Annotated in this window: 52 protein-coding genes, 1 pseudogene and 1 riboswitch (2 of these 54 only partly in view); of the genes and pseudogenes, 24 read left to right on the forward strand and 29 right to left on the reverse strand. The window is 64.4% G+C overall.

All coding sequences use genetic code 11. The features are described from left to right. The 3 genes from AC1D2G_RS10510 to fba form a co-directional block, all read left to right on the forward strand. On the forward strand, positions 1-358 hold the end of the coding sequence (locus tag AC1D2G_RS10510) for an MFS transporter (protein WP_477413761.1). Its footprint begins 818 nt before the window's first position; only the last 358 of its 1,176 coding nucleotides appear in the window; the start codon falls outside the window, past its left edge; it ends in the stop codon at positions 356-358. A 195-nt stretch (positions 359-553) separates the two neighbouring features. Next, positions 554-701, forward strand: a riboswitch (FMN riboswitch). Between the two features lie 76 nt (positions 702-777). Then, complete coding sequence (locus tag AC1D2G_RS10515) at positions 778-1,251, forward strand: 6,7-dimethyl-8-ribityllumazine synthase (protein WP_477413763.1); 474 nt, start codon at positions 778-780, stop codon at positions 1,249-1,251. A 163-nt stretch (positions 1,252-1,414) separates the two neighbouring features. Continuing rightward, positions 1,415-2,479: a class II fructose-bisphosphate aldolase gene (gene fba, locus AC1D2G_RS10520; RefSeq protein ID WP_477225929.1), complete on the forward strand. Its 1,065-nt coding sequence runs from the start codon at positions 1,415-1,417 to the stop codon at positions 2,477-2,479. Between the two features lie 65 nt (positions 2,480-2,544). On the opposite strand, the gene AC1D2G_RS10525 is transcribed toward fba, so the two are convergent. From AC1D2G_RS10525 to ftsZ, 6 genes are all read right to left on the reverse strand, one after another. Beyond that, a complete protein-coding gene (locus tag AC1D2G_RS10525; RefSeq protein WP_477413765.1) occupies positions 2,545-3,750 on the reverse strand; it encodes a VWA domain-containing protein in 1,206 nt (401 codons plus the stop codon). A 10-nt stretch (positions 3,751-3,760) separates the two neighbouring features. Continuing rightward, on the reverse strand, positions 3,761-6,010 hold the full coding sequence (locus AC1D2G_RS10530) for a DUF5682 family protein (RefSeq protein ID WP_477413767.1): 2,250 nt from the start codon (positions 6,008-6,010) through the stop codon (positions 3,761-3,763). Between the two features lie 4 nt (positions 6,011-6,014). Further along, positions 6,015-7,094, reverse strand: coding sequence for an ATP-binding protein (locus AC1D2G_RS10535; RefSeq protein ID WP_477413769.1), 1,080 nt, complete (start codon positions 7,092-7,094; stop codon positions 6,015-6,017). A gap of 19 nt (positions 7,095-7,113) precedes the next feature. Then, positions 7,114-8,553, reverse strand: coding sequence for a DUF5691 domain-containing protein (locus AC1D2G_RS10540; protein WP_477413771.1), 1,440 nt, complete (start codon positions 8,551-8,553; stop codon positions 7,114-7,116). Continuing rightward, the gene (locus AC1D2G_RS10545) at positions 8,550-9,932 is read right to left on the reverse strand and encodes an SWIM zinc finger family protein (protein ID WP_477413773.1); all 1,383 of its coding nucleotides are present in this window, start codon (positions 9,930-9,932) and stop codon (positions 8,550-8,552) included. Before AC1D2G_RS10545 ends, AC1D2G_RS10540 begins: the two co-directional genes overlap by 4 nt. A gap of 198 nt (positions 9,933-10,130) precedes the next feature. After that, a complete protein-coding gene (ftsZ, locus tag AC1D2G_RS10550; protein WP_095088258.1) occupies positions 10,131-11,168 on the reverse strand; it encodes a cell division protein FtsZ in 1,038 nt (345 codons plus the stop codon). 373 nt (positions 11,169-11,541) lie between these two features. Here ftsZ and AC1D2G_RS10555 point away from each other — a divergent pair, with 373 nt between their 5' ends. Next, positions 11,542-12,240, forward strand: a complete 699-nt coding sequence (locus tag AC1D2G_RS10555; RefSeq protein ID WP_477300770.1) for a GntR family transcriptional regulator — start codon at positions 11,542-11,544, stop codon at positions 12,238-12,240. A 123-nt stretch (positions 12,241-12,363) separates the two neighbouring features. On the opposite strand, the gene AC1D2G_RS10560 is transcribed toward AC1D2G_RS10555, so the two are convergent. Continuing rightward, on the reverse strand, positions 12,364-13,176 hold the full coding sequence (locus tag AC1D2G_RS10560) for a class I SAM-dependent methyltransferase (RefSeq protein WP_477413775.1): 813 nt from the start codon (positions 13,174-13,176) through the stop codon (positions 12,364-12,366). Positions 13,177-13,518: 342 nt separating this feature from the next. On the opposite strand from AC1D2G_RS10560, the gene AC1D2G_RS10565 reads away from it, so the two are divergent. Then, positions 13,519-14,874, forward strand: coding sequence for a glutamine synthetase family protein (locus tag AC1D2G_RS10565; protein ID WP_379016972.1), 1,356 nt, complete (start codon positions 13,519-13,521; stop codon positions 14,872-14,874). Between the two features lie 6 nt (positions 14,875-14,880). Here the strand turns inward: AC1D2G_RS10565 and AC1D2G_RS10570 are convergent, their stop codons facing one another. Next, on the reverse strand, positions 14,881-15,741 hold the full coding sequence (locus AC1D2G_RS10570; RefSeq protein WP_477300776.1) for a MurR/RpiR family transcriptional regulator: 861 nt from the start codon (positions 15,739-15,741) through the stop codon (positions 14,881-14,883). Positions 15,742-15,872: 131 nt separating this feature from the next. On the opposite strand from AC1D2G_RS10570, the gene murA reads away from it, so the two are divergent. From murA to AC1D2G_RS10615, 9 genes are all read left to right on the forward strand, one after another. After that, positions 15,873-17,129: a UDP-N-acetylglucosamine 1-carboxyvinyltransferase gene (gene murA, locus AC1D2G_RS10575; RefSeq protein ID WP_477300778.1), complete on the forward strand. Its 1,257-nt coding sequence runs from the start codon at positions 15,873-15,875 to the stop codon at positions 17,127-17,129. Continuing rightward, a complete protein-coding gene (locus AC1D2G_RS10580) occupies positions 17,126-18,004 on the forward strand; it encodes a glucosamine kinase nucleotide-binding domain-containing protein (protein ID WP_477413777.1) in 879 nt (292 codons plus the stop codon). Before murA ends, AC1D2G_RS10580 begins: the two co-directional genes overlap by 4 nt. Before the next feature lie 180 nt (positions 18,005-18,184). After that, on the forward strand, positions 18,185-19,108 hold the full coding sequence (gene murQ, locus AC1D2G_RS10585) for an N-acetylmuramic acid 6-phosphate etherase (RefSeq protein ID WP_477300782.1): 924 nt from the start codon (positions 18,185-18,187) through the stop codon (positions 19,106-19,108). Positions 19,109-19,231: 123 nt separating this feature from the next. Then, on the forward strand, positions 19,232-20,752 hold the full coding sequence (locus AC1D2G_RS10590; RefSeq protein WP_477413779.1) for an ABC transporter substrate-binding protein: 1,521 nt from the start codon (positions 19,232-19,234) through the stop codon (positions 20,750-20,752). Positions 20,753-20,783: 31 nt separating this feature from the next. Next, entirely contained in the window at positions 20,784-21,743 is a 960-nt protein-coding gene (locus AC1D2G_RS10595; protein ID WP_477413781.1) for an ABC transporter permease, read from the forward strand. Then, the gene (locus AC1D2G_RS10600) at positions 21,743-22,582 is read left to right on the forward strand and encodes an ABC transporter permease (protein WP_184871550.1); all 840 of its coding nucleotides are present in this window, start codon (positions 21,743-21,745) and stop codon (positions 22,580-22,582) included. Before AC1D2G_RS10595 ends, AC1D2G_RS10600 begins: the two co-directional genes overlap by 1 nt. Next, a complete protein-coding gene (locus AC1D2G_RS10605; RefSeq protein WP_477413783.1) occupies positions 22,579-24,327 on the forward strand; it encodes an ABC transporter ATP-binding protein in 1,749 nt (582 codons plus the stop codon). The genes AC1D2G_RS10600 and AC1D2G_RS10605 overlap by 4 nt, the downstream gene beginning before the upstream one ends. Positions 24,328-24,529: 202 nt before the next feature. After that, positions 24,530-25,537: a serine hydrolase domain-containing protein gene (locus AC1D2G_RS10610; protein WP_477413785.1), complete on the forward strand. Its 1,008-nt coding sequence runs from the start codon at positions 24,530-24,532 to the stop codon at positions 25,535-25,537. A 10-nt stretch (positions 25,538-25,547) separates the two neighbouring features. After that, positions 25,548-26,663, forward strand: coding sequence for an anhydro-N-acetylmuramic acid kinase (locus tag AC1D2G_RS10615; protein ID WP_477413787.1), 1,116 nt, complete (start codon positions 25,548-25,550; stop codon positions 26,661-26,663). Here AC1D2G_RS10615 and AC1D2G_RS10620 read toward each other — a convergent pair. Genes AC1D2G_RS10620 through AC1D2G_RS10630 form a run of 3 tightly spaced genes read right to left on the reverse strand, consistent with a single transcriptional unit; the run spans position 26,660 to position 30,480 of the window. Next, positions 26,660-27,082, reverse strand: coding sequence for a GNAT family N-acetyltransferase (locus tag AC1D2G_RS10620; protein WP_095080979.1), 423 nt, complete (start codon positions 27,080-27,082; stop codon positions 26,660-26,662). The genes AC1D2G_RS10615 and AC1D2G_RS10620 overlap by 4 nt on opposite strands. A gap of 39 nt (positions 27,083-27,121) precedes the next feature. Continuing rightward, a complete protein-coding gene (locus AC1D2G_RS10625; RefSeq protein WP_477413789.1) occupies positions 27,122-28,513 on the reverse strand; it encodes a sigma-54-dependent transcriptional regulator in 1,392 nt (463 codons plus the stop codon). Then, positions 28,510-30,480, reverse strand: a complete 1,971-nt coding sequence (locus AC1D2G_RS10630) for a sensor histidine kinase (protein WP_477413791.1) — start codon at positions 30,478-30,480, stop codon at positions 28,510-28,512. Before AC1D2G_RS10630 ends, AC1D2G_RS10625 begins: the two co-directional genes overlap by 4 nt. 236 nt (positions 30,481-30,716) lie before the next feature. Here AC1D2G_RS10630 and AC1D2G_RS10635 point away from each other — a divergent pair, with 236 nt between their 5' ends. After that, positions 30,717-31,979, forward strand: coding sequence for a dicarboxylate/amino acid:cation symporter (locus tag AC1D2G_RS10635; protein ID WP_477413793.1), 1,263 nt, complete (start codon positions 30,717-30,719; stop codon positions 31,977-31,979). Positions 31,980-32,053: 74 nt separating this feature from the next. Here AC1D2G_RS10635 and AC1D2G_RS10640 read toward each other — a convergent pair whose 3' ends face one another. From AC1D2G_RS10640 to AC1D2G_RS10685, 10 genes are read right to left on the reverse strand one after another with little or no spacing between them, the layout of a single operon-like run. After that, the gene (locus AC1D2G_RS10640; RefSeq protein ID WP_477413795.1) at positions 32,054-33,148 is read right to left on the reverse strand and encodes an ABC transporter ATP-binding protein; all 1,095 of its coding nucleotides are present in this window, start codon (positions 33,146-33,148) and stop codon (positions 32,054-32,056) included. Continuing rightward, complete coding sequence (locus tag AC1D2G_RS10645; protein ID WP_477413797.1) at positions 33,141-34,163, reverse strand: ROK family protein; 1,023 nt, start codon at positions 34,161-34,163, stop codon at positions 33,141-33,143. Before AC1D2G_RS10645 ends, AC1D2G_RS10640 begins: the two co-directional genes overlap by 8 nt. Then, the gene (locus tag AC1D2G_RS10650; protein WP_477413798.1) at positions 34,160-34,882 is read right to left on the reverse strand and encodes a ribulose-phosphate 3-epimerase; all 723 of its coding nucleotides are present in this window, start codon (positions 34,880-34,882) and stop codon (positions 34,160-34,162) included. The genes AC1D2G_RS10645 and AC1D2G_RS10650 overlap by 4 nt, the downstream gene beginning before the upstream one ends. Further along, positions 34,879-35,709: an alpha/beta fold hydrolase gene (locus tag AC1D2G_RS10655; RefSeq protein WP_477413800.1), complete on the reverse strand. Its 831-nt coding sequence runs from the start codon at positions 35,707-35,709 to the stop codon at positions 34,879-34,881. The genes AC1D2G_RS10650 and AC1D2G_RS10655 overlap by 4 nt, the downstream gene beginning before the upstream one ends. Then, positions 35,709-36,527 (reverse strand): sugar phosphate isomerase/epimerase family protein, encoded by an 819-nt coding sequence (locus AC1D2G_RS10660; protein ID WP_477393856.1) that lies wholly within the window; start codon positions 36,525-36,527, stop codon positions 35,709-35,711. The genes AC1D2G_RS10655 and AC1D2G_RS10660 overlap by 1 nt, the downstream gene beginning before the upstream one ends. Then, positions 36,527-37,603 carry a Gfo/Idh/MocA family protein gene (locus AC1D2G_RS10665; RefSeq protein ID WP_477300809.1) on the reverse strand — a complete coding sequence of 359 codons (1,077 nt, stop codon included), beginning with the start codon at positions 37,601-37,603 and terminating at the stop codon, positions 36,527-36,529. Before AC1D2G_RS10665 ends, AC1D2G_RS10660 begins: the two co-directional genes overlap by 1 nt. An 11-nt stretch (positions 37,604-37,614) precedes the next feature. Further along, a complete protein-coding gene (locus AC1D2G_RS10670; RefSeq protein ID WP_477393858.1) occupies positions 37,615-38,436 on the reverse strand; it encodes a sugar phosphate isomerase/epimerase family protein in 822 nt (273 codons plus the stop codon). A gap of 5 nt (positions 38,437-38,441) precedes the next feature. Then, positions 38,442-39,278 carry a carbohydrate ABC transporter permease gene (locus AC1D2G_RS10675; protein WP_457151421.1) on the reverse strand — a complete coding sequence of 279 codons (837 nt, stop codon included), beginning with the start codon at positions 39,276-39,278 and terminating at the stop codon, positions 38,442-38,444. Then, positions 39,275-40,207: a carbohydrate ABC transporter permease gene (locus AC1D2G_RS10680; protein WP_477393860.1), complete on the reverse strand. Its 933-nt coding sequence runs from the start codon at positions 40,205-40,207 to the stop codon at positions 39,275-39,277. Before AC1D2G_RS10680 ends, AC1D2G_RS10675 begins: the two co-directional genes overlap by 4 nt. Before the next feature lie 4 nt (positions 40,208-40,211). Continuing rightward, positions 40,212-41,558: an ABC transporter substrate-binding protein gene (locus tag AC1D2G_RS10685; RefSeq protein ID WP_477413802.1), complete on the reverse strand. Its 1,347-nt coding sequence runs from the start codon at positions 41,556-41,558 to the stop codon at positions 40,212-40,214. 187 nt (positions 41,559-41,745) lie between these two features. Between AC1D2G_RS10685 and AC1D2G_RS10690 the strand changes: the two genes are divergently transcribed. Together AC1D2G_RS10690 and AC1D2G_RS10695 are read left to right on the forward strand one after the other, a co-directional pair. Further along, positions 41,746-42,882, forward strand: a complete 1,137-nt coding sequence (locus tag AC1D2G_RS10690; RefSeq protein ID WP_477413804.1) for a Gfo/Idh/MocA family protein — start codon at positions 41,746-41,748, stop codon at positions 42,880-42,882. 10 nt (positions 42,883-42,892) lie between these two features. Next, the gene (locus AC1D2G_RS10695) at positions 42,893-43,837 is read left to right on the forward strand and encodes an alpha/beta hydrolase (protein WP_477413806.1); all 945 of its coding nucleotides are present in this window, start codon (positions 42,893-42,895) and stop codon (positions 43,835-43,837) included. Between the two features lie 10 nt (positions 43,838-43,847). Here AC1D2G_RS10695 and AC1D2G_RS10700 read toward each other — a convergent pair whose 3' ends face one another. Beyond that, the gene (locus AC1D2G_RS10700; protein WP_095080950.1) at positions 43,848-44,882 is read right to left on the reverse strand and encodes a LacI family DNA-binding transcriptional regulator; all 1,035 of its coding nucleotides are present in this window, start codon (positions 44,880-44,882) and stop codon (positions 43,848-43,850) included. Positions 44,883-45,309: 427 nt separating this feature from the next. Here AC1D2G_RS10700 and rsgA point away from each other — a divergent pair, with 427 nt between their 5' ends. Beyond that, positions 45,310-46,320, forward strand: a complete 1,011-nt coding sequence (gene rsgA / locus AC1D2G_RS10705; RefSeq protein WP_477413808.1) for a ribosome small subunit-dependent GTPase A — start codon at positions 45,310-45,312, stop codon at positions 46,318-46,320. Between the two features lie 24 nt (positions 46,321-46,344). Here the strand turns inward: rsgA and AC1D2G_RS10710 are convergent, their stop codons facing one another. Beyond that, positions 46,345-46,878 carry a sterol desaturase family protein gene (locus tag AC1D2G_RS10710; protein ID WP_477393868.1) on the reverse strand — a complete coding sequence of 178 codons (534 nt, stop codon included), beginning with the start codon at positions 46,876-46,878 and terminating at the stop codon, positions 46,345-46,347. A 187-nt stretch (positions 46,879-47,065) separates the two neighbouring features. On the opposite strand from AC1D2G_RS10710, the gene AC1D2G_RS10715 reads away from it, so the two are divergent. Both AC1D2G_RS10715 and AC1D2G_RS10720 read left to right on the forward strand, forming a co-directional pair. After that, on the forward strand, positions 47,066-47,530 hold the full coding sequence (locus AC1D2G_RS10715) for an NUDIX hydrolase (RefSeq protein ID WP_477413810.1): 465 nt from the start codon (positions 47,066-47,068) through the stop codon (positions 47,528-47,530). 341 nt (positions 47,531-47,871) lie between these two features. Beyond that, a complete protein-coding gene (locus AC1D2G_RS10720) occupies positions 47,872-48,270 on the forward strand; it encodes a GFA family protein (RefSeq protein ID WP_477413812.1) in 399 nt (132 codons plus the stop codon). On the opposite strand, the gene pobA is transcribed toward AC1D2G_RS10720, so the two are convergent. From pobA to pcaD, 6 genes are read right to left on the reverse strand one after another with little or no spacing between them, the layout of a single operon-like run. Then, positions 48,267-49,439, reverse strand: a complete 1,173-nt coding sequence (pobA, locus tag AC1D2G_RS10725) for a 4-hydroxybenzoate 3-monooxygenase (protein ID WP_477413814.1) — start codon at positions 49,437-49,439, stop codon at positions 48,267-48,269. The genes AC1D2G_RS10720 and pobA overlap by 4 nt on opposite strands. Further along, a complete protein-coding gene (locus AC1D2G_RS10730; protein ID WP_477413816.1) occupies positions 49,439-50,491 on the reverse strand; it encodes a 3-carboxy-cis,cis-muconate cycloisomerase in 1,053 nt (350 codons plus the stop codon). The genes pobA and AC1D2G_RS10730 overlap by 1 nt, the downstream gene beginning before the upstream one ends. 12 nt (positions 50,492-50,503) lie before the next feature. Beyond that, the gene (gene pcaG / locus AC1D2G_RS10735; RefSeq protein WP_477413818.1) at positions 50,504-51,118 is read right to left on the reverse strand and encodes a protocatechuate 3,4-dioxygenase subunit alpha; all 615 of its coding nucleotides are present in this window, start codon (positions 51,116-51,118) and stop codon (positions 50,504-50,506) included. After that, entirely contained in the window at positions 51,118-51,873 is a 756-nt protein-coding gene (pcaH, locus tag AC1D2G_RS10740; RefSeq protein WP_477413819.1) for a protocatechuate 3,4-dioxygenase subunit beta, read from the reverse strand. Before pcaH ends, pcaG begins: the two co-directional genes overlap by 1 nt. Further along, positions 51,863-52,270 carry a 4-carboxymuconolactone decarboxylase gene (gene pcaC / locus AC1D2G_RS10745; protein WP_095080935.1) on the reverse strand — a complete coding sequence of 136 codons (408 nt, stop codon included), beginning with the start codon at positions 52,268-52,270 and terminating at the stop codon, positions 51,863-51,865. The genes pcaH and pcaC overlap by 11 nt, the downstream gene beginning before the upstream one ends. After that, positions 52,263-53,072 (reverse strand): 3-oxoadipate enol-lactonase, encoded by an 810-nt coding sequence (gene pcaD, locus AC1D2G_RS10750; RefSeq protein WP_477413821.1) that lies wholly within the window; start codon positions 53,070-53,072, stop codon positions 52,263-52,265. Before pcaD ends, pcaC begins: the two co-directional genes overlap by 8 nt. Positions 53,073-53,165: 93 nt before the next feature. Between pcaD and pcaQ the strand changes: the two genes are divergently transcribed. The 4 genes and pseudogenes from pcaQ to AC1D2G_RS10770 all read left to right on the forward strand — a co-directional run. Continuing rightward, on the forward strand, positions 53,166-54,083 hold the full coding sequence (gene pcaQ / locus AC1D2G_RS10755; RefSeq protein ID WP_477393883.1) for a pca operon transcription factor PcaQ: 918 nt from the start codon (positions 53,166-53,168) through the stop codon (positions 54,081-54,083). A 142-nt stretch (positions 54,084-54,225) separates the two neighbouring features. Further along, complete coding sequence (locus AC1D2G_RS10760) at positions 54,226-55,542, forward strand: ABC transporter substrate-binding protein (protein WP_477413823.1); 1,317 nt, start codon at positions 54,226-54,228, stop codon at positions 55,540-55,542. A gap of 117 nt (positions 55,543-55,659) precedes the next feature. Further along, positions 55,660-56,290: pseudogene (locus tag AC1D2G_RS10765) on the forward strand (ABC transporter ATP-binding protein). Beyond that, a protein-coding gene (locus tag AC1D2G_RS10770; protein ID WP_477413825.1) for an ABC transporter ATP-binding protein crosses the window boundary here: on the forward strand, positions 56,287-56,401 show its 5' portion. The gene runs 614 nt beyond the window's last position; the window shows 115 of its 729 coding nt (coding positions 1-115); the start codon lies at positions 56,287-56,289; its stop codon lies off the right edge, out of view. Before AC1D2G_RS10765 ends, AC1D2G_RS10770 begins: the two are co-directional and overlap by 4 nt.

Genomic DNA, 56,401 nt, shown 5'->3' on the forward strand with positions numbered 1-56,401 from the left:
CATCGATCGCCTGGGCGCCCGTCGCGTCATGCCATTTGCCTATCTTCTTGTCGCCGTCGTCTATGTCGCCATGGCCGCGACGAGTCGCAGTTTCGGCCTGACCATCGCCATGGTGGCGGTCTGGGGGCTTGCCAACCATTTCGGACTGAACGTCCTGGTGATGCGCCTGTCGGCGCTCGATGCTTCGCGGCGCGGCACGATCATGGGCTTGAACAGCGCGGTGACCTATCTGGCGGTGTTTGTCGGCACCACGGGCTTCGGCCCGCTCTATTCCAGCTTCGGTTTCGCCACCTGCGCGGCGGTTGCGGCATTGCTCATGCTGGTTGCCGCTTCGGCGGCGGCGTGGCGCACGCGATAAAGCGGTTCATCGTTTCGCGGAAACGCCGCTCTATCTCTTCCTTTTTTGACGCAATTCCCAAGGGAAAACGCTATGCGCTTTCCCGGGAAAACCGCTTCACGCTTTTCCTGGAATTGCGCCAGTTGACAGACTGTATTGGCCATCCGTCTTTCACACGATTGACAGCGGCGCCCTGCCCTTTCATACAAACGGCGTTAATGTTCTCAGGGCGGGGTGAAAGTCCCCACCGGCGGTAAGGGTTTCGACCCAAGCCCGCGAGCGCTTTCCGGCAAAATCGGAGAGGTCAGCAGATCCGGTGTGATTCCGGAGCCGACGGTTAGAGTCCGGATGGAAGAGAGCGAACGGAACACGGACCGTCTCGGCGGGCCGGATTTCGTATCGTGCGTCCTGATTCTGGTTCGAAACGGAAGGATGGACCCATGAATCAGCATTCCCACAAAGACTATGAAACGACCCGCATCGCCGTCATTCGCGCGCGCTGGCATGCCGACATCGTCGACCAGTGCGTGCAGGCCTTCGAGGCGGAACTGGCTGACATCGGAGGCGAGCGCTTCGCCGTCGATGTCTTCGACGTTCCCGGCGCCTACGAAATTCCGCTGCACGCCAAGACCCTGGCCGAGACCGGCCGCTATGCCGCGATCCTCGGTACGGCGTTTGTCGTCAACGGCGGCATCTACCGGCATGAGTTCGTCGCCAGTGCCGTCATTGACGGCATGATGAATGTGCAGCTGTCGACCGGCGTGCCAGTGCTGTCGGCGGTGCTCACCCCGCACAACTACCATGACAGCGCCGAGCATCACCGCTTCTTCTTCGAGCACTTCACCGTCAAGGGCAAGGAAGCGGCCAATGCCTGCGTGCAGATCCTGGCGGCGCGGGAACTGATCGCGGCCTGAGATCGCCAAAACGGCCGGATTTCAGCCCTGCAACAAGAATTGCGATCGACAGAACCGCAGAAGGTTGCGGTTGGCCTGAAATCCGGCCAGAAGCATCAGGGGCCGACCGGCGACCGGCCGGCCCGCGACGTTGCGCTTGAAACCAGATACGGGAGACTATTGGGTGGCTCGCATAACACTGAGACAATTGCTCGACCACGCCGCCGAATACGGCTACGGCGTGCCCGCTTTCAACATGAACAATATGGAACAGGGCCTCGCCATCATGGAGGCCGCCGAGGAGACCAAGTCGCCGGTGATCCTGCAGGCGAGCCGCGGTGCTCGCGCCTACGCCAATGACGTCGTGCTGGCCAAGCTGATCGACGCGCTGGTCGAAATCCACCCCGACATCCCTGTCTGCATGCATCTTGACCACGGCAACAACGAAGCCACCTGCGTCACCGCGATCCAGTACGGCTTCACATCGGTGATGATGGACGGATCGCTGAAAGAGGACGGCAAGACGCCGGCCGACTACGCCTACAATTCCGGCATCACCCGGCGCGTCGTCGATATGGCGCATTGGGGCGGTGTTTCCGTCGAAGGCGAGATCGGAGTGCTTGGCTCACTGGAGAGCGGTGGGGGCGAGCAGGAAGACGGCCACGGCGTCGAAGGCGAGATCAGCCACGACCAGCTTCTGACCGACCCGGAACAGGCGGTGGAATTCGTCAAACACACCCATGTCGATGCGCTGGCGGTTGCCATGGGCACCAGCCACGGCGCCTACAAATTCTCGCGCAAGCCGGACGGCGCGGTGCTGGCCATGAACGTCATCGAGGAGATCCACCGCAGGCTGCCGAACATGCATCTGGTCATGCACGGCTCGTCCTCGGTGCCCGAGGATCTGCAGGAGATCATCAACAAATATGGCGGCCAGATGAAGCCGACCTGGGGCGTGCCGGTCGAGGAGATCCAGCGCGGCATCAAGCACGGCGTGCGCAAGATCAACATCGACACCGACAACCGCATGGCGCTGACCGGCGCCATCCGCAAGGTGCTGACCGAGAATCCGAGCGAGTTCGATCCGCGCAAGTACCTGACGCCGGCCATGGCGGCGATGAGGAAGCTCTGCAAGGAGCGCTTCGAGCAGTTCGGCACCGCCGGCAATGCGCAGAAGATCAAGCCGCTGCCGGTGGCCGAAATGGCCAAGCGCTACAAGTCGGGCAGTCTCGACCCGAAATTCGGCTGAGCTCGATCAACCATCCAGAGCCGCCAAGCACATGCTGGCGGCTCTGAAGGCTGTTGTGTTGTGCTTCATTCCGGCGCCTCTGCCTCGGCGCGGACAAGCTTGATATCGGCGCCGGCCGCCCATGCGCCGATATCCTCGCGCCGCAATGCCGCCGCCATCATGTCTGGAAACAGATCCGGCGTGCAGGCGAAGACCGGAATGCCGAGCGCGGCAACGGAGCCTGCCATCTTGGGGTCGTAACCAGGCCTGCCCTGGTCGGTCAGCGCCAGCAGCACCACGACATTGACGCCGGATCGAACAAGTGCTGCCAGCCGCTGCAGCAATTCCTGGCCGTTGCCGCCTTCATAAAGGTCGGTGATCAGCACCATATGCGACTTGGTCGGCCGTTCGATGCGCTCCGCGCAATAGGCGACGGCCTGGTTGATGTCGGTGCCGCCGCCCAGCTGCACGCCGAACAGGACTTCTACGGGATCGCTGAGCTCTTCAGTGAGATCGACGATGGCCGTGTCGAAGCAGACGAGCTTGGTCCGCACGACCGGCAAGGAGGCCATCACCGCGGCGAATATCGAGGCGTAGATCACCGAGCTTGCCATCGAGCCGGATTGGTCGACGCACAGCACGACCTCGTCCAGATCGACCAGCCGGCGCTGTTTGCGCATGAAGCCGACCAGCTTCTCCGGCACGATGGTTTTATGCTCGGGCTGGTAGTGGCGAAGGTTGGCCGAGATGGTCCGCGGCCAATCGATGTCGCGCTGGCGTGGCCGATTAGTGCGTTGCGACCGGTCGACCGCGCCGCGTATCGCCTCGGCCGTCTTCTGCTCCAGCCGCTGCATCAGCTTGGCGACGATATCGGCGATGATCGTTCGGGCGATGTCCTTGGTCTTTGCCGGCATGACCGAGCGTAGCGAAATCAGGTCGGCAACGAGATTGACGTCGGCCTCGATCGCCTTGAGGAACTCGGGCTCCATCAGCATCTGCTTGAGGTTGAGGCGTTCGAAGGCATCCTTCTGGACGATCTGCACGACCTGCGCGGGAAAGAACGACCTGATATCACCCATCCATTGCGCGACCCTAGGCGCCGAACGGCCGAGCCCGCCGCGGCGCCTGCGCGGGTCGGCAGCCGCATCGCCGGCGCCATCGCCATAGAGTGCATCGAGCGCCGCAGAAAGCCGCTTGTCCGTGTCGGAAAGCGAAGTCGACTTCTCGTCATCGGCGCCGATCGCCAGGCGCCAGCGGCGCTCGCGTCCGTCCTCGGTGGCGGGTTCGTTCATTTCGGCCGCGTCATCCATTGCCGTCATCGCCCGTCAGCAAGGGTCCAAGCCGTTCCAGATGCCGGCGCCATGCGGCGTCGCCATCCGGCGTCGGTGTCAGTCCGGCAGGCAGGCGTGCGGCGCGGCCGAGCACCGCTTCGATCAGCCGCCGCCGCTCCATCGAGTCCAGATGCGAGAAGACCCGGCGCAGCAGCGGCAGATGCGCAATGAAGGCATCTTCGTCGAGGGATTGGAGCCAGGCATCGACCGCTCGGCGCAGTGCCTCGTCATAGATGAGCCGTTGACTGGCGGTGCTGAAGAAGCCTTCGAAGAACCCTGCGGCCTCCATGACCGGCGTTCCCGGCGACAGGCGCCGCGCGATCAGGCCGGCTGCGGCGTCGGCGGACAGATGGCCGGCTTCGTAGAGCAGATGCGCGGCGCAGCCTGCCACCAGCGCCGTCGATCGGGATCCATCGAGCACCGCAGCCAGTCCGTTGCGCCAGCCGTCCAGCACGTCTTCGCCTGGCTCGACCAGCCTGATCGCTTCATCGGCCTTGCGCATCGCGCCAACCAGCGTCGTCGAAGCCTGGTCATCGAGGTCGCGGGCGGCATAGGCGAGTGCTATCCCGCCTTCGATGATCAGCCGCTCCAGCAGACCGGACAGGCGGGCCGTTTCCGTCTTGCGCGCCTCGCCATAGCGGATGATGCCGGCGAGCGGCGGCACCGATGCCAGAATTTCCAGGCACTCGCTGCTGTGCGCCGCGCGTTCCTCCAATGCCACGAGACCGGCGGTCGACGCCTCGGACAGGTTTGCCGTGATGGCGCCCTGAACCAGTCCCGCCAGCGCGTCGAGAGAGGCCGACGCGCCGATCATCTGGATCAGCCGGCCATTGGCGGCCTTATCGATGGTCGGCCCATAGATCAGGTTCTCGACCAGGCGAACGGCATATTCCGGCTCCCACGAGAGCGCCCATCGCTCGCGAAAGGTGCCGCGGCTGCGTCCGCTGTCGGTCAACTTGCCCCAATGCACGCCAAGCACGTTCAGCCGGTGCAACAATGTCGAACGAAACAGCCCGCTTTCGCTGCGCAAATCGATCGAGAGTTCGCGCTCCAGCGCCTCGGGCTTCAGCCGCGCCGCCTTCTGGTTGCGCTGCAGATCCTCGATCAGCGGCGCCATTGGCGTGTCGGGCGGAATTTCACCGACATCGGCGCCCAGCAGCAGCTCGGCTTCGACCAGCGCCCAAAGCAGCGCTTCGCCGTTGAACAGGGCGGCGATCGCGGCATCGCGCAATTCCTCGAAACCAGGCTTTGGCCGCTCACGGATCGCGGCCAGCGCACGCGCCAGCCGTTCGGCTTCGATCAGCGAAGCGGTCGAGACCATATGTCCCTTGCCTCTCAGCACCGCCGCGATCATTGCGAGCCACAAGGTTGCCGCGTCGTGGCGGCCGCGCGTGCGCCACAGATGCTTGCACCAGCCGGGCGCGACGACACCAGCGCCATAGCCGAACCCCAGGGCCAGGCGTGGCCCCGTCCATGGCGCCCAGGTCATCGTGCTCTTGCGCCGGGCGAGCCCCTTGAGAAGGGCCTGGTCCTCTTTCTGCGGTCGCGTCGCTAGCAATGCAGGCACATGCCAGGCGCCGCAAACGACTGCGATCGGCCCCTCGAATTCCTTGCGCGCGGCGGTGATTTCAAGCCGCATATGCGCTTCACGCCTGGCCTCGAATTCGGCTAGCGGGCCCTCGCCGTCGCGTAGCGTCGTCATGGCATCGGAAATCGCGGCAAAGATGGGACCCGGCTGCGGGTTCTGCTCGATGATATCGGACCACCAGCTCTCGCCATCTTCATAGCCGGCGGCTTGCGCCAATGTGCCGATCGGGTCACGCACATGCTGAGCCATCTCGTTGTCGGCACCGGATTCCGCTTCGCCGGCATCGGCATCCTCACCATCATCAACCGCCACAACCCGGGCCGATGACGGCAGGTCGATGAACCGCAAGGCCGCATTGTTGGCGACAGCCCACAGGGCCGCCTGGTATTCCGGCGAGAACTCGGCGAAGGGCCAGAAGCTGGTCGAAGCCGGATCGTCTTCCGGATAGCAGAGCAGCGCCACCGGCGGCTGCATTTCGGGCCGGGCAAGCAGCGGCAGCAGCGCGGAGGCATCGGCCGGCCCTTCGATCAGCACGGCGACCGGTTTCAAGTCCTGCAACGCCTGCACCAGGCTGTCGGCGGAGCCGGGCCCGTGATGGCGAATGCCGAAATAGGAAACGTCGCTCAGCGCCATGGCGTCAGATCGCCGCGTTCAAGGCCGCGTAATAGCCGGCATAGTCCGGCCGCTTCTTGAGCACTGTTTCCAGATATTCTTCCAGCACCAGCTTGTCCTGCACCGGATCCTTCACGATCGCGCCGACCAGGCTGGCAGCCAGGCCTTCTGCGCCGAGCTTGCCGCTGTCGAACCAGGCCGCCTGGCTGAGGCCGCCAACCAAGGTGGCGATGGCCTCCGCCGTGGACAGAGAACCGGACGATGTCTTCAACGTCACCTTGCCATCGGCGGTGGCACCGGAGCGCAATTCGCGGAAGATGGTCAGGACGCGGGCGATCTCCTCGCCGACATTCTTCGGCACCGGCAGGTCGAGGCCGCCGGCCATCTCGCCGACCCGCTTGGAGACGATCGCCACTTCTTCCGCCATATCCTCGGGCAACGGCAGCACGACGACATTGAAGCGGCGCTTCAATGCCGATGACAGCTCGTTGACGCCCTTGTCACGGTTGTTGGCCGTGGCGATGATGTTGAAACCGCGCTGCGCGTAGATCGACGTGTTGAGTTCCGGGATCGGCATCATCTTTTCGGACAGCACGGTGATCAGCGTGTCCTGCACATCAGAGCCCATGCGCGTCAGTTCCTCGAGGCGGCACAGTTTTCCGTCCTGCATGGCGCGGTAAAGCGGGGTCGGCACCAGCGCCTCCTGGCTCGGGCCCTTGGCCAGAAGCTGCGCGTAGTTCCAGCCATAGCGGATCTGGTTCTCGTCGGTACCTGCCGTGCACTGCACGATCAATGTCGAGTCGCCCATGATGGCGGCGGCGAGATGCTCCGACACCCAGGATTTGGCGGTGCCTGGGACGCCGAGCAGCAACAGCGCGCGGTCGGTGGCGAGCGTCGCCACGGCGGTCTCCATCAGCCGGCGGCGGCCGACATATTTTGGCGTTATCAGCGTCCCGTCGTCGGCCTTTCCGCCGAGCAGATAGGTGAGAACCGCCTTGGGCGAAAGGCTCCATCCGGCGGGCTTTTGCCGGTCGTCATTGCGCGAGAGGGCCTGCAACTCGGCGGCGTAGGCCTGCTCGACCGGAAGACGGATGACTGCGTTCATTTGCTGTTCTCCCGAGTGATCATGTGTCGATTCCAGGCCCGGCCAATGCCGCATTGAGGCGCAGGAGACCGAGCGAAGGCGCCGCCGGCGCCATGCCGGCCGCAACGACATCCCCGATCAATTTTTCCGCCGTCGCCGCTGTCGCCAGAAAGCCCAAATTTTCCAGTGTCTGGTCGGCGCTTCGCTTCACCGGCTCGTCGTTTCCCGCAACCGCGGAACGCAATGCCGGGAGCGTCTGGCCGTTTGTCAGGTCGACCCATTCCAGCCAGCCTGCTTCGATGCCTTCGACCTGGATGAGCGCGTGAAGATCGTACGTGTCTTTCAGGATTTGTCTGATCAAGACGCGCTTCCTGCCGCTGTCCAGGCGCGCCATGAGATGGAGGACGAGAAGCGCCGGCTTGCCGCCTCCGGCGCCAAGCGTATCGGCCAAATGCGCCACCGCTGCATCACTGCCGGACACCGAGACCATTCGAACGAGGAAGAGATCGGCATTGTCGTCGACGCCGAACTGCCATGCCCCGAGGAAATCGGACTCGGTAACGCCGAAGTGGGCAGCAAGATCGCCCAGGTAACAGGTGGCAAACAAGTCGCCGCGGCGTGCTTCCTGCGCGGGCGCCTTGAGTCTTATCGGTGTATAGGTGGTGCGGCGGCGGATGAAGCCGGATTTGCCTTCCGCGATGAAGGCGGCGAGCTCGGCTGTCGGATCTTCCGTCCCGTCATCGCCTGGGTTGCCATGCTCTCCCAACCTTGCCAGCAGCCGGCCAGCCAGTTCGCGCACCCTGCCGGAGCGATCGGCAGAGAGGCTCTTCAAGAATGGCACGTCATCGGCGCCCAAGCCGAAGCGCATGAGTTCGATGAGTGCAGATCTGATCTCCGCCGGCTCACTTGATCCCTTGGCCTCGATCAGTTGCCTGGCCAGCGCCGGAGCGGTGCGGCGCATATCGGCCAGCGCGGTACGGCGCGCAGCGGGATAGAAATCATCCCAGGTTTCCACGGTCAGTTGTTCCCGGCGGGATTGTTTCTCGCCATCCACACCTGCTTGCCAATCGACCCAGGGGGCATAAACGTCCGGACTTTCCTGATACGACGCAGAGGGCATCCAATCCATTGGATGCAGCACGAAGCCTCGGCTGGCGACGAGCGTGGCCACGCGTGTCTTGGTCCTTGCGTCAGTTGCATGCTTCAGCGCGGCTCGCAAAAGCGGCCGCAGCCGCTCCGGCAGCATGGGCAAGGCAAGTTCAGGCAGTGGCGGGCGTTGTTTCAGCATCTTCGGCGCGGCTGGCCGCAAGGCAACGTCGAGGGCCTGCGCGGCGATTGCCAGCAACCGGCGCTCGCGCTCGTCGGGGTTTGCACTGCTGGCGATCTGCTGCCATGCAGCCGGAGCCAGGTCGAAGGTGGCGCCGCCGGTTATCCAGCAGTCGCGCATGGTCGCCAGGCCGGTCTGCTCGATCTCATTCATGACAGATCCAGCCTCCCGAACCCGCTTTGCGCCGCCAGGAGTTCAAGCCGGCTGCCGTTCCAAAGTGCGGCCGTTGCCTTGAGGTCCAGCCCAAGCAGCGTTGGATTGACGGTGTCGGCGATTGGCAAGGCGATGCCGTGCGGATCGCCGGCGGCCTGCCACCAGGCGGCACCGCGATCGTCCAGCAGGATCGCTCCGGGCGGCAGCATGACGGGGCAATCGGTAACCCAGGGCGCGGCGTCCTGGCGGGCAACATGGGCCGCCAGCGGATCCGACGCGTTAACGCCGAAATCGGGCCACGCGCCGGACGAGACGTCACCCCTGCGGTCCGCCACCAATGCCCGCAGCGGCTGGCGCGCCGGATAGAAGATCAGCCGGGCTTCGAAACGATCGCCCGGCGTGAACGCGTTCGACCGGCGACCGGCCGACGCCGGAAAAAAGTCGAGCAGCAGGGCAAATTGCGAGCTGGCGCTGTTCAGGTCGAGCAGCCAGGTCGAATGGCTGACAAGACCGTCACGGCGAGATTCGATCTTCTCGCCGATAACTTCCCAAGCGCTTTCGACCTGGGTCGCATCGCGATTGGCCAGCACCTGTTCGCGGCTCTCGGAGGTCGAGACGAGCCGCCTCAGTTCCGGGTCATCGGGTGCCGACCGCCAGGCTTTGGCCAGCAGCACAAGCTTGCCGAGTTCGCGGATCGCCGCGTCCGGCCGTTCCTCGCTGCGCAACGCCATCAACCTAGACGGTATCTCGTCGATGCGGCCGGCAAGTGCCGTCGCCTTCATGTCGACCAGCCGCGCGGCAATCCGGCGGCAACGATCGCTGCTGTTGTCGACAAAGCCGGCAAGGCCAAGCCGCAACTGGTCGGCGATCCATTGATCGAGTTCATCCAGTCCCGCCGACACGGCGGATCGCGTGTCTTCTGCCCGCTTGCGCTGCGCTGCCTCGCGGCGCTCAACCGCGGCCGCGTCCTCGACGACAGAGCTTTCGTCGCGCGCGGCTTCGCCGATGCTCTTGCCTCCCGCACCTTGTGTCGGTTCCACAGGTTGCGACGTGGTCTTCCTGCGACGGCTCAGCCAATCGTTCACCCATTCCGGCGTCGAGCCGGCCGCGGCAAAGCTGGCCGGCGTGGTGGCGGCGATCCACATCAGCGCCAAAGTGTGCTTGCAGGGAAATTTCCGCGACGGGCAGGTGCATTTGTAACCATGGTCGCCGGTGTCGACGACCACGCGGTAGGGATTGGACCCGGAACCCTGACATTCCCCCCAGATGAGAGCCAGCTCTTTGTTCTTTTCGAGCCGGGGCCAGTTCGATTGCTTGGTCAACTTGGAAGCGGCGCTCAACGACGCCTGGTCGGGCGCAAGCGCCTCGATGGTTTTCAAGTCAAATTCCAAGCCGCGCCTCTCGTCGCTCGAACGAATGCCGGTTGCCAGTATAGATGGCCGTCTGTGAAGGATTCTTGTAGCAGCAGAGGGATAGGGACCGATACAGCGGGCCGCAAGTTAGAGTGCGCTGAGCAAAGCCGATACGCAGGCCACAGCGTTGTCAGGCAACATTTGCCAGGAAGTGCGAGAAGATGGCTACTGAAGCGTCCGCGCTGGCGGCTGGCCGACATGGCCCCGGGCGATGCCGGCATCGGCGTCCTCTGCCCCAAAGGCGCGATCGAGCCCGGTCGCCACCACAGAAACCCTGAAGCGGCCTTCCATGCTCTTGTCGAAGATGGCGCCGACGATGATGTCGGCGTCCTCATAGACCTCTTCGCGGATGCGGGTGGCGGCCTCGTCGACCTCGAACAGGGTCATATCCCTGCCGCCCGATATCGAGACCAGGACACCCTTGGCGCCCTTCATCGACACTTCGTCCAGCAATGGGTTGGCGATCGCGGCTTCCGCCGCCTTCATCGCCCGGCCGTCGCCGGAGGCCTCGCCGGTTCCCATCATGGCGCGGCCCATGTCGCGCATCACCGATTTGACATCGGCGAAGTCGAGATTGATCAGGCCTTCCTTAACGATGAGATCGGTGATGCAGCTGACGCCAGAATAAAGCACGCGGTCGGCAATGACGAACGCATCGGCGAAGGTGGTCTTGGCATCGGCGATCCGGAACAGGTTCTGATTCGGGATGACGATCACCGTGTCGGCGCTTTCGCGCAGCCGCTCGATGCCCTCTTCGGCCATCTGCATGCGGCGCCTGCCCTCGAAAGCGAAAGGCTTGGTGACGACGCCCACCGTCAGGATGCCGGCCTTGCGCGCCGCCTGGGCAATGATCGGAGCAGCGCCGGTTCCCGTGCCGCCGCCCATCCCGGCGGTGACGAAACACATATGCGTGCCTGCCAGATGATCCATGATCTCGTCGAGCGATTCCTCGGCCGCGGCGCGGCCTATCTCGGGAAGCGATCCGGCGCCCAACCCTTCTGTGACATGCGCGCCAAGCTGGATCAGCCGCGTTGCCTTCGACATGGTCAGCGCCTGCGCGTCGGTGTTGGCGGCGATGAATTCGGTCCCCTGAAGCTGCTCCGCGATCATGTTGTTGACGGCGTTGCCGCCGCCACCGCCGACGCCGATAACGGTGATCTTGGGTCTCATTTCGGAGATTTCGGGCTTCTTGAACTCGGCCATGCCTGTTTCTCCTTCGCCAATTGCGCGCGCTTCACGACCCATCCGCAGACTCCCTGGGGAGATTGCAATCGAGCGGCATGACGCGAATCAGTCCGTTCGGATAGGTACCTCAAAAAGCCAGAGAGCGGCCAGAGGTGCAAGTGCAAGCAAGGTCAAGTTTTGTGATGATGGTTTTGCACACCGTAGCATGGACGCCGGCAACCAGGGCCCCGGCTGTGCCGACACGGCTTGCGGCGCTGCGATCGGTGCGTCTATCATGCCGGCCGAGAAGTCGCTGACTTCGGCGTTCTCGCCGCGTTCGGCCAACCAAGACTATCTGCGGCTGATGTCGTCAGGGTCAATTTCAGAACGAATGAAGTAGCGCCCCCCGCCAATGGCCGACAAAACACAATTCGGGTTGACCGCCGTCGACACCGTCCCCTTGCATGAGAAGGTCTATCTGGAGCTTGTCAGAGCCCTGATGTCCGGCCAGTTCTTGCCCGGCCAGAAGCTGACCTCGCGCAAGCTCGCCAAGGAACTCGGCACCAGCGACATGCCGGTGCGCAGTGCCTTCATGCGGCTGCAGGCGCTGCGGGCGCTGAGCCCGATGCCGAACGGCAGCGTGGAAGTGCCAGTCATTTCGGCAGAGCGATTTTCGCAGTTGACCGCCGTGCGGACGATCCTCGAAGGCTCGGCGACCGAATTTGCGACAAAGCTCATCAACGGCAACAACCTGCGGACGATCCGACGCCACTCCACCGACCTGACTTTGGCGGCCCGCAAGGGCGATATCGATGACTATCTGCGGAAGAACTACGACTTCAAATTCTCGATCTATCGCCATTGCGGCAACGAGCAGATGATCTTCCTGATCGAAACCGTCTGGATGCAGGTCGGCCCTTTTCTGAGGAACCTGGCCATGGGGTTCGAGGACGATCTCGCCTCTATCCTCGACATCGACTATCACGAGGAGGTCGTCGCGGCGATCGAGGCCCAGGACGGGGAGCGCGCGCGCTCGGCCATCGTTCGCGACATCGACGAGGGCGCCACGCATATTCTCCAGCAGGCGCGGTTTCCGGAACCGAGAGCCTAGAGCGTTTCACGGAAACGCCGAACGGCTCTATCTCTTTGTTTTGACGCAATTCCCTGAGGAAAGGCGCTACGCGCTTTTCCCGGGAAAACCGTTTCACACTTTTCCTGGAGTTGCTCTAGGGCGCTAGACCACGGCCATGATCACGTGGGCCTGAATTTTGGCGGCAATCTCGCCGCGGCCATGCCTGTCCGCAATCGCGGAGGCCGCGCAGTCGGTTGCAGCTTCCAGTTCTCTCGCGCCCCTGGCCTCGATTTCGTTGCGAAGAGGAGTTCCCTGGCAATAAGCAACGGCCGCAAGGCGCGGCGAGGATGCACGACTTTGTTCGGCTCTCGTCTCGATCACCACACGGGAGAAGCCCGCGTCCTCCAGTTCGCTACGGATCAGGGCCGTATCGTGGTAGCCGTGTGGCGTGCGCGCCATAAAGCGCGGCGGATCGTTCGGAAACATCCTTGCGAGAGCATTCGTCACATCGTTGGCGAAGACATTCTCCTCGAGGCGATCCCATACGTTGAACAAAAAATGACCACCGGGCTTCAGGACCCGCTTTGCTTCGCGGTAGCCAGACGGGCGATCGGGAAAGAACATCGCGCCGAACTGACAACAAACGAGGTCGAAGGCCGCATCTTCGAACGGTAGTGCCAAAGCGTCCGCCTGGCGCCATTCGATGCGACTGTCGGGACCTTGTTGCGAAGCGGCGTAGTCGAGCATCGGCTGGTTGAGGTCGGTGACGACATAGCTTGCGCTCGTGGACAGTTTTGGCGCCAATGCGCGGGTGACGACCCCGGTGCCCGCGGCGATCTCCAAGACGGCACTTGGCGACAGGGACGCTGCTCGTCGTGCAAGATCCGCGGCGAACGGCTCGAAAATCAACGGCACCATATAGCGGTCGTAGTTTTCCGGAATCGAGCCCGCGAACACCTTGTCCGTTTCTGACATCACCGCCACCCGCCATCATTCAAAAGCGCTCGAGACTAGCACATAATTGTCGGCCTGGTCGCTTTTGACCCAGAGGCTCCAACAGCATATGCGGCTATGTCGGCGGTGAACCGCGGCAGTTCAAATGCCCCCTTGGCTTTCCGTCTTCTTGCCTCTATGTTGCGATCGCAGATCGCGCAATTGGTTTTGAAATGCCTCCCGACATCCCGGCTAGTGACTTGAAAAAATAAGAAAAACGCCTGGCAATGGTCAGGTTTCGTTTTCGAAAACTCACGAGCTATTTTTACCAGGGACAGTGTAGCCGATCAGGCTGCGGCACCTTCAAAAACCAGAGGTTACAAATTGAGCGATGCAATTGCGGACGTTTTGAACTGGCTTGAAAGCAGGAACGACATCCAGAGCCTGAGGGCGGCTGTGTGCGACCTCAACGGCGTCATGCGCGGCAAGCGCATCCCGGTAGAGCAGGCGCGCAAGGCGCTCGAAGGCAAGCTGCGCATGCCTTACTCCCTGATAGGGCTCGACATCTGGGGCGAAGACATCGAAGGCAACACGCTGGTTTTCTCGACAGGCGACGCCGACGGGCTTTGCCAATGGACAGGACGCGGCATTCTCCCGGTGGCCTGGACGGCGCATCCGACGGCGCTTGTCCCGCTCTGGCTCGCTGACGAAACCGGCGCGCCGTATCTTGGCGATCCACGGCGGGCGTTGGCCCGCATTCTCGATCGCTACAAGGCCTTGGGATTGACCCCGGTCGCGGCGACGGAACTCGAATTCTACCTCGTCGATCCGCAGTCGCAGCGGCCGGTCGGGCCCGTCTCGCCGGTCACCGGGCGCCGGCTCGATTCCGATGCGGCGCTGTCGATCGACGAGATCGACGACTTCGAGTCTTTCATCCACGACGTCTACGAAGCCTGCCGAACGCAAGGCATTCCCGTCGACACGGCCATTGCCGAAAATGGCGTCGGCCAGTTCGAGATCAATCTGAACCACGTCGCCGACGCCCTGCGGGCGGCTGATGATGCCGTATTGTTCAAGCGCACGGTGAAGGGCATCGCCCGCAAGCACGGCTTTGCTGCCTGTTTCATGGCCAAGCCCTATGGCGACCGCGCTGGCAACGGCTTTCACGTCCACTTCAGCCTGACCGACGCCGAAGGGCGCAACGTTTTCGACGACGGCACGGATCAGGGTTCGGAGATCATGCGCCATGCGGTCGGTGGCCTGCTCGCCGCGATGGCCGAGAGCACGCTGGTGTTCGCGCCGCACTTCAATTCATACCGAAGGCTGCGTCCGAGATCCTATGCGCCGACCGCCGTGGCCTGGGGCTACGAGAACCGCATGGTCGCGATCCGCATTCCCGGCGGCCCGACCGGCGCGCGTCGCATCGAGCATCGCGTTTCGGGAGCGGATGCCAATCCCTATCTGGTGCTTGCCGCCATATTGGGCGCCGCGCTGATCGGCATTGAAAGGCAGATGTCGCCTGGCGATCCGACCGGGAGCGACGGACAAGGGCTTGTGCCGGCCAAGCTGCCGCCGGACTGGGCATCGGCGATCGCCAGTTTTGAGAGCGGAACACATGTGGCCGAGATCTTTCCGGCGATCCTGCGCGACTCCTTTGTCGCCTGCAAACGCCAGGAGTTGAATACGTTCGCCCTCAATGTCAGCGACTTCGAGATCGAGACCTATCTGGAAAGCGTTTGAAGCATTTTACGAGGACAGCTCGGCCTTCAGCACCGAGACCGCCACCTCACTGTTGTGGACATACTCGTTGGCGTCCGGCTGCTTCTGCACCAGCAGGATGAACAGAAGGTCGGTCAGCGCCAGCTGTGCGTCGCGCGCGGTGATGGAGGATGAGCGCGCACGCTCCTCGTCAGCGATGGTGTAAAGGCAGATGTCGGAGACCCGGCTCAGCGGATTGTCGTGGACGCCGGTGACGGCGATCACCATCGTGCCGCGCTTGCGGGCCAGCTCGGCGATGCGCAAGGTTTCGATGCTGGCGCCGGAATAGGAAAGTGCGAACAGCACATCGCCTGGCCCGAGCGTCGAGGCATTGGCCATCTGGACGTGGCTGTCGCTGTCATGCAGGACATTGCGGCCGAGCTTCATCAGCTTGTAGGAGAAATCGCGCGCCACCAGCGAAGAGGCGCCGACCCCGACCAGATGGATGCGGCGCGCGCCATCCAGCAATTCCAGCGTCCTGGAGATGATCCGCTCGGTGTTGGCGGCGACGGTCCGCTGTATCGACAGAAGCTTGCTGCCGACCAGCTTCTTCAGGATGACCTGGTAGCTGTCGCCGACCTCGATCGAGCCATGAATGACGCCGGCCGGCACCTGCCATTCCTGCGCCTTGGCCTCGCTGACGGCGAGCTTGAGCTCCTGATAGCTGGCATAGCCGAGTTTCTGGCTGAACTTGACCACGCTCGACTGGCTGCGTCCGATCTCGGCCGCAAGTGCGGCCGTCGACAGGCGCAGCATCTGGTCGGGATTGTCGACGATGTACCGGCCGATCTCACGATCGCCAGGCGCCATGCCGTCGAGCTTCGCATTGATCCTGTTCAGAACGGACACGAGATTCCCTTACGCTTTTCAGGTCGACAAGCCGCACAGCGTGCCGCGATAGGAATAAAATATTCCAATTCTGATTGACAGCCAAGAACGCACAATTAATTCTCGAACCTCATCACACAAGGTTTCGGCGCATGGACAGATTGCGGATCGTGGGCGGACAGAGACTGGAAGGCGCGGTCACCATATCCGGCGCCAAGAACGCCGCCCTGCCGCAGATCGCGGCAGCCCTGCTCAGCCCCTACCCGCTCGAACTGACCAACCTGCCTGATGTGACCGACGTCGAAAACATGCTCGGCGTGGTGCGGCTGCACGGCGCGGAAGTGACGAGGTCGGCGCATACCGCGACGATCGACACCAGTGCCGCCGTTTCCAAGGAGACGTCCTACGACACGGTGCGAAAGATGCGGGCGACCGTGCTTGTCCTGGCGCCGCTGCTGGCCCGGTTCGGCCATGCACGGGTTTCGCTGCCGGGCGGCTGTGCGATCGGCGCGCGGCCGGTCGACATGCATGTTGCCGCACTCGCGGCACTCGGCGCCAGGATCGCCATCGAGAATGGTTCCATCGTCGCATCGGTGCCGAACGGGCTGACCGGGACGCGCATCGTCTTGAGTTCGCCGTCGGTCGGGGCAACGGAAACCGCGATGATGGCGGCGGCCACGGCAAAGGGCGAAACCGAAATCCTCAACGCGGCGCGCGAGCCCGAGGTGGCGGACCTCGCCGCGTGCCTCAACGCCATGGGCGCGCGCATCGAGGGCGCCGGCACGCACCGCATCCTGATCGCGGGCGACACGAACTGGCATGCCGCAAGGCACGACATCATCCCGGACCGGATCGAGGCCGGCACCTATGCCATCGCCGCGGCCATCACCGGTGGCCAGCTGGAACTGACCCATGCGCGGCTCGAGCATATGGCCTCGGTGGTGCAATTGCTGGAAGCAACCGGCGTCAGCGTCTGGCCGGGCGACCGCGGGCTCATCGTGTCACGCGACCGGCCGTTGAAGGCTGTCGACGTCACGACGGAACCCTATCCGGGGTTTCCAACCGATCTCCAGGCGCAGTTCATGGCGCTGATGTGTTGCGCCGAGGGAGCATCGCTGCTGCGTGAAACCATCTTCGAGAACCGCTTCATGCATGTTCCCGAACTGATGCGGCTCGGCGCCAACATCAAGCTGCAGGGAACCACGGCGTTGGTGCGTGGTGGCGCCAAGCTGCATGGCGCACCGGTGATGGCCACCGACCTGCGCGCTTCGGTGTCGCTGGTGCTGGCGGCGCTGGTGTGCGAGGGCGAGACGACCATCAACCGCGTCTATCACCTCGACCGCGGTTATGAACAACTGGACCGTAAGCTGCGGCTGTGCGGCGCCGATATCGAGCGGCTGAGCGCATGAACAGCGCGGATTATTTTCTCGGCGTCGATGGCGGCGGGACCGGGTGTCGCGCCCGCATCGAGGACACGGATGGGACCGTGCTGGGACAGGGCCTGTCGGGCCCGGCGACCACGCGGCTCGGCATCGATGCGGCCTGGGCCTCCATTGCGAAAGCCTTTGGCGCGGCGATCGAAGAGACAGGCTTCGGACCAGCCGAGACAGCCAGAATTCGTGCCGGCATCGGCCTTGCCGGCATCGGCCGCAAGGGTGCGCTGGATGCGTTGCGGGCGATCGCGCATCCGTTTGCCAGCATCGATTTCGTCAGCGATGGCGTCGGCGCCTGCCTTGGCGCGCATTCCGGCCAGGACGGCGCCATCGTCATTGCCGGCACCGGCTCGATCGGCCTCGGCTTTGTCGACGGCCGCGACCTGCGTGTCGGCGGTTACGGCTTTCCGATCTCCGACGAAGGCAGCGGCGCCGATCTTGGACTGAAAGCCGTGCAGCTGGCGTTGCGCGCCCATGACGGCCGGCACGAGCGGACGGCGCTGCTGGCGGAGGTGATGCAGCGCTTCGAGGGCGACCCGATGGCAGCGGTCGCCTGGATGGACCGCGCCAGCGCCACCGACTATGCGGCGCTGGCGCCGATGGTGATGCGCCATGCCGACCAGGGCGATCCGGTCGGGCGGCGCATCGTGCAAGGCGCGGCCGAGCAGATCGACACGCTGGTGCGGGTGCTGTTCGAACAAGGCGCGCCGCGCGTCACCTTGCTGGGCGGCCTGTCCAGTGCGCTCGAGCCCTGGCTCTCCCCCGATGTCCGGCGCCGCCTGAAGCCCGCTGATGGCGATGCGGTCTCGGGTGCGATCATCCTCGCCAAACGGTCCTGCGGCGGGCGATAGCGCCCGGCCCCGTTAGGAATAATATATTCCATATTTCTGTTGACGTTGCGAATATCAAATTCTAAAAAGTTAACAAACGAAAACAGGGTAGCAGCAAACGGACACAGCGTCCGTGTGCGCTGGCGCCGGTCGGGAGCTCTGCTCAACGCCGGCCGTGCCGCACGATTTGAAAGCACTGGGATGACCGAACAAGGGTTGATGTCCGAGCTGGACCGGCTGATTTCCGAGGGCCGCAACCCAAGGACGATGGACATCGACCTGCTGCCGACCATCGATGTGCTGCGCAAGATCAATGACGAGGACGAGGCTGTCCCGGCGGCTGTCGAAAAGGTCGTGCCGGAAATCGCCGCCGCGGTGGACCGCATCGTGCTTGCCTTCCAGAAAGGCGCGCGGCTGATCTATATGGGCGCCGGCACCAGCGGCCGGCTCGGCGTTCTCGACGCTTCGGAGTGTCCGCCGACGTTCGGCGTGCCCGAAGGCATGGTCGTCGGCCTGATCGCTGGCGGTCCCGACGCCCTGGTGCGGTCGACGGAAGGCGCCGAGGACGATCCGAAAATGGGCGCGAAGGCGCTGCTGGAGATCGGGCTCACATCAGACGACGTGGTCGTCGGTATCGCCGTCAGTGGGCGCACGCCCTATGTCATCGGCGGATTGAGTTATGCGAAGCAAGTTGGCGCGGCGACGGTCGCCTTGTCCTGCAATCCGGCCTCGACCATTGCCGGCATCGCCGACATCGCCATCTCGCCGGTTGTCGGGCCGGAAGTGCTGACAGGCTCGACCCGGCTGAAATCGGGAACCGCGCAGAAGCTGGTGCTCAACATGCTGACCACCGCCAGCATGATCCGCATCGGCAAGAGCTACCAGAACCTGATGGTCGACCTCAACCCGTCCAACAAGAAACTGGTCGCCAGGGCAACCAGGATCGTCATGCAGACCACCGGTTGCGCGGCGCAGCAAGCCAAGCAAGCGCTCGCCCAGACCGGCAACGATGTGAAGCTGGCGATCCTGGTGACGATCACCGGCATGGGCGTCGAGGAGGCGCGCGTGGCTCTCGGCAAGGCCGGGGGCTTCCTGCGAAAGGCAATCAGCGACACGACGGCATGAAGCCGCATGAGACAAGACGGCGTGAAGCCGCATAGACTGGGCCGATACTCCAAAGCATGTGTGTCTTGGAAGCGGTCCGCAGAAACTGCAAGGCATCGAGTTCAATCAGAATGGGAGACGAGAATGGTTCACCTCACAAGAAAGCTGCTGTCGGGCATCACGCTGGCGGCGATGCTCGGCGTGGCCGCGGTTTCAACGCAGGCGAATGCAGCGACACTGCATATGGCCTGGTCGCAAGACGCCACCGGGCTTGATCCGCACAAGCAGACGGCCTTTTCGTCTCTGCGGCTGCTGGAGCTGATCTATGAGCCGCTGGTGCGGGTCGACGCCAGCCTGCAAATCATCCCCGCCATCGCCACCTCCTGGGAATTCTCCAAGGATGGCAAGGAGCTGACCTTCAAGCTCGATCCCAAGGCGAAATTCCAGGACGGAACCGCGGTGACCTCGGCCGACGTCAAGGCATCGTTCGAGCGCATCCTCGACGAGAAGACGGGCGCGGCCGCCCGCGCCAACTTCCTGTCGATCGCCAGCATCGACACGCCCGATGCGACGACCGTCGTGTTCCATCTCTCGCAGCCCGACGTGCCGATCCTGACGGCGATGAGCGACGTCAACGCCGCCATCGTTCCGGCAAGCGAAATCAAGGCCGGTTCGATCGGCACCAAGGCGGTCGGCTCGGGACCCTTCAAGCTCGACAAATGGGACCCCAATGCCAAGGAAGTGCTGAGCGCGAACAAGGATTGGGCCGGCGGCGCGACCGGCGTCGATGGCATCGAGATCAGCGTGCTTCCCGATGAAGCCGCGATCCTGGCCGCCATGCGCACCAAGCAGATCGATTTCGCGCTGCTCAACGACCCGCTTGTCGCCACGCTGGTGCCGAAGGAAGCCAGCCTGCAGCTGAACCGTGTGCCGGTGCTCGCCTATCACGTGCTGCAGCTCAATCCGTCGCGCAAGCCGATGACGGAGCTCAAGGTGCGCCAGGCCATCTCTTGCGCCGTCGACCGGCAGGAGGTGCTGGACACCGCTTCGCTCGGCGAAGGCAAGGTCACGGGACCGCTGACGATCCCGGCTCTGGCGACCGATCCGAGCCAGCTGTTCTGCTACAAGCGCGATGTCGAGAAGGCCAAGAAGCTGATGGCGGAAGCCGGCTATGCCGACGGCTTTTCGGCGACCGTGATCGGTGCCACCGGCGAGCCGCCGACGGCGGCGGCGGAAGCCCAGGTCATCCAGTCGCAGCTGGCCGAGATCGGCGTCAAGCTCGACATCAAGATGATGGAGCTCAACGTCTATGTCGACGCTTGGCTGAAGGGCGACTTCGACATGGCGATCGCGCTCAATGGCGGGCGTGCCGACCCCTACACCATGTACAACCGCTACTGGACCAAGGCAGGCAATTTGCAGAAGGTGGCCAACTACATCGACGACACGCTCGACAGCCAGATGCAGAAAGGCCGCGCCGAGACCGATCCGGCGGCGCGCAAGGCGATCTTCGCCGAGTTCGAGAAGCACCTCGCCGAGATGTCGCCGTGGATCTGGCTCTACACCTCGTACAGCTATACGGCGCAGCAGAAGAACATCGCCGGGTTCGTACCGACGCCGACGGGCACGCTGTTCAGCCTGAGCAAGGTGACCATCCAGCAGTAGCCGGCGGCCTTGGACGAGAGGACTTCTTCGCGTGAATTATCTGATGCGACGACTGGCGACGTTTCCTCTCGTCCTGCTTGGCGTGTCCATCCTGGTCTTCGTTGCGATCCGGATGGTGCCGGGCGATTCGATCACGGCGATGCTGGGCACCGAGGCGGGCCTGCTGACGCCGGCCCAGCGTGACTCGCTCGCCGCCTATTTCGGCATCGACCAGCCCTGGTTCGTCCAGTACTGGCGCTGGATAGGCGGCATCCTGCACGGCAATCTCGGCATCTCGGTCACCTATGGCCGGCCGGTGCTCGACGTCATCGTCGAGCGCTTCCCGCTGACGCTCGAGCTGGCCATCCTGTCGATGATCATCGCGCTTGCGGCTGGCATGCCCGCCGGGATCTTTGCTGCCACGCACAATGAGAAACTGTCCGATCTCGGGGTGCGCATCGTCGCCATGCTCGGCCAGTCGACACCGAGCTTCGTGCTTGGCCTGCTGATCATCTACACGCTGTCGGCCGGCTTCGGCGTGCTGCCGGCGATGGGCGAATTCGCGCCGCTCTGGCAGGATCCCCTGCGCAATCTCAGCCAGCTGATCCTGCCTGCCATCACGCTCGGTTTCGCCTTCGCAGCCTCGGTCACCCGCATATCGCGTTCGGCCATGCTCGACGTGCTGAGCGACGACTATGTGCGAACCGCGCGCAGCAAGGGCGCCTCGGCGCGCAGCGTCATCTGGCGGCATGCGCTGCCCAATGCACTGATCCCGGTCGTCACGCTGAGCGGCATCGAGTTCGGCTATCTCCTCGGCGGCGCCGTCATCGTCGAGCAGATCTATGCGCTGCCCGGTCTCGGACGCATGGTGCTGGATGCGATCCAGCAGCGCGACTATGCGCTGGTGCAAGGCGCCGTGCTGTTCATCGCCTTCAACTTCATGATCGTCAATCTCCTGGTCGACCTCGCCTATGTCGCGCTCGATCCGCGCATCCGGCTGGGAGAGCCGTGATGCGCATCCTGCGCGCCATCTTTGGCCACGGCAGCGGCCGCATCGGCGGCATTATCGTCGGCGTCTATCTGTTGGTCGCCATCCTCGGCATGCTCGGGCTGACGCCGCACAATCCCATCACGCAATACCGGGTCGACCGGCTGCATGCGCCCAACGGCGCCTACTGGATGGGCACCGACCTGTTCGGCCGCGACGTCGCCAGCCGGCTGATGGCGGGCGTCGGGCAGTCGTTCACGGTCGCCTTCTTCTCGGTCGCCTTCGCGACCCTTGCCGGCACGGTTCTGGGGCTCGCCGCCGCCTGGCTCGGCCGCCGCTGGGACGGCGTCCTGATGCGGATCATGGATGTCCTGCTGGCCTTTCCGGCGATCCTTTTGGCGCTGCTCATCGTCACTGTTGCCGGGCCGGGCACATGGACCAGCGTCGTTGCCATCGGCATCGTCTACACGCCGATCTTCACCCGCGTCGTGCGCGGCCCCGCTTTGTCGCTCAAGGCGCGCGAATTCGTCGACGCCGCGCGCACCTTCGGCAGCAGTTCGAGCTACATCGTGACGCGCCATTTGCTGCTCAACCTGGTGGCGCCGTTGACCGTCCAGGTGACGCTGGCGCTGGCCTGGGCGCTGTTGACGGAGGCGGGCCTGAGTTTCCTGGGGCTCGGCACGCAGCCGCCCGCCGCCTCGCTCGGCCTGATGCTGAGCGACAGCCGCAATCTGATGGAGACCGCGCCGTGGCTGATGATCTTCCCCGGGCTGGCGATCATGATCAGCATCCTCGGCTTCAACCTGCTTGGTGATGCCTTGCGCGACATCCTCGACCCGAAGATGCGGAGGGCGCCGGCATGACCCCGCTGCTGTCCGTATCGGATCTGCGTGTCGGCTTCGGCCGCAATCCGCAAGCCAATGAGGTGGTGCGCGGCGTCAGTTTCGACCTTGCCGACGGCGAGACACTGGCCATTGTCGGCGAGAGCGGCTCGGGCAAATCCGTCACCGCCTTGTCGATCAACCGTCTTATCGATTTCGGCGGCGGCCGCATCACTGGCGGGGCGATGAAGTTGAAGCGGGCCGATGGCAGCGTCTTCGACCTGATGAGCGCCTCCGAACCGCAACTGACCAGCATTCGCGGCGCCGAGATCGGCATGATCTTCCAGGAGCCGATGACCTCGCTCAATCCAGTGCTGACCATCGGCAGGCAGATCGAGGAATCGTTTCGACTGCACCGTGGGCTGACCGGAAGGCAAGCCACGGCGGCAGCCAAGGATGCGCTCGACCGCGTGCGCATTCCCGATGCCGCGCGGCGGCTGAAATACACGCCCAACCAGCTGTCCGGGGGAATGCTGCAGCGGGTGATGATCGCCATAGCGCTGGCCTGCAATCCGCGCCTGCTGATCGCCGACGAGCCGACGACGGCGCTCGACGTCACGGTGCAGGCGCAGATCATGGCACTGCTGGCCGAGTTGAAGCGGGAAACCGGCATGTCGATGATCTTCATCACCCACGACATCGGCCTGGTTGCCGGCATCGCCGACGGAGTGATGGTGATGCAGAACGGGCAGGCCGTGGAGCAAGGCGAGTTGAACCAGATCCTCGACAATGCGCAGCATCCCTACACGCAGCACCTGCTGCAGGACGTGCCGCATTTCGCCAATGGCAGCGCGACGCGCGCCGACGGGCAGCGCGACACGGGTGCAAGCGCCGAACCGGCCTTGAAGGTGGATAACCTGGTTGTACGATTTCCCCTCAAGAGCAGCTTCTTCAGCCGCGCCACAGGCGCTGTGCATGCCGTCGATGGCGTCGATTTCGACCTGATGCCCGGAGAGACGCTGGCGATCGTCGGCGAGAGCGGTTCGGGCAAATCGACCACCGCGCGCGCCGTCCTGGGGCTGGTGCGCTCAACACGCGGCAGCTTCTCGGTCGGCGTCCGAAAAGCTTCGGCCGAGCAGAGCGCCCTGCCCGTGCAGATGGTGTTCCAGAACCCCTATGCCTCGCTCAATCCAAGGCTCAGCATCGAGAGCATCCTGGCCGAGCCGGTGATCGCCACCGGCGGCCGGGTGAATGCCGAGACGCGGGCCAGGATGGCAACCCTGCTGGAGCGCGTCGGCCTGCCGAAGAACAGCCTTGAACGCTACCCCCACGAATTCTCCGGCGGCCAGCGGCAAAGGCTGTGCATCGCCCGCGCGTTGATGCTCAACCCTTCTGTGGTCGTTCTCGATGAAGCGGTGTCGGCGCTCGATGTTTCGGTGCAGGCCAAGGTGCTGGAGTTGCTGGTCGACCTGCAGCGCGAGTTCGGGCTGGCCTATCTGTTCATCTCGCACGACATGGCCGTCGTCGAGCGGATCGCCCACCGGATCGCCGTCATCTATGCCGGCCAGATCGTCGAGATCGGCGACGCGACCTCGGTGCTGTCGAAGCCGCAGCATTCCTATACGAAGAAGCTCATCGCCGCCGTTCCGACCATCGACCGGCGCCACGAACATTTCGAACTCGACACGCGGCAGGTCCCCTCGCTGGTGCGCCCGCAGGGGTACGAGCCGGCGCCGGCGAGATGGGAGCAGTTTGGGGCTGATCATATGGCGAGGGCGGAGGTGTGAGATCAAGAGTACCCCCCTCTGGCCTGCCGGCCATCTCCCCCTCAAGGGGGGAGATTGGCAGCTTCACGCTCCGTGTCTTCGTCTCCAACGTTGGAAGTTGGCGAAAGCCAAGATGGCATCCGATCTCCCCCCTTGAAGGGGGGATGTCTGGCAGGACAGAGGGGGGTGGGACGGAACGCTGCCTTTCAGATGGAGGCTCGTGTTGAGCGCCCTCGCCCAGCTTTTCGATCGCGCGTTCGCACCGCTGAGAGCCGCGGTGGCTGCGAAGCGCATCCCTGGCGGCGTGCTCGGCATAGTCGACAAAAATGGCGAACGTGTCGTCAGGTCGGTCGGCTCCGCGCAGCTCGTGCCGAAGACGCGCCCAATGCAGGAGCAAACATGGTTCGACCTGGCGTCCTTGACCAAGGTCATCTTCACGACGCCGCGCATCCTGGCGGTGGCGGAAGACGGTGTCATCGATCTCGATGCGCCCCTGATCTCGGTGCTGCCGGACCTTCGCCAGTATGATGCAGAGGCCTGGGAGCGGAAGGTGACGTTTCGCCAATGTCTAGGCCACCAGACACCGTTTCCCGCCGTCGAGCCGATCTACACCTATGGGCGCGATCCCGAGCTGCTGCGCGCCTTTATCCTGCAGCGCGAATGGCGGCCCCGCGACCCGGTCTATTCCGACATCAACTTCATCCTGCTCGGCTTTGCGTTGGAGCGGCTGTCGGGAAAAACGATCAGGGACATGGATCCCGGCCCGGGCTTCGCTTTTTCCGCCGAGCCGGATGCGTCAGCCGCGACCGAGGGCTGCACCTGGCGCCATCGCGTTTTGTCCGGCGAGGTCCACGACGACAATTGCTCGGCGCTGCAAGGGGCCGGACATGCCGGCCTGTTCGGAACAGCCGCGTCCGTCCTCGATTTCGCGCAGGGGCTATTGGACGGCACCGGCGCGTCCGAGCGTTCGATCGCGTTGATGCGAACGCCCTTGTCCGCCACCCGGACGCATGGCTGGGAGCGCCCCTATGGGGGCTGGTCCGGCGGGGCGCTGTGCGGCCCGGGAACCATCGGCCACACCGGCTTTACCGGCACGGGATTGTGGATCGACTTCGACAGGGGCAAGGCCTGGACCTTGCTCACCAACCGGATCCATCCGACACGTCATTTCGACAGCGGCATCGCCGCCCTTCGGCAGGCGGTCGGCGATCTTGTCAACGGGGACTGTTAGGGAAGTGACCATGGAACCAATCTGGGCCGTCGGCCTGATGACCGGCACCGTGCTTGACGGCAATATCGACGTCGCGCTGATCAAGACCGATGGCGAACGCATCGATGATTTCGGCACCTATCGGCTGATGCCCTATGCCCCGTCGATCCGTTCGCTGCTGGAGGAGACGCTGAAGGAGGCAAGAGCCTGGAATTTCACCGGGCCGGAGCCGGCGATCTTTCGCAAGGCGGAGGAAGCCCTGACGCGAGCCCAGTCGGCGGCGGTCAAGGAACTCGTGGAAAGCTACGGCATGAAGATGGCCGATATCGGCGTCGTCGGCTTTCATGGCCAGACCGTGCTGCATCGCGCGCCGCAGGTGGGCCGGCTCGGCCAGACCCGGCAGCTCGGCGACGGCGAACTCATGCACGCAATCCTCGGCACCAAGGTCGCCTATGATTTCCGCTCGGCCGACATGCGCGCCGGCGGGCAAGGCGCGCCATTGGCCGCTGCCTATCACACCGCTTTGATGCGCAGCGCCGGCGCCAGCGGCGACGTGGCGGTGCTTAATCTCGGCGGCGTCGCCAACATCACCTGGTGGGATGGTGCCGACAATGTCGTTGCCTTCGACACCGGACCCGCCAACGCGCCGCTCAATGATTTCATCAAGTCAAAGGGGCTCGGCGACATGGACCGCGACGGCGCGCTTGGCCGGGCGGGAACGGTCGATGAGGCACGTCTCGCCAAACTCCTGCAGCACCCTTATCTGACCAAGCCCTACCCGAAATCGCTGGACCGTTTCGACTTCGGCGCCGCCATGGCGGACGGCCTGAACGCCGAGGATGGCGCAGCCCTTTTGACCGCCTTCACCGCTGCCGCCGTCGGCAAGGCGCTCGACCTGTTGCCGCGCCGCCCGAAAAAACTCGTGGTCAGCGGCGGTGGCCGCCACAACCCGACAATGATGGCGATGCTCGCCAGCCGCGCCGGGGTCGACGTGGTGCAGGCCGAAAGCCTTGGCTGGAGCGGCGACGCAGTGGAGGCGGAGTGCTTTGCCTTCCTCGCGGTCCGCGTGCTGAGGGGGCTGCCGATCAGCTTCCCCAGCACGACCGGCGCACCGCAGCCGATGCGCGGCGGACGGCTGGCCGGTTAAACCAGCGTTTTGCGCAGGAAGATGCGGCTGCGTCCGACCGGGAAGTCGGCAAGCGTTCCGAAGGGCTGATAGCCCTGGCGCTGATAGACCTTGGCGGCATGCGGATTGAAGGTGTCGATCCAGGCATTCCGACAGCCGCGAGCCACCGCTTCCTGCTCGGCCGCATCCAGCATGTTGCCGGCCATCTGCTGGCCGCGCAGCCTTTCATCGACCCACAGCCACTGCACGTAGAGCCAGCCCCAGGCGGTGTAGCCGGAGATGCCGGCGACGACCGTGCCGTCCTCGTCGCGCACGAACACGGCCAGGGCCTTTCTTTCGGAAGCACCGACATCGCCGTCGTTGAACGCCGTCAGCCGTTCGGCGAGAAAGGTGAGTTCTTCCGGCGAGGGATTTGCCGTCGTTTCAAGTGTCGTCTTCATGGCCTTTTCCGAACAAGGGGCACGATGCTTGCGCAATGTTTATGTCTGGCTCCGAACAGGGTGCGTATCCGCATCGCCGCCATTGCGGAACTCGGACGCTGCAATGCCGTAGCGCTTGAGCTTGTCGTAGAAAGTCTTGCGCGGCACGCCGAGTGCGTCGATGGCACTGCGCACATCGCCACCGTGGTCGCGCAGCGCGTCGCGGATGAGTTGCGCCTCGTATTGGCCGACACGTTCGGGCAGTGTGGCCGCGGGCTCCGGCAAGTGCGCGGGAACCGTTTTCGTGTCGTCGTCCGGACCGAGACCGAGGGCGACGCGATCGGCAAAATGCGCAAGCTCGCGCACATTGCCCGGCCACGCATGCGACTGGAGATGATCGCTGACCGCCGCGTTGACCCCGGCGACCGGCCGGCCGAACCGTTCCGCGGCCTTGCCGAGGAAATGGCCGAACAGCATCGGGATGTCGCCGCGCCGCTCGCGCAAGGGCGGAATGCGCAACGTCACCACGTTGAGGCGGAAATAGAGATCCTCGCGAAAGTCGCCGCGCTGGTCCTGCCGTCCGAGATCCACCTTTGTCGCCGCGACGACCCGCAGGTCGACGCGCCGGGTCTCGTTCGAGCCAAGCGGGGTAACACTACGCGTTTCGAGCACACGCAGCAGCTTGACCTGGAGGGCCGGCGGCATGGATTCGATCTCGTCGAGGAACAACGTGCCGCCACTGGAATGCTCGATGCGGCCGATCCGTCGCCGCTGCGCGCCGGTGAACGCGCCCGCCTCGTGGCCGAACAGCTCGCTTTCTATGACGGTCTCCGGCAGGGCACCGCAATTCAGCGCCACGAAGGGCTTTGCGCGCCGCCGCCCCCATCGGTGCAGGAGGTCCGCCACCACCTCCTTGCCGGTTCCGGTCTCCCCTTCCACCAGCACGTCGACGTCCATGTCGGCGATCTGCCGCAAGGTCTCACGCAGCCGCCGGATGGCGGGCGCTTCGCCGATCAGCGGCAGGCCGTCGGCAGCCTGCGCCGCGGCTTCGCGCAGCCGCCGGTTCTCCATCACCAGCCGCCGCTTCTCCGATGCCCGTCTCAGTGCCTCGACGAGGCGGTCACCCGCATAGGGTTTCGGGATGAAATCATAGACGCCATCCTTGAGCGCTGCCACCGCGAGATCGACGTCGCCATGCCCGGTGACCAGGATCACCGGTATGTCCGGGTCGATCGCCTTGACGCGATCGAACAGCTGCAGCCCGTTCATGCCCGGCATGCGGATGTCGCTGACGACCACGCCCTCGAAATTCCTGTCGACGACGGCAAGCGCCGCCTCGGCCGCCCCGAGCGCGACCACCGCGAAGCCGGCAAGCTCGAACAATTGCGTGGTGGCGTGAAGCAGGTCAGCATCGTCCTCGACGAGCGCCACCAGCCCTGATGCGTCTGTCATTCAATTCGCCTCAAGTCGATGGTGAAGGATGCGCCGCCGGCGCTGCCGGGATCGAGCCGGAGCGTACCGCCCAATTCCTGGGCGATCTCCTGCGAGATCACCAGTCCGAGGCCAAGCCCCTTCTCCTTGGTGGTCTGGAACGGCATGAACAGATTGCCGGCCGCCTCCGGACCGAGGCCAGGGCCGTTGTCGCGCACCGAAATCAGCACCCTGTCGTCGCGCTCGGCGATGTCGATCTCGATGCGGGGATCGGGCTGGTCCTTCATCGCGTCCAGCGCATTCTGCAACAGGTTGACGAGGATCTGCTCGAGCCGGATACGGCTGGCCATGACCACCGGCGACGCGTTGCCGCGCGGCTTGACGATGGTCACGCCGGAATCACGGATGCGGCCGGACAGAAGCGACAGTGCGCCGTCGATCGCCTCGCGCACCGGCAATGGCGAGGCGGCGACGCCTGGCCGCCGGGCAAAGGTGCGCAAGGTGCTGGTGATCGCGCCGATGCGCTCGGTCATCGAAACGATCGATGACAGATTGCCGCTGACCGGCTCGGTCTTGCCGGTGTCGAGAAAGCGGCCGGCGTTCTCGGCATAGGTGCGGATGGCGGCGACAGGCTGGTTGATCTCGTGCGCCACGCCGGCGGCGATCTGGCCGAGGATGGAAAGCCGGTTGGCCTGGGCGAGATCGTCACGCAGCCGGCGGACTTTGGCTTCGGCGTTCTCACGCTCGGCGATTTCTCCGGCAAGCGCCGTGTTGGATCGGGTCAGCTCGGCCGTTCGCGTGCTCACCCGGCTCTCCAGTTCGGCATTCATGCGCGCCAGCGCTTCCTGCCGCAGCCGGCGGGCGCGCCGGCGCCGGGTGAGCACGAAGGCAAGCAGGCCCATGAGCAGCAACCCGAGCAGCGTGGTCAGGCGCGCCGTGTTGGCGGCGGACGACAAAGCCGCGTCGGCGGGCGTCAGCAGCCACAGACGCCAGCCGGGCACCGCACCGGGCAGGTCCTGCACCACTTCAACGAACTGGCGCGGCTTTCCGGAGCTGTCGATTGTCGCCAGGCCGTCACCGGCACCGCGTCGCAACGGCAGCGGTTCGAAGGCGGCATCGGCCAGCTGAAGCTGTTCACGGGCAATGGCGGCGTCCTGCGCCGACAGCGGCGCCAAGGCATGAAACCGCCACTCGGGCTGGCTGGTGGCCAGCACCACGCCGCGTTCGTCGGTGACGAAAACAAGAAAGCCGCTGGAACGCCAATTGGCTTCGACGCGGTCGAGTTCGACCTTCAGCACCGCAACGCCAAGCGGCTTGCCGCCATCATCGACGCGGCTGGCGAGGTAAAGACCCGGCCGGCCGCTGATCGTGCCGAGGCCATATTGGCTGGCAGCACCTTTGGCCATTGCCTCCTGGAAATAGTGACGAAAATTATAGTCGATGCCGACAAAGCTCGTCGGCTCGCCGGCATTGCTGGCTGATATCGCGATGCCTGCTGTGTCGATGACATAGATGGCGGACGCCGATGCATCGCCGGCAATCGCCCTGAGCTTGTCGTTGAGGGCCGCTTCTTGCATCTTTCCGGCCCGGCGCAGCGCCCCGCGCACGGCATCGTCGCGTGACAGCACCAATGGAACCAGGCGCTGCTTTTCGATTTCGCCGGTCAGGGTTCCCGCCGCCAGCGGCAGGGCGGCAAGCGCTCCGTCGCGCAGATTGTCGGCCGCCTGGCCGGTGGCGATGCGACCGGCGATGGCGATCGCGCCTGCCAGAACCGCAAGAGCGACGACCACGACACGCCAGCGGCCATCGCGCAGCCGGGTCACCGCTTCGCGCAGCAATTCACGGCCGGCCGCGTACCCCCTATCGATGCCTGCTTGCGACGTCTGCCCTCTCCCTTTTCCTCGCGGCCCGTTTTTCCCCGCAGCCTTGCGGCCCAGTGTAATGCGAAATTCCGCCCAGGCAAACGCTGCCTGTGCGGAAATCCGCACAGGCATTCGCGGCAAAGCGGCTGACAACCGCCGAAATCCAGGGATTCCGGTCTTTCACCGATCTGGCACAGCGCTTGCAAAAGTCCTTGCAGCGGCGCGCGACCGGAGCGCTGCGACGGGAGAAGTCACGCAGGGCGGTGCATTTCCGCCCATCCGGCAAGGGAGAGTTCGATGCACATCGCAGACCAATCAGGCGCGCCTTCCGCGCAGCGTAAGCCTTCTATGCCCAACTCTACGTGCAGGTGCTCGTCGCGATCACCGTCGGCATCCTGCTCGGTCACTTCTATCCGTCGATCGGCGAGAGCATGAAGCCGCTCGGCGACGCCTTCATCAAGCTGGTCAAGATGATCATCGCCCCGGTCATCTTCCTGACCGTGGCGACCGGCATCGCCGGCATGAGCGACCTGCAGAAGGTCGGACGTGTCGCCGGCAAGGCGATGCTCTACTTCCTCACCTTCTCGACGCTGGCGCTGATCATCGGCCTTGTCGTGGCCAATGTCGTCCAGCCGGGCGCCGGCTTCAACATCGACCCGGCGACCCTCGACGCCTCGACCGTCAACACCTATGCCGCCAAGGCGCATGACCAGTCGGTCACCGGCTTCCTGATGAACATCATCCCGACGACGATCGTCGGCGCCTTCGCCGACGGCGACATCCTGCAGGTGCTGTTCTTCTCGGTGCTGTTCGGCATTTCGCTGGCGCTGGTCGGCGACAAGGGCACGCCGGTCCTCAACTTCCTGCAGGCCCTGACGACGCCGATCTTCAAGCTGGTCAGCGTGCTGATGAAGGCCGCGCCGATCGGTGCCTTCGGCGCCATGGCGTTCACCATCGGCAAATACGGCATCGGCGCGGTCATTAACCTCGCCATGCTGGTCGGCACCTTCTACGTGACGTCGCTGCTGTTCGTGTTCGTCGTGCTGGGTGCGGTCTGCCGCTACAATGGGTTTTCCATCCTGTCCTTGATCCGCTACATCAAGGAAGAGCTGCTGCTGGTGCTGGGAACGTCCTCGTCGGAAGCCGCCCTGCCCTCGCTGATGGAAAAGATGGAGAAGGCCGGCGCCAAGCGCTCGGTGGTCGGTCTGGTCATCCCGACCGGCTATTCCTTCAACCTCGACGGCACCAACATCTACATGACGCTGGCGGCGCTGTTCATCGCGCAGGCGACCAACATCCATTTGTCGATCGGCGACCAGATCCTGCTGCTGCTGGTTGCCATGCTCTCCTCCAAGGGCGCCGCCGGTATCACCGGAGCCGGGTTCATCACCCTTGCCGCCACGCTGTCGGTCGTTCCGGCGGTGCCGGTCGCCGGCATGGCGCTAATCCTTGGCGTCGACCGATTCATGTCGGAGTGCCGGGCGCTGACCAACTTCGTCGGCAATGCCGTCGCCACGCTCGTAGTGGCACGCTGGGAAGGCGAACTCGACGAAGCCAAGCTCGCCAGGGCACTGGCGGGCACGGCCGACGACAGCCTGCCGGCTGATCTCGTTCCCGCCGAGTAATCCGAGCGCTTCAACACCAATCAGCGGCCGGAAGCCCATGGCTTCCGGCCGCTGCCGTACAGGTGACAACGATGTCAGGCGGTTTTGCGCAGCGGTGCCAGCGCCTTGCCGTCGGCGGCGAAGAGATGGCAGCGGGAGGGGTCGGCCTGCATGGCGATGGGGCTGTGCAGCGGTGTCGTGTCGATGCCCTCGGTCTGAACGACGAGCCTCGTCTTCTCGCCGATGTCGGCATGCAGGATGGTCAGGCCGCCAAGCCGTTCGGCCAGCACCGCCTCGCCCTTGAACTGGCCCGCATCCGCGATGCGGATATGTTCCGGCCGGATGCCGAGCAGCAGCTCGCTGTCTTGTGCAAGTACGCCCGCCTCGACCGGAACGACCAGGATGGATCCGCCCGGCAGGGCGACGGCAACGCCATCCGCGTTGGCTGAGAGAACCCTGACCGGCAGCATGTTCATCTTCGGCGAGCCGATGAAGCCGGCGACGAAAACATTGGCTGGCCTGGCATAGAGGTCGAGTGGCGTGCCGACCTGTTCGATCGTGCCGCCATTGAGGACGACGATCTTGTCGGCCATGGTCATCGCTTCGGTCTGGTCGTGCGTGACATAGACGATGGTGGCGGCGAGCCGCTCGTGCAGCTGCATCAGCTCCAGCCGCATGTTGACGCGCAGTGCCGCGTCGAGGTTCGACAGCGGTTCGTCGAACAGGAACACCTTCGGCTGGCGCACGATCGCGCGGCCGATGGCGACACGCTGGCGCTGGCCGCCGGACAGCTCCTTCGGCCGCCGCTCGAGCAGATGCGACAGCTGCAGCACCTCGGCCGCCGCCTTGACCTTGGCGTCACGCTCGACAACCGGCAGCCCGGCGATCTTTAGCGCAAAACCCATATTTTCGGCGACCGTCATATGCGGATACAGCGCATAGGACTGAAACACCATGGCGAGCCCGCGCTCGGAGGGATCGACCTCATTGATGCGCGCGCCATCAAGCATCAGCTCGCCGGAGGTGATCTTCTCGAGACCGGCGATCATGCGCAGCAGCGTCGACTTCCCGCAGCCCGACGGGCCGACGAAGACGACGAACTCGCGGTCGCCGACATCGAGGTCGACGCCCTTGATCACCTCGGCATTGCCATAGGATTTGCGCACGCCTCGCAGCTTGAGCTCAGCCATTGAAGTCCCTCCTCGCATCCGGATATGTGCTTGGACCGACAGGCATGCGTGCCGCCAGCGTACCTCCGTCATCGAACAGGACAAGGCTGGCAGCACCAACCAGCCCGGCGTGACGGCCAAGCTGGGCCTGAACGACCGGCACGTCGCGATAGGCACGCATGGCCCGCTGCCTGATGGTCGCCTCGATGGCAGGCGCCATGAGGTCGAGGCCATTGGCAATGCCGCCGCCGACGACCAGCACGTCAGGCGAATAAAGATGCAAAAGATTGGTGAAGCCGATGCCCAGCCAGCGGGCTTCCTCCTCGAGCAGGGCCAAGGCAAGCTCGTCCTGCAGCCGTGCCGCCTCGACCACGTGACGGCCGGTCACTTCACCGTTGCCCGAGAGGCGCCGCAGCGCCGAGCCATCAAAGGGTGCTGTCGCGGCGTTGGCGCGGCGGCCGAGCGCGGTGCCCGAGGCAATGGCCTCGAAGCAGCCGACGACACCGCACATGCAGCGCTCGCCTTCATTGGTGATGGTCATGTGGCCGATCTCGGCGGCAAGGCCACGGCGGCCATGGAGTATGCGCCCGTCGACGACGACGCCGCCGCCGATGCCGGTGGAGACCGTGACGAAGACCAGCGAGCGGGCGCCGTGGCCGGCGCCGAAGCGCCATTCGCCGAGTGCCGCGGCATTGGCGTCGTTCTCCAGCCGCACCGGCAGGCCGAGCCGCCGTTCGAGGATATCGGCAAGCGGCACGTCCAGCCAGCCGGCGAGTGTCGGCGGTCCGACGGCGATGCCGGCCAGCGGATCGAGCGGTCCCGGCGCGCCGACGCCGACGCCGACGATGGCGAGCGCCGGGGCCTCGGCGTGGATGGTCGCGGCCAGCGCCTCGATCTGGCCGATCACCACGTCGGGGCCAGCCTGCGCCTGCGTCGGCACCGCCGCGAATGCCAGGATCTTGCCGTCGCGGTCGACCAGGGCGGCACGAAGCTCTGTGCCACCAAGATCGATCGCAAGGGCGGCTTCGTTGCTCATGCCGCGACCTTCAGGCCATGCAGCCAGCCGATGCGGCCGGCCAGGTCCCTGTCGCCGAAGGCGAGCGAGCCGAGGACCACGGTTTCGGCACCGGCCGCACGCAGCAACGGCACCGTCTCGTGGCGGATGCCGCCATCGGCGGCAAGAACCACGGCCGCCTCGCGGCCGGCCTCTCTCAGGATGGCGCGGGCAGCGCCCAGCCTGCCGCAGGCCTCGTCCGAAAGGCTCTGCCCCTTGACGCCGATAGCAGTGCCAAGCAGCGTGACGAAGGCGACTTCGGAGACGAAAGGCGTCACCGTCTCGACCGGCGTCTCCAGCCTGAGCACGACGCCGGCTTCGGCGCCGAGTTCCCGCGCCAGCCGGACGGCGCGCAGTCCCGCCTCGCCGTTCTCGGCATGGACGCTGATCATGTCGGCGCCGGCCTCGATGAATTGGCGTGTCTGCGACTCGACTACAGCCGCATCGACCATCAGATGAACATGGATGGGTCTGGCCGTCAGCCCAGCGATGCGGGCGACAAGATCGGGAAAGAACAGGAAGGACGGGGCGAAATGACCGTCCGCCACATCGATGTGGTGAAGGTCGACATAGGGCTCGATGCGCTTCAGATCGCGCTCGAAATTGACGAGGTCGGCGGACCACAGCGAGAATTCAGCGATCATGCGATCGCGCGGCAATGCGGCGATGGCGGCCTGGCCTGAGAGAGGTTTCGAGATCATGACTGGTCCTGGTTGTTGAAACGATCCTCGAGGAAGCCCGCGATAGCGGTGCGGACGTCGGCGAAATGACGATCCTTGTCGGTGGCCTTCGGCGTCACCTCGGCAAAGGCGGCGTTTGGGATGACGTCGGCGAGGAAACGGGCGGTCGGCAGCGGATGGATAAGATCGACGCCGCTACCGATGACCAGCGTGGGGATAGCGAGATTGCCGGCAGCCGCCGGCGTGACGCCGGGCCCATCGTTTGCGATCGCCCGCATCACCTCGGCGAAGACAGCCGCATTTTCGCGCTCGAAGAATCCAAGCAGGGAAGCAAGATTGTCAGGCGCTTCCCCACGAAAGCGGGCGGCGGTGACCGAGGTTGCAAAGGCGTTGCGCGCGTCCTCCAGCGGGCGATCGCGGATGAGCTCCGCCACCTCCGAAAAGGGCTGCATGTTCTGCGGCGCCGCATCGAAGCGCCAGGCCGGGCGCACCAGCACCAAACCCAGGACACGGTCCGCGTGATGGCTTGCAAGCCTGAGCGCGATCGCCGCGCCCATCGAGACGCCGCCGGCGACGAAACGGTCGAGCCCGGCCGCGTCGGCGGCGGCCAGCACATCGTCGGCAAACATGGCGATCGAAAAGGGCCGCCTGGAGCCTGCGCCTGAGCCGCCCTGTGCGCGGCATTCGACGGTCAGCCGGCGGTATGACGGGCTGTCGGGAAAATTCTGCGCCACCTGCGCCGCATCACCGCCGAGACCATGCTGGAAGATGACCGGAAACCCCTGCCCGGTATCGAAGACACAAAGCGCCGCATCGTCGCGAAGCATGACCGTCGGAGCGGTGTCCATCAGAGGAGCCTCCGCAGGAAGGCCGCGACGCCGGGGGCTTCGCCGGCGGACAGCCCGTGGGTGACGAGCGCCCTGTCGAAGCCCACCGCCTTCAGCCGCGCGATGAAATCCGGGAAGTCGACGATGCCTTGGCCGGCGCTGGCAAAACGGCCGTCACCATAGCGGTCCTTGGCGTGCGCCATGGCGATGTGGCCGGCCGCCTCGCCGATCGCGGCGGCGACAATGGTACGCGCTTCGCCGGGCGTCGCATGTTCGAACAGGTTTGCCGGATCAAGCACGATCTTCAGGCGCTTCGATCCCATCTCGGCGATCAGCCTGCTGGCATCCTTCGCAGAGGTGACGATGTTGGCCTGCTCGGGCTCGATGCCGAGATCGACACCGGCGGTTTCGGCCAGCGCCAGCGCCTTCGCCATCTCGGTGGCCATGTCGGACCAGGCCGCCGGGTCGGCATTGTCGGGATGGTATGCCCATTGGTCGGCGGCGTTGCGCGAGCCGGTGCAGAGCGTGACCAGGGGAATGTCCAGGGCAGCAGCAGCCTCGATGACGACGGCAAGGCGCCTGAGGCCATCGTCGCGGACGGCCTTGTCGGGATGCACCATGTTGTAGGTGCCCGATAGTGCCGCGAGCGAAACACCGCTCGACTGCGTGGCGGCGCGGATCGCCGCGATGGCGTCCGACGGCACGGCATCCGGCATTGACGGCAGGCCGGCGCAGGCGAGGTTGAACTGCGTGGTCTCATAGCCAGCATGCCGCACGGCAGCCAGCACGGCGGCTGGCTCGGCGCCTGGAAAGGTCTTGGCGAAAATGCCGAGACGCATCACACCGCCCCCGAAACCGAGGCGAGCTCAACCCGCTCGCCTGATACCACCGAGCGCGCGATGGCGACCATGGCGCGGATCGACGCGACGCCGTCCTCGACGTTGGCGCCGCGCATCGGCGCGCCTTCGAGCACCGTTTCGGCAAGAGCTTCCAGCTGGCGGCGGAAGAAATGGCCGTCAGCGCCGAGCGGCTTGTGGGCCGTGGCCGACTTCTCGTGAAAGATCTCGACCTCGCTGGCGCGGAAGTACCAGGGGTTGAAGGTCTTGGCGATGACAGAGCCGTTCTCGCCATAGAGCTGGAAACCTTCGTGCCAATCCATCCGAACGGCAACGGTGAGATCGAGATGGCCGAGCGCGCCGCTGGCGAATTCGGTCTCGACGAACCAGCAATAGGCGCCAAAACGCTCGTTGAGGCGGGCGCGCACGGCGACGATATCGCCGCACAGGAAGCGCGCCGTGTCGACGAGATGCGAGCCGTGCGCCAGCATGAAATACTGCCTGAGATCAGCCTTCGGATTGCCGCTCGGTTTCCTCGCCAGTTTGCTGGTGACGGGCAGCGGCTGAACGGCATCGGTGTTGGTATAGCGATAGGTGGAATCGCAGTACCAGGCCTTCAGCGCCAGCACGTCGCCGATCTCGTCGCGGACGAAATCGCGCGCCGCCTCCAGCGCGGGATCGAAGCGCTTCATGTGGCCGACCTGCAGGACCTTGCCGGAGCGCCTGACCGCCTCGGCCAGCGCCTCGCCCTCCTCCACCGAGGTGCCGATCGGCTTTTCGCACAGCACGTGCTTGCCGGCATCGAGCGCCTTGATCGACATCGGCACGTGATAGGCGTCCGAGGTGGCGACGATCACCGCTTCCAGTTCGGGATCGGCGAGCATCGCGTCATAGTCGGCATACATCTTCCGCGGCTCGTAGGTAGCACCCATGCGGGCGAGAAGGTCGGGTGCGGCGTCGCAGATGGCGTAGAGATCGGCATTGCTGGCCTTGGCGCAGGATTGAAGATGCGCAAACTGCGCGATGGGGCCGCAACCGAGCACGCCGACCCTGAGGCGTCTGTCCTGTTTCTTGATCATCGTCTCGTTCTTCAGGCGCCGTAGCTGCGCATTGTTTGGCGGTTGGTCTTGACCGCGCCGGCGGGGTCCGCGGCGGCGGTGTCGGATTCCTCTTCGAGCACCAGCCAGCCGGTGAAACGCGGCGCGGTGCCGGCGATCTCGATGACCGCCGGGGTGTCGCAGACGCCTTGACCGAGCATGGCCCATTTGCCCTTGGCGTCGACGTCCTTGAGATGGACGTAACGGATGCGGTCGCGGTGGGTGCGCAGCGTGTCGAGCATGTCCTTGTGGCCGCGCAGGATGTGGCCGGTATCCGGCACCCAGCCGACCAGATCGGGGTCGAGCAAGGCAAAGATCGTGTCGTATTCGGCGCGGTCGAAGAGCAGCGTGTTGTGGTGCGAACTCGGATGCACCGCGACATCCACACCGGTCTTGCGGCCGATCTCGGCAGCGCGATTGTAGAATTCGGCCGATATGGCGAACTTGTCTTCGCGCGGACCATCGGAGACGACGGTCGCCGAGCCGATCGATACCAGTGCGCCGGGAAAGTTCGCGGCAAAGCCTGTCCAGCGCCGGGCGGCTTCGAGGTCGCTTGCCAGCGCCTCTTTCAACGTGAAACCGCTCTTCGAGCCAAAGGCAAAGGAAACGAGGTTGAGGCCTCGGGCGTCGAGCGCGGCAGCGAATTCAGCCGGCCTGTCGGCGTAGCGGCCGATCATGGTGTCGGTGATCTCGATGCCGGCATAGCCGCCATCTTCTATCGCCTTCAACAGATCGTCGGGGCCGCCGGTCCAGCCCTTGCCCAGCATTTCCCAGGTGAAGGTCTGGCAGCCGACCTTGAGCTTCGTCTCCGTCATGTCATTCATTCCTTGACGCCGCCCTGGGTCAGTCCTTCGATGATGTGGCGCTGGAAGAACAGCACCAGGAGGATCAAGGGCACGGTCACCACGGCGGAAGCCGCGGCGATGTCACCCCAGGGGACGTAATAGAGGTTGGTGAAGTTGGCGATGCCGACCGGTATCGTCTGCCGATCGATGTTGGAGGTGAAGGCGAGCGCGAACAGGAATTCGTTCCACGCGGTGATGAAGGCGAGCAGGCCGGTGGTCACCAGGCTCGGCAGCGACATCGGCAGGATGATGCGCCAAAGCAGGCCGGGCACGCTGACGCCATCCATGCGCGCCGCCTCGTCGATCTCGCGTGGCAGCGTCTCGAAATAGCCGAACAGCACCCAGGTCACCAGCGGCAGGCCGAGCGCCAGGTAGGTGATGATCAGCGCCGTGTAGGTGTCGAGCAGGCCGAGATTGGTGGCGACCAGATAGAGCGGGCCGACCAGCGCGATCTGTGGGAACATCGACACAGAAAGGATGACCATCAGAATGCCGAAGCGGCCCTTGATGTTGAGCCGCGACAGCGCGAAGGCGGCCAGCGAGCCGACGAACAGGCAGAGGAACGTCGTTGCCAGGGAGACCACCAGCGAGTTCCAGACGTAGCGGTGAAGCTGCTTCTCGACAAAGGCGTTGTAGTAGTGCTCCAGCGTGAAGGGATCCGGGATCAGCGATGGCGAGCCCGACGTCAGCGCCTTGTCAAGCTGGAACGAGGTCGAGAACTGCCAGATGAACGGACCGCCCGACCAGACGAGGATCAGCAAGGCGCCGAGATAGATGGCGAAGGTCTGCAGCGGCGAGCGCGTGTCGTTCATTGCGCTCTCCTGATCTGGCGGACGAGGTACAGGCAGAACACCAGCGCGATGATGCCCTCGGTGGCAAACATCGCCGTCGAGACGGCCGAGCCGTAGCCGAACTGCAGCGTCGAAAAGAGCACCTTGTAGGACAGCGTCGAAAGCGTTTCGGTCGAATCGGCCGGGCCGCCACCGGTCAGCACGTAGACGAGGTCGAATACGCGGAAGGCGTCGAGCGCGCGGAACAGGCCGGCGATCAGCAAGGTCGGCATCAACAGCGGCAGGCGGATGTACCAGAAGGTGATCCAACCCTTGGCGCCATCCATGCGCGCCGCCTCGATCAGCGAATTGGGCACGGTCTGCAACCCGGTCAGAAGCAGCAGCGCCATGAACGGCGTCGTCTTCCAGACATCGGCGATGATGATGGTGATCATCGCCGTGTCGGTGGAGCCGTACCAGTTGATGTTCTGGTCGATCAGCCCGGCATGCAGGAGGATGTAGTTGATGATGCCGTTCTGGCCGTCGAACAGCCAGCCGAACATCTTGGAGGTGACGACGGTGGGCATCGCCCACGGCACTAGCATGGCCGCGCGGACGAGCCCCCGCCCCTTGAAGGCTTCGCACAGGATGAGCGCCATGCCGAGCCCGATCACCGTCTCCAGCACGGTCGAAGCGGTGGTGAACCAGATCGTGTGCCACCACGCATTCCAGAACTGCGGGTCGCCCCACAGCTCGACATAGTTGGAGAAGCCGGTGAAATCCTGTTCCTGCGTGATCAGCGAGGTGTTGGTGAGCGAGAGGTAGAGCCCGTTGACGATCGGGTAGAAGGAGACCGACGCCAGCGACACGAAGGCCGGCGTCAGCAGGAGCAAGGCCCACAAGGCGCCCGGAAGCGCCTTGCCGAGACGCCGCGGCCGGCCGACACTGGGAATGGTGGCCGCCGCGGACATTGGTTCAGCCTACGATCTTGTCGATTTGCGCCGCCGTCGCGTCCATCTCGGCCTGGACATTACCGGAGACCAGCGCCTTGGAGATGCCGGACTGCAAGGCAAGCGTCACTTTCGCGTATTCAGGCGTGATCGGCCGCGCCGTGGCGCCGGTGAAGACTTTCTCCAGGCTGGCCATGAACGGCTGTTCCTTCTTGATCTGTGCGTCCTGGAACAGCGCCGGCCGCGTCGGTGCGAGGCCGAAGTTCAGCGCGATGCGGTGCTGGACCTCGGTCGACGACAGCCAGGTCAAGAGCTCGATCGCGGCTTCGCGCTGCTTCGAGTTGGCATTGACGCCGAGCTGGTAGCCGCCGAGGCAGGCCGAGCTCTTGCCGCCGGGGAACGACGGCAGCGGCGCGACGCCGACCTTGTCGACCACCTGGGAAGCCTTGGCGTCCTGGGCGATCGGGTAGACATACGACCAGTTGCGCATGAACATCGCCTTGCCCGAGGTAAAGGGCTGACGCGACGGTTCCTCGTCCCAGGACAGCACGTCCTTCGGGCTGATCTTGTTGGTGGCGAGGGTGTCGTGCAGGAACTGGATCGCCTCTACCGCGCCCTTCTGGTTGATCAGCGACGACTTGCCGTCGGGCGCCAGGATGGCGCCGTTGTTGGAGGTGATGATCTCGACCGCGTCGCAGACCAGCACCTCGGCCTGTTTGCCCTGCCAGAGATAGCCGTAATCGATGTCGCCGGCCTTCTGCGCGGCGGCGGCAATGGTCGCCATGTCGGCCCAGCTTTCCGGCACCTTGCCGCCATGCTTTTCCAGCACGTCCTTGCGGTAATAGAACATGCCCGAATCCATGAACCAGGGAAGGGCGGTGAGCTTGCCGCCATAGGTACAGGCATCGAGGGTCCCGGTGAAGTAGGCGCTGCGCTTGTCGGCCGGGAAATACTCGTCCAGCGGCAGCGCCCATCCGGCGGCGGCAAAGCCGGCGATCCAGATCACGTCCTGGCTGAAGACGTCGGGCGTGCCGGTGCGGCGGGCGAGCTGCTGCACGAGGCCCTGGTAGACCTCGGTCGAGGAGCTCGGGGGCGGAAGTTCGATGTTCTTGATCAGGATGCGGTCCTGCGATTCGTTGAAGGCCTTGATCAGGTCGCCAAAGGTCTCCTTGCCGAAGAAGGCGGCGCTGGCGAAGCTGATCTCGGCCCGGCTCTGGGCGCGAGCCCGGCCAATGCCGAGCGACGTCCCTGCCCCGAAAGCCGCCGCGCCGAGAAGGCCGGCGGAACCGATGAGAAATTGCCGGCGATCGGCGATGGTGACATGCCCAATCGACTTGGAACCGCTGCGCGGCCCCTTCCTTGACTCGTCCATGTGTAGTCCTCCCAGAGTTGACGGCAGCCACTCCCGCCCGTCCAACTTCGCACATGATTTATAAAAAATTGTCGCGCGTCAAGATTTAAACTGCATAATGGTGCATCAATATGCTTATGACGTGGGCGAAGGATGGCCACGTGAACGAAGAATCGCCGATCCTGACGGACGGACGCCGACTGGAGGAATGATGGAAAAGCTTGGTGTAGGGGTCATAGGTTGCGGCAACATCGCCATGACCTACATGCGCAACGCAGCACTTTTTGCAGGCGTGGAGTTGAAGGCCTGCGCCGACATCTCCGCGGACGCGGCCGCCCTGCGGGCCCGCGAATACGGCATCAGGGCAATGGGCGTCGATGCCCTGCTTGCCGATCCCGAAATCGGCCTGGTTCTCAACCTCACCATTCCCGCCGTGCATTTCGACGTCACTGTGTCGGCGCTTTCGGCCGGCAAGCACGTCTTCACCGAAAAGCCGCTTGCCACCTCGGCCGCCGACGGACAACGGCTAGTCAGCGAGGCGAAGTCGCGCGGCCTGCTGCTTGGCTCGGCGCCCGACACCTTCCTCGGCGCTGCCGGACGCCGCGCGCGCAGGCTGATGGACGCCGGCGCCATTGGCCGTCCGGTCACCGGCACCGCCTTCATGATGGGCCGCGGCATGGAGCACTGGCACCCCAACCCGCAATTCTACTACCAGCCTGGCGGCGGCCCGGTGTTTGACATGGGCCCCTATTATCTGACCATGCTGTTCAACCTGCTTGGCCCGGTCGAACGCGTCATGGCGATGGCGACGCGCGGCCAGGAGGAAAGGCTGATCACCGCCGACGGACCGTTCAAGAACACCACATTCAAGGTCGGCACGCCGACCAACGTGCTATCGCTGCTTGAATTCCGCTCCGGTGCGACGGTCACCTTCGGCGCCTCGTGGGATGTCTTTCGCCACTCCAACCATCCGATCGAGCTGCACGGCACGGAGGGCTCGCTGCGCCTGCCCGATCCCGACACGTTCGGCGGCACCGTGTCGCTGTCCGAGCGCGGCGCCGACTGGAAGGACTTTGCCAGCGAAGGCGACCTCTACGGCGCCCGCAACTGGCCTTATGCGGCGCCCGACCGCGCCAATTACCGCATGCTCGGCGTCGCCGATCTGGTACGTTCGCTTCAAACCGGTAACACGCCACGCGCCTCCGGCAACCTCGCGCTGCATGTGCTTGAGATCATGGAGGCGATCCTGCGTTCCGGCGAGGGCCAAGGCTCGGTGATGGTCGCGGGCGACGTCACTCAGCCTGCGCTGCTGACCGAGGAAGAGGCAACCGACCTGCTTGCCTGAGGATATGACGATGACACTCGACCCGGATGCGCTGCTCGTCCTCGAAATCGGCCGCGCGGCCGGCGGAGAGCCGTTCGAGAATGGGGACGTAGCGGCGGCGCGGGCCGCCTACAACGCCTCGTTCCCGACACTGCAGGGCGAGCGCGAACCGGTCGCTGCGACCCTGGAACAGCGGATCGAAGGGCCGAACGGTCCCATCTCGGTCCGCATCCATCGCGGCCTAGGCGCACCGCAAAGCGGAGCGCCGGCGCTGCTCTACCTGCATGGCGGAGGCTGGGTCGTCGGCAACCTCGATTCGCATGACGAGATTTGCCGCTGGCTGGCCAATCTCGGCGGCGCCGTCATTGTCTGTCCCGACTATCGCCTGGCACCGGACCACAAATTTCCCGCCGGGCTGGAGGATTGCCTGGCAACACTGCGTTTCATGACGCAGAACGCAGCCGCTCTCGGCATCGACCCATCCCGTATCGGCGTTGCCGGCGACAGCGCCGGCGGCAATCTCGCCGCCGTGTTGGCGCTGCTTTCTCGCGATGGGCTGGCGCCATCCCTCGCCGCACAGATCCTGATCTATCCCAACACCGATGCGCGGCAGACGGCCGACAGCTACCGGCGTTTCGGCGACGGTTTCGGGCTGACCGCAACCACCATGGCATGGTTCCGCGACCACTATGTGCGAACGCCTGCGGACATTCTGGACTGGCGCGTCTCGCCCTTGCTGGCGCCCGATCTCGGCGGAGTCGCGCCGGCTTTCGTCGCACTTGCCGGCTGCGACATCCTTGCCGACGAAGGCGAAGCCTATGCCGAACGCCTGCAAGCCGCGGGCGTGCCGCTGGTCCTGCGGCAATGGCCGGGCAAGATCCACGGCTTCGTCTCGATGGCGCGCCATATCCCCGCCGCGCGGCAAGCGGTGGCCGAGGCGGTGGCGGCCTGGCGCCAGTTCGAGAAGGATCGCTGAAGCTGCACGCTCAGGCCGACTGACGCATCACCAGCGTCGCGCCGAGCTTGACCCTTTGCGCCATGCCCTGCCTTGGCGGTTCGGCCTCGTCCAGCAGGGCCAGCAGGATCTCGACGCTGCGGCCTGCCATGGCGGCGAAATCCTGTGCCATGGTGGTCAGTGCCGGACAGGTGTAGCGGCTCAGCGGATGATCGTCATGCGCGGCAACGCGCAGATCGCAGTCAGGTCTGCGGCCGATCTTCAGTCCGCGCGAGAACGCGGCCGCCATCACGCCGAAGGCGAGACGATCATTGGCGCACAGGATGGTGCGGCCTGGCAGACCGCCAACATCGAGTGTCCTTTCCATCCATTCATGGCCGATGCGCTCGAAGTCCCAGGTGTAGTCGCGCGCCGCGTCGATGACGACCGGTTCCAAGCCGGCGACTTTCATCGTCGCGATGTAGCTTTGCAGCCGCTCTCCCGAATTGTGGTTGACATGCGGAATGTCGACATAGACAGGCGGTTCTCCGGACCGGTTGAGATAGTCGACCATGGTCGACGTGCTCTGGTGGTTGTCGTTGCCGACGAAGGGCGTGTCACCCTCGATATAGGTGTCGAAATAGACGATCGGAATGTCCTGCCCGAGCTTGTCGAAAACGTTACGGTCAGAGGCCAGGCCGAGCGGCGCGATGATCGCGCCGGCGACCTTAAGCGACAGCAGCGTCCTGACCGATTCCGCCTCCAGCTTCTGCGAGCCATGCGAAGAAATGACGATCGGCCAATAGCCCTCGTCGCGGCAGCGAAATTCGATGCGGCTGACCATCTCGGCATAGAACGGGTCGGTGATCGTCGGTACGACGATGCCAATGTTGCGGGTGCGCTTGCGGTTGAGATTGCGGGCGAAAAGATTCGGCTGATAGTCCGAAGAACGCAACGCGGCTTCGATGCGTGCCCGCGTGGCCGGCTTCACGCTCGCCGGATCGTCAAAATATTTCGACAGCGTCGGCCGGGACACGCCACATGCCCGGGCAAAATCATCCATCGTGCGGTGCGTCTTCTCCGCCATCGAACGTCAGGTCCCTCTTGCCCACACCCGCCGATCGGAACGATCCGCCGTCACCAGTCATGCGGCCGTTGTCCGAGGGCGGCAATGCTTGGCCGAACTTATTCAGTCAATTTTCACAGTTTCCAGTACAGCGCGAAAACATTACGAGCGTCAATTTATTTGTTGACGATATGAAAAATGCCATTCCTCGATCAGAACGAAGGCTCCCGTCCGTGCGGCGGGATTCCAGATCGCCGTGTGACGGGATAGGTTCCGACTAGATGCTTGCCGCGCGGGCCATCGGCAAGGGTCCGGCTTGCCAAATGCCGCCGTGCCGCCCATACACGGCTGGGCAATCGCCCCCGCCCCGTTCACGCCCCACCTGCCAGGGATCCTGTCCGATGTCTGCGACGCCGTACCCCCGGTCAAAGCCGTGACGGATCCTTCCATGCCATCTCTCGCCAGCCTGGGCTGGACGGATTTTTTCGGCGACCAGCTCGAGCCCGGCGAAGCCAATCTCGTCCCTGCGCGGATCGCCACGGTCCATCGCGACCGCCTGACCGGCCTGTCCCGGGCAGGGCCAATCGATCTGACGCTGCCGGCGCAGGCGAACACCGGTGACTACGCCGTCGGCGACTGGGTGCTCGTCCACGCGCATGACCGGCTTGTGCAGCGCCGCCTGACCCGCAAGACGGTGCTGGAACGCCGCACCCAGGGCGGTCGGGTGCCGCAGCTGGCAGCGGCCAACGTCGACACCCTGTTCATCGTCACCTCATGCAATGCCGACTTCAATCCGGCCCGGCTCGAGCGCTATCTGGCGCTGGCCAACGAGGCTGGAACGACGCCGGTGATCCTGTTGACCAAGGCCGATACCGCGGCCGACGCCGAGGCGTATCAGCGGCAGGCTGCCGCGCTGCAGCGCGGCCTAGCGGTGGTGACGCTGAACCCGCGCACATCGGATGCGGCAACCGCGCTCGCCGCCTGGTGCGGTGCCGGCCAGACGGTCGCGCTGATTGGCTCCTCCGGCGTCGGCAAATCGACGCTGGTCAACACGCTGGCCGGATCGGCCCAGCGCTTACCGCAACAGACCGGAGACATTCGCGAACACGACGCCAAGGGGCGCCACACCACCACGTCGCGGTCGCTGCATGCCATTGCGGGTGGCGGCTGGGTGATAGATACGCCGGGAATGCGGACGCTGCAGGTCAGCGACGTCGCCTACGGCATCGACACGCTGTTTGCCGAAATCACCGAGCTCGCGCCGCTCTGCAAGTTCCGCGACTGCACACACGTGCATGAACCGGGCTGCGCGGTGCAGGCCGCCTTGAAGGCAGGCACGCTCGATCCGGAGCGTCTTGCCCGCTGGCGAAAACTGTCCGACGAAAACCAGAGCAACACGCCGGTTCAGAGCGGACCTCGCGGAGCCAAATCCCCCGGCGGTCGCGGAAAAAGGCGTTGAACGACCGAGGCACTGCCCCTGGCTTCAGAGCCGCGCCGTGCCGAAAACACGATCCCAGAATATGGACGTGACACCGAAATTGACCGTTTCGTCGACATGATGATGCACGGCGTGACGGCGCTTGAGTGTGTAGAGATAACTCGGATGGGAGGGGTGCCAATGATGGATCATGTGATGGACGCTGATGTACCAGAGGTAGCCCAGCATCAGTCCGCAACTTACAGCGCTTGCGGCGGCGAAACCTGAAATCATCCAGACCGGGAAAAATGCGACCAGCGCATGCACTCCCAGACTGAGCCAGGTCGGCGTGCCCACCGAACTGCGCTCTTCGACATGATGACGATCATGCAGGTCCTTGATGTAGGGAATGTGGTGAAGGACGAACCTGTGCAGGACGTATTCGGTCAGCGTCCAGAGCAAGAGGCAGGCGACGACAGTGACTATCCAGCCCGGCGCATTGTCTTCGCCGGCCTCGATCAGCCCGGCCACTGCCAGCACGGCGATCACTAGCGGGTACGCCACGAAGTCGCTGTAGTAGCCAATAAGACCGAGTTGCATCGTCACGCCTCATCTAGCCTTCGAGCCGCCAAATAAGCGATGGTCAGATTGCCGGACTCGCGGGTGAGGAGCAATGCAGTCGCACCTGACATAGCGTCGCAATCATTCGGCGCAAGGTCGGCGCCCATGACCAGGGAATCGGTGGACCGCCGCCTTCGCAATCAGCTTTACAAACGGACATTAAAAAATGGCAAAACGTAGTGCGGGGTTGCTGATCTACCGCCAAGACGACGGCGGTCTTCGGGTGCTGCTGGTTCATCCGGGCGGACCGTTCTGGGCGAAGAAGGACGATGGCGCGTGGTCGATACCGAAGGGCCTCGTCGATGAGAACGAGGACGAGTTGACGGCGGCGCGACGCGAGACCGAGGAAGAGCTCGGCATCAAGGTCGATGGTCCCTTCACGCGGCTCGGCGACTACAGGCAGCCGGGTGGAAAGATCGTCGTGGCGTGGTCCGTCGAGGCGCGTATCGACATCGATGTGGCAGCCATCAGGAGCAACACCTTCACCATGGAGTGGCCGCCAAGGTCGGGATCGATGAAGGAATTCCCGGAAGTCGACAGAGCCGGCTGGTTCGCCTTGCCCGAGGCCGAGGTCAAGATCCTCAAGGGGCAGCGACCGATGCTGTCGGATCTTGCCAGGCAGCAACGCTGAACGATAATCGCCGGCGGTGCGGCGCTTAAAGCGCGCCGCGCTTCAAGGCTTTGTTTTGTGCATGTCGTTGTCCCAAGACCGGGACCACTTTTGGGCGACATGCATCAGGCCGCGAACTCATAAAAGCGAAGCGACAATCTGATGGCCGCCAAGACCATGCTCGTCAAGAAGGCGCCGCTTGGCACTGAATGCAGCTTCAAAGCAACTCCTCGCGCACGCGAGAACAGTCGCTAGCGCCGAGTGTCGCAATTGAGCGCCAGCTCGGCGCATCTTCATGGCGACTTTCTCACTACTCCCGGTACAAATTATTGGTCAGGTCAGCTGACTCAAGGAGAATTTGCATGCGCGGTCATTGCTTATGTGGCGCTATTGCTTTCGAAGTCGATGGCCCGGCACAAGCATGCGTGAGCTGTCATTGTGAAAGTTGTCGGCGGCAATGCTCTGCGCCGATGACCACCTACATTGGCGTCTTGGACAGCCAATGGCGATGGCTGGGTAAGTCGCCGAAGGTATTCAACTCTTCTCCCGGTGTGGAAAGAACATTTTGCGAGAAATGTGGCTCGCCGCTGTCCTTCCGCTCAAAGAACATGTCCGGTGTCATGCATTTTTTTGCCGCAGCGATGGAGGAGCCGGAAAAATTTGCACCAACGCTGCATGTCGCTTTTGAGGAGAAGCTCCCTTGGTTGAAACTCGCCGACGGCCTGCCGACACGGTTTGGGCCTGACTATACGAAAAACTAGTAAGGCAGGCCGACATAGTTCTCGGCGAGCGCGGTCGACGCTGCACGCGAGTGTACGAGGTAGTCGAGCTCGGCCTCCTGGATGCGCTGACCGAAATCGCCGGTGTCGGGAAAGCGGTGCAGCATCGTCGTCATCCACCAGGAGAAGCGTACCGCCTTCCAGACCCGGGCCAGCGCCTTGCCTGAATAGGCATCGATGCCGGCCATCGATTTGTCGCGGTAGAAGTCGCGCAAACCGGCAAACAAGTAGCGTACATCGCTGGCGGCGAGGTTGAGGCCCTTGGCGCCGGTCGGCGGCACAATGTGGGCGGCGTCCCCAACCAGGAACAGCCGGCCGAAACGCAGCGGCTCGGCAACGAAGGAGCGCAGGGGCGCGATCGACTTCTCGAAGGAAGGCCCGGTGACCACGCTTGCCGCTGTCTGCTCCGGCAGACGGCGACGCAACTCATCCCAGAAGCGGTCGTCCGACCACGCCTCGACGCGGTCGCCCTCGGGGCACTGGACATAGTAGCGGCTGCGATGCGTCGAGCGCATCGAGCACAGCGCAAAGCCCCGCTCGTGGTTGGCGTAGACCAGTTCGTGATCGGCCGGCGGCACTTCCGCCAGCACGCCGAGCCAACCGAACGGATAGTGGCGCTCGAAGGTTTTCAGCGCGCGCTCTGGCACCGATTTGCGGCTGACGCCGTGATAGCCGTCACAGCCGGCGATGAAGTCGCAGTCGATGCGATGGGTGACGCCGTCCTTGTCATACGTGGCAAAAGGTGCCTTGCCGTCGAAATCGTGCAGCGTGACGTTTGCCGCCTCGTAGATCGTGGTCAGGCCTGCCGCATCGCGCTTGTCCATCAGATCATGCGTCACTTCGGTCTGGCCGTAGACGGTGACATGCCTGCCGCCGGTCAGCGCCTCGATGTCGATGCGGTGCAGGCGTCCGTCGAAGGCGAGCGAGATGCCGGAATGCGGCAGCCCTTCGGCGTGCAGCCGTGCCGCGGCACCCGCTTCCTCCAGCAGTTCGACGGTACCCTGTTCGAGCACACCGGCGCGCACGCGGCCGAGAACATGCTCGCGGCTGGCGCGCTCCAAAATGACCGTCTCGATGCCGATCGTGCCGAGAAGCTGGCCGAGCAGCAGGCCGGACGGTCCTGACCCGATAATGAGGATCTGTGTGCGCATCAGCGTCCCAGGCTTTCGACCTGCCCGGCCAGTTCGGCGGCAAGGCGCAGCGACGCGGCTGTCGCCACGACCATCTGCGGCAGCAGCAGCCATTCCAGCGTCCAGGCAGCACCGGAGCGCTCCTGTTCATGCACCAGCGCCTGATGCATGCCGGAAAGCTGCGTGGCGTTGAAACGAGCAAGCGCCACCAGCGCCTCGGCCTTTACCGGATTCTGCTTGTGCGGCATGGCCGACGAGCCGCCACCGCCAGATAGTTCGATGTCGGTGCCGCCTTGCGCCATCAGCGCAATGTCCTGGCCGAACTTGCCGAGGCTGCCCGTCACCAGCGACAACCAGCCGGCGAAATCGGCGAGCGAATCGCGCTGGCTATGCCATTGCGGCGCATCGGCAAGGCCGAGCTTTGCCGCGAAGGCGGCCCGCACCGCCGGCCCCTTGTCATCCAACTTTTCAAGAGTGCCGGCGGCGCCGCCGAACTGCACCACCAACAGGCGCCTCGACTGTTCCGACAATCTCTGCTGATGCCGTTGCAGCGGCGCCCGCCATGCTGCCACGCGATTCGATACCCGGATGGGAATAGCGTTCTGCATGCGGGTGATCCCGGTCAGCGCCCTGCCCCCGAAGCGCTCTTCGAGCGAGGCGAGGCGCATGCCGGTTTCGGTCAACAGGAGGCCAAGATGTTCGACGACGGATTTGAGCCGAAGCATCAGGCCTGTGTCGACGACATCCTGACTGGTCGCGCCGAAATGAACGGAGGCACCATGCGGTTCGCCGACCGCCGCCCTGATCTGGCGCACCAGTTCCGGCACGATGACGCCGTCCCTGGCGACACCGGCGCGCAACAAGGCGGTGTCGGGCCGGAATGTGCCGAGCCCCGCCACGATGGCTGCTGCCGCCTCCCCCGTGATCAGTCCGTTTTCCGCCTCCACTTCCGCCAGCGCGCGCTCGAAGGCCAGCATCGCCTCGATTTCCGCCTCGACGGAAAAATGCCGGCTCGCTTCCTCGTCGCCCAGAAGAGCGGAGAGCAATGGATGGTCGAAGGGCGAAACGGTCATGGCGCGGGCCTCCTAGCTGTCGAAGAAGACCGTTTCCTTCTCCCCCTGGAGATGGACGTCGAAGACATAAATATCGCCGGTGCGCTCGGCGATCAGCGTCGGCACGCGGATGCGATGCTCGATGCGCGCCAGGATCGGATCCTGCGCATTGGCCTTCTCCTCGTCGGAAAAATAGAGCCGTGTGTGCAGGCCGAGATTGATGCCGCGGGCAACGATCCAGAGCGTGATATGCGGCGCCATCAGGCGGCCATCGGCGAAAGGCACGCGACCCGGCTTGATGGTGTCGAACGTGCACAGGCCGGTGTCCATATCTGTCGGGCAACGGCCCCAACCGAAAAAGTTCGGATCCGCAGCACCGCGTAGTTCCGCCGGCGAATTGTAAAGCCCGTCGGCATCCGCCTGCCATATTTCGATCAGCGCGTCCTTGAGCGGCGTGCCGGTGCCGTCGAGCACGCGGATGCGCAGGCCGATGCGCTCGCCCTTGGTCTTGTCGTTGACCATGGCGGCGCCAAGATCGCTCGGGTAGACGCCGCCGATGCCGCAGAAATTGGGCGTCAGCCCGATATGAACGTAGGGTCCCGCGGTCTGCGAAGGGCTTTCCCTTAGCCGGTCGAGCGACTGGGCCATCAATTGCCCTCCAGCCTGTTTTCGAACAGCGAGGAGCGGCGCCCGCGCAGCACGATGTCGAACTTGTAGGCGCGCGCGTCGAAGGGGATCGTCGATTGCATGTCGAGCGCGGCGATCAGCGTTTCGATCGCTGACTGGTCGGGAATGCCGCGCGCGATGGGGCAGTGCCAGATCAGCGGGTCGCCCTCGAAATACATCTGCGTGATCAGCCGTTGCGCGAAGCCATGGCCGAAGACCGAAAAATGGATGTGCGATGGCCGCCAGTCGTTCGGCCCGTTCGGCCAGGGATAGGGACCGGGCTTGACGGTGCGAAAGGCATAGCCGCCATCCTCACTGGTGATGGCGCGGCCGCAGCCGCCGAAGTTCGGGTCGAGCGGCGCCAGGTAGCCGTCCTTCTTGTGGCGGTAGCGGCCGCCGGCATTGGCCTGCCAGAATTCGAGCAGTGCGCCGGGCACGCCAACGCCACGTTCGTCGAGCACCCGCCCATGGACGATGATGCGCTCGCCGATGGCGCTCTCGCCGGGTCTGGCGAAATTGTGGATCAGGTCGCCATCGAGTTCGCCGAGCATAGCGTGACCGAAGACCGGCCCTGCAATCTCCGACAGCGTGTTGTCGAAGGCGAGCAGCGCCTTCTGCGGCGAACGCAACACGGAAGTCTTGTAGTTCGGCGTCAGCGCCGGCGGATGCCAGGTCCGGTCGCGCTGGAAAAAGGCGCCGGTCTCGGGCTTCCGGTTCGATCCGGACTCAGCGGGCATTCTTGGCTCCGTCCATTTCCGAAAACACGTCCTTAGCAATCTTGAAGGCACGGTTGGCGGCCGGCACGCCGGCATAGATGGCGACATGCAGGAACGCTTCGCAGATGTCGTCGCGCGACGCACCGGTGTTGGCGGTGGCACGCACATGCATGGCGACCTCCTCATCATGGCCGAGTGCTGCCAGCAGCGCCAGCGTGACGATCGAGCGCTCGCGCTTGGTGAAGCCCGGCCGTGCCCACACCGTTCCCCAGGCGGCCTCGGTGATCAGCTCCTGGAAAGGCTGGTCGAAACCGGTGGCGGCGACCTCGGCCCGGTCGACATGCGGATCGCCGAGAACGGACCGCCGTACGCCAAGGCCCGTGCGATATCTGGCGGTGTTGCCGGGGACTTCATCCATGGGTTTCGGCTCCAAGGGTAAGCGATGCGATAAAATGGCGGATCAGCGCAACAAGTGCTTCGGGCTGTTCGACACAAGGAATATGTCCGGCGTCGCGGATGATCTCGAAGCGCGCGCCGGGAATGAGAGCGGCCAGCGAGCGGACAAGATCGGGAGGCGTCGAGCCGTCCTGATCACCGGCGATGCAAAGCGTCGGTACGGAGATACGGCGCGCAGCCTCGGTGAAATCGGCGTCGCGAACGGCCGCGCATGTCCCGAGATAGCCGGCGAGCGCCTGCCTGGTCAGCATGTTCCAGTAGCCGTCGAGCTCGGCTGAGCGCGTTGCATGGAAGCTGGGGGTGAACCACACTTTGAGCACCCCATCGGCAATCTCCTGGATCCCTTTGCTTTCGACCGTTGCGATGCGCGTGTTCCAGCTGTCCGTCGTGCCGATCTTGTGGGCCGTGTCGCACAGGATCATGGCCTCGACGATCTCGGGTCGCCTGGCATAGAGGCCTTGCGCGACCATGCCGCCCACCGACAGGCCGCACAGTACGACCTTCTCCAACCCGAAATGATCGAGGAGCGCCGAGAGATCGTCGACATGATCGTCGATCGACCTGATGTCGCCGATGTCGGACAGGCCGTGGCCGCGCTTGTCATAGACCAGCAAGGGCATTTCCCCATCAAGAGCCGAGACAATTTCGTCCCAGATCCGGAAGTCGGTGCCGAGCGAATTGATGAACACGATCGGGCGCGCACTGCCGTTCGCCTCGACGTGACGGTGGTGCAGCGTGATGCCGCCGATGGTGACGAATGGCACGATTTCGATCCTCCATCTCCACATTGCACAAGGCATTTGGTTCGGTAAAATGATATTTTGCGCCGTTTCATTAACTCAGGGGTTATCAAATCCATGTCCGAGAGCCGCATCCGGTTCCGTCACCTGCAGGCATTCCTGGAAGTTGCACGGCAGGGAAGCGTGGCGAGAGCGGCCGATTTGCTGCATGTCAGCCCACCGGCGGTGACCAAGACGTTGCGCGAACTGGAAGAGGCGCTCGGCGTGGCGGTGGTCGAACGCGACGGCCGCGGCATCAGGCTGACGCGCATCGGCGAGATCTTCCTTCGCCATGCCGGCACGGCGATCACGGCGCTCAAGCAAGGCGTCGATTCCGTTCGGCAGGATGGGGCGGTCAACCGGCACCCGATCCGCATCGGCGCGCTGCCGACGGTGTCGGCGCGGGTGATGCCGCTCGCCATGACCCTGTTCCTCAAGGAGGGCACCGGGGCGGCGATCAAGATCGTCACCGGCGAGAACGCGGTGCTGCTCGAACAATTGCGCACCGGCGCGCTCGATCTCGTTGTCGGGCGGCTGGCAGCGCCGGAGAACATGACCGGCTTCTTCTTCGAGCACCTCTACTCCGAACAGGTGCTGTTCGTGGTGCGAGCGGGACATCCGCTGCTTGATCCCGGGCAGGACGTGTTCGCACGGCTTGACGAATTCCCGATGCTGATGCCGACGCGTGAATCCGTCATCCGTCCCTTCGTCGACCGGCTGTTCATCACCAACGGCATGACCGCGCCGGCAACCGAGATCGAAACCGTCTCGGACTCGTTCGGTCGCGCCTTCCTGCGGCAGAGCAATGCCGTCTGGATCATTTCGGCCGGCGTCGTCGCCAATGAACTGGGCAGCGGTGCCTTCGTCGCCTTGCCGGTCAACACCGAGGAAACCAAGGGCCCGGTCGGCCTGACGATGCGGACGGATACCGCGCCCTCGCCGGCCTTCTCGATCCTGCTGCAGACCATCCGCGAAGCGGCAAGGCAAGGCAGCTGACGTCTCGGACATTCCAACCGGACGTCGTCTCGGTCGGGCAGTTTCCTAACCCACGGGTTAATGAAACACCGCAAAATATCATTTTACCGAACCAAACCAGTGGTGCACTGTGACGATGGAGGAGCCACAGAGGGAGGAAAATATGACCCACGCCATTGGCAGCAGATCCACCATTCCGGGCCTATCGCGACGCCAGTTCATCGCCACATCGATTGCCGGCGGCGCAGCGCTCGCGCTTGGGGGCCGCGGCGCCTTTGCTCAAGCAGGCGACACGCTCAAGGTCGGCTTCGTCAGTCCGCGCACCGGGCCGCTCGCCGGTTTCGGCCAGACCGACGGCTACGTGCTCGATCTGGCCCGCAAGGCGCTGGCCGGCGGGCTCGACTTGGGCGGCAAGAAGTACAGCGTTGAAATCCTCGACCAGGATACGCAGTCCGACCCGTCGCGCGCCGGCCAGTTGGCCAAGGACCTGATCAACAACCAGGCCATCGACCTGATGCTGGCGGTGTCGACGCCCGAGGTGATCAACCCGGTGGCCGACGCCTGCGAAGCCGCCGGCGTGCCGTGCCTGTCGACAGTCATGCCTTGGGAGGCCTGGTACTTCGGCCGCGGCGCCACGCCCGGTGCACCCTCGCCGTTCAAATGGACCTATCATTTCGGCTTCGGCGTCGGCGAGTTCTTCAAGACCTACATCTCGCAGTGGAACCTGATCGAGACCAACAAGAAGGTCGGCGTCATGTATCCGAACGACGCCGACGGCAACGCCATCCGTGCCAATCTGGCGCCACTGCTGGCCAAGCAAGGGTTCACCATCGTCGATCCCGGCGCCTATGAAACCGGCACCACCGACTATTCCTCGCAGATCGCGCTGTTCAAGCAGGAAGGCGTCGAGATCTTCAATTCCTTCCCGATCCCGCCGGACTTCGCGGCGTTCTGGCGACAGGCGGCACAGCAAGGGCTGATCAAGCAGATCAAGATCTGCCAGGTCGCCAAGACCGGGTTGTTCCCCTCGGATATCGAAGCGCTAGGCGATCTCGGCATGAAGATTTCGAGTGCCGCCTACTGGCACAAGGCATTCCCCTACAAGTCGCCGCTGACCGGCGTTTCGGGAACCGAGCTGGCCGACGGCTACGAGGCGGCCAGCGGCAAGCAGTGGACGCAGCAGCTCGGCGCCTCGATGTCGCTGCTCGACGCCGGCTTCGAAGCGCTGAAGGCAAGCAGCGACGCCAAGGACAAGGCCGCGGTGGCCAAGGCGCTGAGCCAGCTCAAGACCGAGACGATGATCGGCAAGGTCGACTTCACCAGCGGTCCGGTGGCCAATGTCTCGCCCGGCCCGATCATCGGCACGCAATGGGTGACCGCCAAGGAAGGAGCCAAGTTCCCGCTCGACTATGTCGTGACCGAGAATGCCACGGACCCGAAAGTGCCCGTCGAAGCCAAGCTTCTGCCTTACAACGGCTGATGGACCGCTGACGAGGATCGCCTGGTGACCCATCCGCAACAACAGGCGATCCTCGCCGCCGCCGCTATCCACAAGCGCTTCGGCGCACTTGTGGTGCTGGATGCCGTCGACTTCACCATGGCTGCCGACGAGGCGGTCGGCATCGTCGGCCCGAATGGTGCAGGCAAGACGACACTGCTCAGCGTGCTGGCCGGGGCTTTTCCACCAAGCTCGGGCACGGTCAGCTTCAAGGGCGGCGATGTGACGGCACTGCCGGCGACGCAGCGTTGCCGGCTCGGCCTGGTGCGCACGCACCAGTGGCATGACCACCTTCGAGAATGTCTTCGTCGCCGCCTCGCACGGCGCCGGTCTCGGCCGCGACGAGGCCTATGAAGAGGCGCTCGGCTCGCTGAAGCTGTGCGGCATGCTGGGCGTTGCCAACCGGCGCGCCGAAACGCTCGGGCTGCTCGACCGCAAGCGGCTGGAACTGGCAAGGGCGCTTGCCGCAAGACCGACGCTGCTGCTGCTCGATGAGATCGGCGGCGGGCTGACCGATGGCGAAGCCAGCGAACTTGTCGACACGATCAAGGAATTGCGCCGGCGCAAGATCGGCATCGTCTGGATCGAGCACATCGTGCATATCCTGCTGCAGGTGGCCGAGCGCCTGATCTGCATGGATGCCGGCAAGATCATCGCCGACGGCGCGCCACAAGCGGTGATGGCCGACCCGGAGGTCGTGCGCGCCTATCTCGGCGGAGGCCCGAAATGAGCCTGCTGTCGGTCGCGAACCTGGTTGTCCGGCACGGCCTGTTGCAGGCGGTGCGCGGCGTGAGCTTCACGATCGAACGCGGCGAGACGCTGGCGCTGGTCGGTGCCAATG

The sequence above is a fragment of the Mesorhizobium sp. P2_C7 genome, assembly GCF_056404515.1.

Excerpts from the sequence above, each read along its gene's own strand:
- AC1D2G_RS10515 (WP_477413763.1), top strand. The coding sequence starts at position 778 with ATGAATCAGCATTCCCACAAAGACTATGAAACGACCCGCATCGCCGTC.
- AC1D2G_RS10525 (WP_477413765.1), bottom strand. The coding sequence starts at position 3,750 with ATGAACGAACCCGCCACCGAGGACGGACGCGAGCGCCGCTGGCGCCTG.
- AC1D2G_RS10530 (WP_477413767.1), bottom strand. The coding sequence starts at position 6,010 with ATGGCGCTGAGCGACGTTTCCTATTTCGGCATTCGCCATCACGGGCCC.
- AC1D2G_RS10535 (WP_477413769.1), bottom strand. The coding sequence starts at position 7,094 with ATGAACGCAGTCATCCGTCTTCCGGTCGAGCAGGCCTACGCCGCCGAG.
- AC1D2G_RS10540 (WP_477413771.1), bottom strand. The coding sequence starts at position 8,553 with ATGAATGAGATCGAGCAGACCGGCCTGGCGACCATGCGCGACTGCTGG.
- ftsZ (WP_095088258.1), bottom strand. The coding sequence starts at position 11,168 with ATGGCCGAGTTCAAGAAGCCCGAAATCTCCGAAATGAGACCCAAGATC.
- AC1D2G_RS10555 (WP_477300770.1), top strand. The coding sequence starts at position 11,542 with ATGGCCGACAAAACACAATTCGGGTTGACCGCCGTCGACACCGTCCCC.
- AC1D2G_RS10560 (WP_477413775.1), bottom strand. The coding sequence starts at position 13,176 with ATGTCAGAAACGGACAAGGTGTTCGCGGGCTCGATTCCGGAAAACTAC.
- murA (WP_477300778.1), top strand. The coding sequence starts at position 15,873 with ATGGACAGATTGCGGATCGTGGGCGGACAGAGACTGGAAGGCGCGGTC.
- AC1D2G_RS10580 (WP_477413777.1), top strand. The coding sequence starts at position 17,126 with ATGAACAGCGCGGATTATTTTCTCGGCGTCGATGGCGGCGGGACCGGG.
- murQ (WP_477300782.1), top strand. The coding sequence starts at position 18,185 with ATGACCGAACAAGGGTTGATGTCCGAGCTGGACCGGCTGATTTCCGAG.
- AC1D2G_RS10590 (WP_477413779.1), top strand. The coding sequence starts at position 19,232 with ATGGTTCACCTCACAAGAAAGCTGCTGTCGGGCATCACGCTGGCGGCG.
- AC1D2G_RS10600 (WP_184871550.1), top strand. The coding sequence starts at position 21,743 with ATGCGCATCCTGCGCGCCATCTTTGGCCACGGCAGCGGCCGCATCGGC.
- AC1D2G_RS10605 (WP_477413783.1), top strand. The coding sequence starts at position 22,579 with ATGACCCCGCTGCTGTCCGTATCGGATCTGCGTGTCGGCTTCGGCCGC.
- AC1D2G_RS10615 (WP_477413787.1), top strand. The coding sequence starts at position 25,548 with ATGGAACCAATCTGGGCCGTCGGCCTGATGACCGGCACCGTGCTTGAC.
- AC1D2G_RS10620 (WP_095080979.1), bottom strand. The coding sequence starts at position 27,082 with ATGAAGACGACACTTGAAACGACGGCAAATCCCTCGCCGGAAGAACTC.
- AC1D2G_RS10625 (WP_477413789.1), bottom strand. The coding sequence starts at position 28,513 with ATGACAGACGCATCAGGGCTGGTGGCGCTCGTCGAGGACGATGCTGAC.
- AC1D2G_RS10640 (WP_477413795.1), bottom strand. The coding sequence starts at position 33,148 with ATGGCTGAGCTCAAGCTGCGAGGCGTGCGCAAATCCTATGGCAATGCC.
- AC1D2G_RS10645 (WP_477413797.1), bottom strand. The coding sequence starts at position 34,163 with ATGAGCAACGAAGCCGCCCTTGCGATCGATCTTGGTGGCACAGAGCTT.
- AC1D2G_RS10650 (WP_477413798.1), bottom strand. The coding sequence starts at position 34,882 with ATGATCTCGAAACCTCTCTCAGGCCAGGCCGCCATCGCCGCATTGCCG.
- AC1D2G_RS10655 (WP_477413800.1), bottom strand. The coding sequence starts at position 35,709 with ATGGACACCGCTCCGACGGTCATGCTTCGCGACGATGCGGCGCTTTGT.
- AC1D2G_RS10660 (WP_477393856.1), bottom strand. The coding sequence starts at position 36,527 with ATGCGTCTCGGCATTTTCGCCAAGACCTTTCCAGGCGCCGAGCCAGCC.
- AC1D2G_RS10665 (WP_477300809.1), bottom strand. The coding sequence starts at position 37,603 with ATGATCAAGAAACAGGACAGACGCCTCAGGGTCGGCGTGCTCGGTTGC.
- AC1D2G_RS10670 (WP_477393858.1), bottom strand. The coding sequence starts at position 38,436 with ATGACGGAGACGAAGCTCAAGGTCGGCTGCCAGACCTTCACCTGGGAA.
- AC1D2G_RS10675 (WP_457151421.1), bottom strand. The coding sequence starts at position 39,278 with ATGAACGACACGCGCTCGCCGCTGCAGACCTTCGCCATCTATCTCGGC.
- AC1D2G_RS10680 (WP_477393860.1), bottom strand. The coding sequence starts at position 40,207 with ATGTCCGCGGCGGCCACCATTCCCAGTGTCGGCCGGCCGCGGCGTCTC.
- AC1D2G_RS10685 (WP_477413802.1), bottom strand. The coding sequence starts at position 41,558 with ATGGACGAGTCAAGGAAGGGGCCGCGCAGCGGTTCCAAGTCGATTGGG.
- AC1D2G_RS10690 (WP_477413804.1), top strand. The coding sequence starts at position 41,746 with ATGATGGAAAAGCTTGGTGTAGGGGTCATAGGTTGCGGCAACATCGCC.
- AC1D2G_RS10695 (WP_477413806.1), top strand. The coding sequence starts at position 42,893 with ATGACACTCGACCCGGATGCGCTGCTCGTCCTCGAAATCGGCCGCGCG.
- AC1D2G_RS10700 (WP_095080950.1), bottom strand. The coding sequence starts at position 44,882 with ATGGCGGAGAAGACGCACCGCACGATGGATGATTTTGCCCGGGCATGT.
- rsgA (WP_477413808.1), top strand. The coding sequence starts at position 45,310 with ATGCCATCTCTCGCCAGCCTGGGCTGGACGGATTTTTTCGGCGACCAG.
- AC1D2G_RS10710 (WP_477393868.1), bottom strand. The coding sequence starts at position 46,878 with ATGCAACTCGGTCTTATTGGCTACTACAGCGACTTCGTGGCGTACCCG.
- AC1D2G_RS10715 (WP_477413810.1), top strand. The coding sequence starts at position 47,066 with ATGGCAAAACGTAGTGCGGGGTTGCTGATCTACCGCCAAGACGACGGC.
- AC1D2G_RS10720 (WP_477413812.1), top strand. The coding sequence starts at position 47,872 with ATGCGCGGTCATTGCTTATGTGGCGCTATTGCTTTCGAAGTCGATGGC.
- pobA (WP_477413814.1), bottom strand. The coding sequence starts at position 49,439 with ATGCGCACACAGATCCTCATTATCGGGTCAGGACCGTCCGGCCTGCTG.
- AC1D2G_RS10730 (WP_477413816.1), bottom strand. The coding sequence starts at position 50,491 with ATGACCGTTTCGCCCTTCGACCATCCATTGCTCTCCGCTCTTCTGGGC.
- pcaG (WP_477413818.1), bottom strand. The coding sequence starts at position 51,118 with ATGGCCCAGTCGCTCGACCGGCTAAGGGAAAGCCCTTCGCAGACCGCG.
- pcaH (WP_477413819.1), bottom strand. The coding sequence starts at position 51,873 with ATGCCCGCTGAGTCCGGATCGAACCGGAAGCCCGAGACCGGCGCCTTT.
- pcaC (WP_095080935.1), bottom strand. The coding sequence starts at position 52,270 with ATGGATGAAGTCCCCGGCAACACCGCCAGATATCGCACGGGCCTTGGC.
- pcaQ (WP_477393883.1), top strand. The coding sequence starts at position 53,166 with ATGTCCGAGAGCCGCATCCGGTTCCGTCACCTGCAGGCATTCCTGGAA.
- AC1D2G_RS10760 (WP_477413823.1), top strand. The coding sequence starts at position 54,226 with ATGACCCACGCCATTGGCAGCAGATCCACCATTCCGGGCCTATCGCGA.